This is a genomic window from Streptomyces sp. NPDC051636, from assembly GCF_044453765.1.
Lineage (GTDB): Bacteria > Actinomycetota > Actinomycetes > Streptomycetales > Streptomycetaceae > Streptomyces.
Genome location: NZ_JBITDA010000021.1, coordinates 104,523 through 149,100, shown reverse-complemented (window position 1 = coordinate 149,100; position 44,578 = coordinate 104,523). Strand labels below are relative to the sequence as shown.

Below are 44,578 nucleotides of genomic sequence, written 5' to 3'. Positions count from 1 at the left end.
AGCAGGGGCAGCGGCTCGGAGGCGGTGACCAGTTCCCGCAGCGGATACCGGGCCAGGACCTCGTCCACCTCCGGCGCCAACGCCGCCGCCAGCCGGGAGTGCGGGGGCAGGGAGTCGTCGCTCAGGGCCCGCGCTGCCGCCAGCACGACGGCGCGCTCGCGGCCCGCGGGCACCCCGGCGGCGGCCCGGGCGTGCAGTCCGGCGCCCTCCTCCAGTACCAGGCCGGTGTCGATGCCCGCCGGAACCTTTATCCGCGCGTGCTGCCGCCAGGTGGCCACGGGGTCGCTCCAGGCCTCCACGCAGTACGTCCAGCGGCCCGTCGCGGTCGGGGTGACCTCGGCGCCCCAGCGGTCGGTACCCGGGGCGAGCTCACGCATCGGCGTCCACGGGCCGGGGCGCCCCCCGGGATCGCGCAGCACCACGTTCGCGCCGACGGCGTCGTGGCCCTCGCGGAAGACGGTGGCGGTGACCTGGAAGGTCTCGCCCGCGACCGCCTTCGCCGGGCGCCTGCCGTACTCCACGGCGGGCCGGACGTCCCGGACCGGGATGCGGCCGATGGCCTCGGTCGAGTTCATGGGGTGTCACCTCCGCCGTGCGCGAAGCCGGGCCGGCGGCCCGGCGCGGAATCCGATGGGTGCCGGAAAGTCAGCGCCTTCCCGCCGTGGGACGCCGGTCCGGCGGGGGAGCCCGCCTGGTCCGGCCCTTCACCCGGGGCCGCCCGGCCTGCTCCTGCAGGTAGGCGGCGAGCGTGGTGCGCAGATAGCGTTCGGCGGCGTCCGCGGCCTCCCGGGCGCAGCGTTTTCCCATCAGTACGCACAGGGTGTAGCCCGAGTCCTCGAAGGCGGCCCGGACGGCGCGGTCGGAGGGCGAGGCGAGCATCAGACGTTCCCACGCCCGGTACCGCCGCAACAGCCGGGCCACTTCGGCCTTAGCGGGTAGCAGCATGGCCCTGTTCACCTTCCGACGCTCTCGACTGGGCACGCTTCCCGACGGTCGGGTGGTCTCCGTGCACGGAGAGGCACGGATCCGTTACGGCGATCGAGGCTTTCACCTATGGTGCACGCGCGGCGACAGAGCGTCTTGTTGGCTCTTCAACTACCCCAATGGCGCTCTCGTGTTGCACGAATGGCGTAGTGGCCCCACTGTTGATCCTGACTCAGAAGCGATCAGTGCTCACGCTCCGTGTCCGGCACCTGGCCGGACGGGGCGAGGAGGAGCGAGAGCTTCGCCGGTGAGGAGCGAGCGACGATGAAGACCGCAGTGCCCTGCTACTACCACCTCGACGTGGAAGTCAGCCCCGAACGGGTCGGACAGGTCAGCCGCATCCTGGCCGCCCACCTCCGCTACTGGGACCTCGACAACCTCGTGGAACCCGTCCGCCGTGGCACCGAACTGCTGCTCCGGGCCATCGACGAGCACGCGACCGACAAGCACACGTCGATCGAGATGTGGTGGAACGGCCAGCACCTCATCACGGCCATCGGCGGCGACGACCGTGAACTCCGCCCCGACCAGGACCTGCGAGCCTGCCTGGCCCACATCGCCGCGATGAGCGACGGCTGGGGCTGCTGCGCCACGGACACCGGCAGCAAGATCATCTGGTTCTCGCAGCGCGCCCGCGCCGGCCAGCGCGTCCCGCTGGTCCCGAAGGCCCCGGCGCCCAACCTCAGCGAGGGGCTCAACGTGCCCCGCGAGGTGCCGGTGACCGTCCTGGCCGCCTCGACGGACGGCACCCTGGAGGAGGCCCGGTGACCGCGCGGCGATCCCGGAAAGGGGTGCCCGTGTGGAGCGGGCACCCCTACCCGTTGGGCGCGTCCTTCGACGGGCAGGGCACCAACTTCGCCCTGTTCAGTGAGGTCGCCGAGCGCGTCGAGCTGATCCTCGTGGACGACGCCGGCACCGAGACCCCCGTCCCGTTCAACGAGGTCGACGGCTTCGTCTGGCACGGCTACCTGCCCGGCATCGGGCCGGGGCAGCGCTACGGCTACCGCGTGCACGGCCCGTGGGACCCCGCCCTCGGCCACCGGTGCAACCCGGCCAAGCTGCTCCTCGACCCCTACGCGCGGGCCGTGGACGGGCAGATCGACAACCACGCCTCGCTCTACGAGCGCGCACCGAGCGGCCCCTCCCCGGCCGACAGCGCCGGGCACTCCATGCTCGGCGTGGTCACCGACCCCTACTTCGACTGGGGCGACGACCGCCCGCCCCGGCGGCCGTACGCCGACTCCGTGATCTACGAGGCGCACGTGCGGGGGCTCACCCGCACGCACCCCGAGGTCCCGGAGCGGCTGCGCGGCACCTACGCCGGGCTCGCGCACCCGGCGGTTGTCGAGCACCTGACCTCACTGGGCGTGACCGCCATCGAGCTGATGCCGGTGCACCAGTTCGTGCACGACGGCGTGCTCCAGGACCGCGGCCTGTCCAACTACTGGGGCTACAACACCATCGGATTTTTCGCCCCGCACAACGCCTACGCCGCCTTCGGCACCCGGGGCGAGCAGGTCAACGAGTTCAAGACGATGGTGAAGGCGCTGCACGAGGCCGGGCTCGAGGTGATCCTCGACGTGGTCTACAACCACACCGCCGAGGGCAACGAGTTGGGCCCCACCCTCTCCTTCCGGGGCATCGACAACGCCTCGTACTACCGCCTCGTCGACGGCGACTGGGCGCACTACTACGACACCACCGGCACCGGAAACAGCCTGCTGATGCGGCACCCCTACGTGCTGCAGCTGATCATGGACTCGCTGCGGTACTGGGTCACCGAGATGCACGTCGACGGCTTCCGCTTCGACCTGGCGGCCACACTCGCCCGGCAGTTCCACGAGGTGGACCGGCTGTCGGCGTTCTTCGACCTCATCCAGCAGGACCCGGTGATCAGCCGCGTCAAGCTGATCGCCGAGCCCTGGGACGTCGGCGAGGGCGGCTACCAGGTGGGCAACTTCCCGCCGCTGTGGTCCGAGTGGAACGGCCCCTACCGGGACGCCGTACGGGACTTCTGGCGGGCCGAGCCCGGCTCCCTCGGCGAGTTCGCCTCCCGGCTGACCGGCTCCTCCGACCTCTACGGGCACAGCCGGCGCCGGCCGCGCGCCAGCGTCAACTTCGTGACCGCGCACGACGGTTTCACCCTGCGCGACCTCGTGTCGTACAACGACAAGCACAACGAGGCCAACGGCGAGGACAACCGGGACGGCGAGAGCGTCAACCGGTCCTGGAACTGCGGGGTGGAGGGCGAGACCGACGACCCGGCCGTACGGGAGCTGCGCGCCCGCCAGCAGCGCAACCTGCTGGCCACGCTGCTGCTGTCGCAGGGCATCCCGATGCTCTGCCACGGCGACGAACTCGGCCGCACCCAGCGCGGCAACAACAACGCCTACTGCCAGGACAACGAGGTCTCCTGGGTCGACTGGCGGCTGACGGAGGAGCAGCGCACGCTGGCGGACTTCACGCGGCATGTCATCGCTCTGCGCGCCGCGCACCCCGTGCTGCGCCGCCGCCGCTTCTTCCGCGGCGAGACCGCCACCAACTCCAAGCAGCCCCTGCCCGACCTGGTCTGGCTGCGGTCCGACGCGCGCGAGATGACCGACCGGGACTGGCAGCGCGCCGACGCGCACTCCGTCGGCGTGTTCCTCAACGGCGACGCCATCGCCGAACGGGACGCGTACGGGCGGCCCGTGGTCGACGACTCCTTCCTGCTCCTGCTCAACGGCTATTGGGAGCCGGTGGACTTCCGCCTGCCCGACCGCTCCTACGGGGAGCGCTGGACCACCCTGATCGACACCGCCGACCCCGAGGGCGTCCCCGACGAACGCGAACGCAAGCCGGGCACCCGCCTGCGCCTCGAACCCCGCAGCCTGGTCCTGCTGTCCCGGCCCGCGCACGGCAGCCGCGCCGTCAACCCCGCCTAGCCACGGGCAGTCGTGCCTCCCCTTGATTTCCATGTCGATGCCGAGGGTGGCTGCGTGCTCGACGAGGTGCTGGCGGTAGCCGCCGTCCACCCGGACTTTGCGGATGGTGGGGTGGGCGGCGGCCACCTGGTCGACCAGGTGGGTGCCGGCGACGGAGTCCTGCACGCTCGCGGCCGTGACCAGCACTGCCAGGAGCAGTCCGAGGGTGTCGGTGACGAGCCGGGACGGTGGTGGAGGTCTTCACGCTCTGCGCGTCGATCACGCACGCGGACGGCTCCGCCCCCTTGCCCTCCTTCGGCCATGACCCGGACATACCGCTGGTCAGGGGCGTGCGCCCAGGCGCGCAGTGCGACCAGCAGGAGCACGTTCTGCCAGCTTCTCGGGATGAGACAGGCGCAAGTGGCATTTTGTCTCAGCCGTCACCCCATGGGGCACGTTGGCCACGTCAACCCCGTCAACCGCACCGAGGGGACGACGCCGGACCACTGCAGCCCGCCGGCCCACCTCAGCGTTCGCGCCGCGCCGTCACCGTGAACTGCGCACCGTCGGGATCGCGCAGGATGGCCTCCTCCTCGCCCTCCCTCAGCACGCTCCCCCCGTGCTTCTCCGCCGCCCGCGCGCACGCAGCCATGTCGTCCACGGCGAAGTGGATCTGCCAGTGCGGCCGGACGGAGGGATCGGGGGCCGCCTCCACCGCGCCGGAGTCGATGCGCGCCACCACGTCGCCCCGGCTGCGCAGCACGACCTCGCCGCCCTCGTACTCGACCTGGCAGCAGCCGGGGCGCTCCGAGGCCCAGTCGAAGATCTCGCCGTAGAAGATCGCGGAGTCGAAGGCGTCCCGGGTGTGCAGCCGGATGAATGTTGGTGCCGCCCGCCGCCAGGCCTCCCAGTTCGAGACGAGCTTGCCCTCCCAGATCCCGAAGGTGGCACCGTCCCGGTCGGCCAGCAGCGCCGCCCGTCCCGGCGGGAAGGACAACGGGCCGACGGCCACCGTGCCGCCGCGCTCCCGGGCCCGCGCCGCGGCCTCGTCCGCGTCCGGGACCGCGAAGTACGGCGTCCACGCCACCGCCATCTGCCACATGGTGGCGACGGCCGCGATCCCCGCGACCGGCACACCGCCCGCCAGCGCGATGCGGAAGTGGTCGCCCATCCGGGCGTCGCGCCATCGCCAGCCGAGGACGGCCTCGTAGAACTCTTGGGTGGCCCGCAGGTCGCGGCTGGTCAGACTCACCCAGCAGGGTGCGCCGAACACGGAGTGTGTGGAGACGATGTTCGTCGTACCGCCGGGGAGGGTGGTGTCGTAATTCATGGCAGTCGCGTCCTGGTCTCGGCGACCGGCAGCCACCGGTCTCCCACCAGTGTCGTCCGGAAGCGGAACGAGCGCCTGCGGAGTACCCCGCCCGGGCGGTCGCAAACGTTGCGGTGGCGCATGGCGGGGTGCCGCGCGACGGTGTATTGATGGGCTGAGGGCCGTGAGGCGAAGCCCTGCACCCATCGGGAGGCGACCATGTCCATGAACGGCCGCCAGGACGAGGCGGAGCCGGACCGCGTCTTCGCCTTGCAGGAAGAGGTCCACCAGCTGAAGGAGGCCGTCACCTCCCACGCTGTCGTGGACCAGGCGATCGGGATGATCGTCGCGCTGGGCCGGGTGACGCCGGACCAGGGATGGTTGGTGCTGAAGGAGGTCTCCCAGCACACGAACATCAAGCTGCGCAACGTGGCCGAGCTCATCCTCATCTGGGGCCGTACGGGCGACATGCCCGCCGACGTCCGCGCCGAGCTCGAGGAGGCCCTCGAGCGGCACGGCCCCACGCAGCTTCCCGGCTCTCCGCCCGAGTGACCGCCCCGGCCGTCCGCCCTCAGCGGGGCTCGGCGAACAGCTCCTCGCGCAGGTTCGCGAAACAGCTGCTGAGCAGCCGGGAGACGTGCATCTGCGAGATCCCGAGCTGCTGGGCGATCCGGCTCTGCGTCATGCCCCGGAAGAACCGCAGGTACAGGATCATGCGTTCGCGTTCGGGCAGCGCCTGCAGACACGGCTTGACCGCCGCGCGGTCGACGACCAGGTCGTAGCCGGGCTCGGGCCGGCCCAGGGCGTCCCCCAGCGCGTAGCCGTCGGTGCCGGGCATCTCGGCGTCCAGCGACAGTGCCGTGAAGCACTCCAGCGCCTCCAGGCCGCTGAGCACCTCGTCCTCGGTCAGCTGCGCGCGCTCGGCGATCTCGGCGACGGTGGGCGCCCGGCCGGGGGTCGTCTGCGCCAGCTCCTTGACGGTGGTCCGGACGCGGTTGCGCAGGTCCTGCACGCGGCGCGGCACGTGCAGGGTCCACATGTGGTCGCGGAAGTGGCGCTTGATCTCGCCGGTGATGGTCGGCACGGCGTACGCCTCGAAGGCCCGGCCGCGCGCCGGGTCGAAGTGGTCGACGGCCTTGACCAGGCCCAGCGCCGCCACCTGGTACAGGTCCTCCAGGGACTCGCCCCGGCCGCGGAACCGTACGGCGATCCGCTCGGCCATGGGCAGCCACAGCCGCACCAGTTCCTCCCGCAGCGCCTGGCGCTCCGGGCCGTCGGTCAGGCCCGCGAGCCGCTCGAACGCCTCGGCGGTGTCGGGGGCGTCGTCGTGCGGATGGGGTTTCGTCCTGCTGGTGCCACGCATCGCGCGCACCTCCCTCAGCGGGTGCCGGGTGGGAAGACACCATGGGAGACGCTCAGGCGGGCCGGACGGAGATACCGGGATCCGGCGGGCCGGCTCCCACGGAAGTGCCTCCTGTCCGAAGCACATGGGTGCTGATTCCCGAACCACAATATACCGAAACAATTCACGCTATTCGGTCATGGTTCTCCCGGCCTTCGTTCTCCCGGCCGCCGAGGCGGCCCGGAACCGGCTGCGCGACTGGGAGCGCCGGCGGGCGGCCCTGGTCGACGCCCACGTGGCCCGGTTCGACACGGCCGACCGGGACGCGCTGCGCGCCGCACTCCCGGCGCTGCGCAAGCTGGCCGTCACCCTGCACGAGGAGGCCGAGGAATCATGACGCGGGACACCGCCCCCCGACGCGGACACCGCCACACCGCCGGCCGAGCCGGCCGACGCCGTCACCTGCGCCGGGCTCGCCCATGCCGTCGGGGACACCAACGCGGTCGACGGGCTCCACCTGGTGGTGCGCGAGGGCGAGGTCTTCGGACCGCCCGGCCCAACGGCGCCGGCAAGACCGCCGCCGTCCGCTGCATCACCACGCTCCTGCCGGTACCGGCCGGCATGGTCCGGGTCTTCGGTCACGACTCCGCCAGGGACCGTACGGCCGTACGCCGGCCGCTCGGGTACGTCCCCCAGCAGCTGTCCGCCCACAGCGGGCTCACCGGGCGGGAGAACGTCGCCCTCTTCGCGCGGGTCTTCGACGTCCCGCGCCGGGAGCGCGTGGCCCGGGTCGACCAGGCCCTGGCCGCCGTCGGCCTCGGCGAAGCCGCCGACCGGCTGGCTGGCGGGCACCTGCTCCGGCGGCATGGTCCGCCGCCCGGACCGGTGTCTGGGAGCACGTGAACGCCGTCCGCGCGGCCACCGGCATGACGGTCCTGGTCTCCACCCACGACATGGACGAGGCCGACCAGTACTGGGACCGGGCCGGCCTGATACACCGCGGCCGCGTCCGCGCCCTCGGCACCCCGGCCCGAACTGCGGCGGGGGCTCGGCGAGCGGCGCCGTGCCGCGGGTGTGCCGGCCGCGGGCGCGCTGCCCACGCTGGAGGACGTCTTCCGCGACGTCGCCGGCAGCGGCCCCGACGAGAAGCCAGGAGATTTCCGCGATGTCCGAAGCACCCGCCGCTCCGCGAACCGTGCCGGCTGACCCCGCCGGCCGAGGGCGGCACGGCCCTGCTGCCGCGGCCGCCGCAGCCCCGCGCGGGCTGGCGGCCGCTGCCCGCCCGGGCCGTGCCGATGTGCGCCGTCGAACTGCAGAAACTGCGCCACGACCGCACCGACCTCTGCACCCCGGCGGTCCAGCCCGCCCCGTGGCTGCTGATCTCCGTCAGACCTTCACCAGAATCCGGGCGGTCCCCACCGGCGGCATCCCCTACATCGACTACCTGGGGCCCGGCATCATCGCCCAGTCCGCCGTGTTCACAAGCCGCTGATCCAGGCGGTGGTCGTCATCTCATCGCCACGGTGCTCGGTGTCGCGCTCACCCGGAACCCGTGGAAGCTGCTCGGCGTCGCCGCCGCCGTCGTCCTCGCCTCCACCTTCTTCTCCTGCCTGTCGATGACCATCGCGGGCATCGTGCTCAGCCGCGACCGCCTGGTGGGATTCAGGCAAGCGATCACGATGCGGCTGTTCTTCGGCTCCAACGCCCTGTACCCGGTCTCCGTGATGCCGGGCCGGCTCCAGGCGGTCAGCAAGGTCAACCCGCTGAGCTACCAAGTCGACGCCCCGCACGGCCTCCTGCTGGGCACGCCCGCGCATCTCGCCGCCGATTTCGGCGTGCTGGCGGTGGCCGCCGCGCTCGGCATCACCGCGGCCTCCTCGCCACTCGGCCGGCCGGCTCGCTGACCTTTCGCGGACGTGATGTGCGGCACGCACGCGGGATCTCTCGTCGGGTCCCGCGGGGGGATTCTTCCTGCGCACGGCTTGATCAGCGATCAAAGCGGGTGAATCCCCAGGCCACAGCGCATTCCGCTCATTTGACAGTGCGCTGAGCGCACAGATAGGAAGCAGGCCTCGGAGGTGGAGAGGGGCATTGTGTACGAGCCGAACGTGGTCGGGGACTGGCAGGAGTACGACGAGCACGCCGGTCTGCGGGTCCGCGTCCACCGTCTGGAGGCGGCCGATCCACCGCGCGGACGGGACGACGCCGCCGCCGGCCTGACCTACTTCCGTCTCCGGGTGACCGTCGAGAACCGCGGCGCCCAGCACTTCGGCGTGCACCTCGAGGACGGCCAGATCGACGTCCGGGTCGGCCCCGACGGGGAGGGCGCGTTCATCGACTGGCGCAACTCCCAGTTCATCGAGGGCTTCGACGTCTACCCGCTGCGCCGTGCCACCGCCGTGCTGTACGCGGCCGGCCCCGAGGCCGCCCTGGCCCAGGTGGACGTCCAGATCCAGCTGCGGGTCGACGAGGAGTGGACCGAGCGCCGGCTGTGGGCGGGCGGCATCGGGGTGCTGGAGGAGCACGTCGGCGCCGCTGCCGCCGCCGGCGCCGGACCGGGCAGCCTCGCCCACCAGGTCAGCGCCTTCCTGCGGGACCAGGGGGAGCCGGGCACCGCCTGACGGCCGCCGGACCTGCGCGTCAGTGCGGGATGCCGTCGATGATCTCCCGTGCGCCCTGCCGCAGCAGGGACACGGCGACCGACGTGCCGAGCGTGGCCGGGTCGAGGCGGCCCGCCCACTCGTGGGCGTTCAGCCGGGTCTTGCCGTCCGGGGTGAAGACACAGGCGCGCAGGGACAGTTCGCCGCCGTGGTCGACGCGCGCGTATCCGGCGATCGGGCTGTTGCAGTGCCCCTGCAGTACGTGCAGGAACATCCGCTCCGCGGTGGCCTCCCGGTGGGTGTCCGGGTCACCGAGCCCGCTGACGGCGTCGATCAGCTCGGTGTCGCCCTCGCGGCACTGCAGGGCGAGGATGCCCGCGCCGATCGGCGGCATCATCGTCTCCGGGGACAGCACCTCGGTGATCACGTCCTGCCGGCCGATGCGCTCCAGGCCGGAGACCGCCAGCAGCAGCGCGTCGGCCTCACCGGCCGCGAGCTTCTCCAGGCGGCGGTTGGCGTTGCCCCGGAACGGCACGCACTGCAGGTACGGGTGCGTCGCGGCCAGTTGGGCGACCCGGCGCACCGAGGAGGTGCCGACGCGGGTGCCCGGCGGCAGCTCGCCGAGGGTAAGCCCGCCCGGGTGGACGAGCGCGTCGCGGATGTCGTCGCGCTTCAGGAACGCGGCGAACACCGTGCCGGCGGGCAGCGGCCGGTCGGCGGGCACGTCCTTGACGCAGTGCACCGCGAGGTCCGCCTCCCCGGCCAGCAGGGCGGCGTCCACCTCCTTGGTGAACGCCCCCTTGCCCTCGACCTTCGACAGGTCGCCGAGCCACTTGTCCCCGGTGGTCCTCACCGGCACGACCTCGGTGCGCACCCCCGGATGCAGGGCGGCCAACTCGGCGCGGACGCGTTCGACTTGGGCGAGCGCCATGGGTGAGTCGCGGGAGACGATGCGGATGAGTTCCGGGACGGCCATGAGGACACGATAGACGCTGCGCCGACCTCCCGGAGCCGCCGTTCGGCGCGTGACAGCAAGGCCGCAGCGCAGCGGGCGGCCCATGTGCAGGTATGCGCGGCAGGCCGGCGCGTTCGGCGTGCCGCACGGCGGGAGAGCCGGTCAGCGGACCTCCCCTTCGATGGTGTCGGCACTCCAGGCGGCGAGGCGCTCCGGCAACGGGCCGGTGGAGTCCAGGACATGCCGGGAGAACGCGTCCCGCTCGTGCGCGAGTACGGCCGCCTCCCACACGCACGGCGCGAGCCCGGCCCGCCCGGGCCTGAGCTCCCCGGGCCGCCCGGCGGGTCCCGTGAAGACGGCCAGGTCGGACATGTGCCCCTCGATCCAGCTGTGCACCAGCACGTAGTCCCCGTCGCCGCCCGCGTGCACGAGCAGCACCGCGAGCCCGAGCGAGCCGCGCAGCCCGCCGAGCGCCAGATGGCCGGCGGCCACCTCCAGCGCCGTGTCCGCGTCCTGCCCCGTGACCGTTCGGCCCGGCGCCCGCAGCGCGTACACCTTCACCAGGTGGCCGGCGGCCTCCCGGGTGCCCAGGGCCCGGACGGCGCGGGCGTGATGGGCCTTGGCGAGGCCGAGCAGGGCGTCGGCGTCCACCGCCGCGGGCAATTCTCCGTGAAGATCCATCCGGCCATCATGCGGCGCGGATCCGTGGGCGTCCACGCCGGGGCGGGACGTCTCAGAAGAGGGGCGTGCTGAGTTCCACGGCGCGCAGCGCCGCGGCGAGGGCCTGCTCGTCGCGGCGTCCAGGGCGGTGTCGGTGAGCTCGACGACGTGCTCGTCGCCGTGGGCCAGGGCGCGCTCCAGCACCTCCTCGGGCGTGAGGCGGGCGGGCGGCACGTAGCCGACCGGCCCGGCGGGCGCGTGCATGACGGTGACGGCGGCGGACGCCGTCAAGGCCGCGTGGGGGCCGGTCGCCCCCAGCGCCTGGAGCAACGCGTCGAGGGCGCGCAGCACGGCGTTCGGCGCGGTCGCCGCGTGCACCAGCACCGTCTCCCCGCCGTGGCGGGTCGCTCACCTCGCCGGCCCGGACGGGCAGCAGGCTCACGACGGCCGGCCGGTCGGGGAACGCACTGCGACTCGGTGGTGATGGCGGGCACCAGGTCCAGGGACTCGGCGGCGCCCGGCGCGCCGGGCAGCGGGGCGAGGCCGGACGCCGGGTGGTGCCAGCCGCCCAGTAGCCGAGGGCATGGGCGAGTTCGGCCACACGCGGTTCGTCCTCCCGCGCCGACAGGGCCCGTACGGCGTGTCCGGTCCGGATGACCGGATGCGTGGCCGCGCCGTACAGGCCCGGCGGCGGCCGCGGCCACCACTCGGCCAGGACCTCGCGCCACGGCCGCTCCCGCACGGCCCGCGGGAATCAGGCGATCCGGTCCGCGGCACGGCGCGGATCGCCGAGCGCCGAGGCCCAGTTGTCGCCGGTGACCGGTGCCACCGGCGCGGGGAAGTCCTCGAGCTTCGGCCGGTAGCGGTCCAGCCACCGGTGCACCGCGTCCCAGGACTTCTTCGAGCCGTCCGCTCGTGTCCCGTGCGTTCATGCGCAGCACGCCAGGACGTGGCGGACGGCACCGGATCGGGCGCCGGAGGGAGACCGGGCGCGGCCGGGGTCGTACGTCCCCGGCCGGGCGTCCTCAGGCCGCCGGATCGAACGTGATGCCGGACGGCTTGGCCGAGGACAGGTGCGAGGCGAAGCTGTCGTCCTTCAGCCCGAAGTGGGCGCTGCCGAAGTCGTACGCGCTCAACTCCTCGCGCAGGCCCGCCGGATAGCCGTTCCAGCCGACCAGGGGCGGGTACTGCCAGGTGTGCTTGTGGTTCTCCGGCGGCTCGTCCTTGCTGTTCGCCAGCCGGAAGCAGTGGGTGCTGATGCCGTCCTTGTGGTAGATGATCTTCGGGTGCGTGCCCTCGAAGCGGATCGCGGAGAGCGCGTGCACGGTGAACGAGCCGTGGTTGGAGGTCGACACGTACTGGACCTGCCCGTCCCGCACCCACACCACGACGTGCTCCCAGTCGTTGCGGTGCCCGCCGATGCTGCTGCCGGCCAGGGCCTGGTCCTTCTCGAAATACAGGCCGTACATGTAGGCGCACCAGCCGTTGTTGCACTTGTAGCGCGAGTAGCTGTTGGTGTTGTCCAGGTCAAAGGCGTCGTGGCAGTTGCCGTTGAGGGCGCCGGTCGGCTTCAGGCCGCCGTTGACCGTGCCGTCCGGGCCGATGGCGGGCGTCGGGTAGCAGCCGTCCGTGTCGTAGTCGAAGGCGGGCTGGTACGTCAGCTCAGCGGCCTCGGCATGGGCGGGCAGCGCCTGGGGCGGGGCGGCGAAGGCGGCGGTGGGGAAGGCGACGACGAGGGCGGCGGCACCGGCCAGGCCGGCGAAGAGTCTCCGGCGCCGGATGCGGGACGTCCGTGACGACACTGCGTCCTCCAACGAGGGTGGGGGGCAAGGGAGTTCAGCATCCACGCCGGTCCTTGCGTTGCCAAGACGTCACGGGCGTCACCGTGGCGAAGTCCCGCCCGACTGTGACGTGCCGTCAGACCGTGTCGTCCGGCAGGTCCGCCGCCGACTCCTCCGGCGCCAGCTCCGGGCGCAGCCGCAGCCAGGACGGCTGGCGCAGCATCCCGGCCCGGGTCCGGGTGCTGTAGCTGACCTCTCCGACCAGCCGGGGCAGCACCCAGTGCGCCCCGGAGACCGGCGGCACGGGGTCGAAGGGGCACACGCCGGTCTCGGCGGCCCGCAGCAGCAGTGCCAGTTCGGCCCGCTCCGCCTCGCTCCAGCCGGTGCCCACCCCACCGACGTACCGCAGCCTTCCGGCGGCGCGCTGGCCCACCAGCACCGCGCCGGGCAGGCCGGTGAGCCGCCCCTTGCCGGGCAGCCAGCCGCCGATGACGACGTCCTCGCTGCGCATGTTCCGGATCTTGATCCAGGCGCGGGAGCGCACACCGGGCTCGTACACCGAGTCCAGCCGCTTGCACACCAGCCCTTCCAGGCCGTGCTCCCGGGTGGCCCGCAGCGCCTCGGCGCCGTGTCCGATGACGGCGGCCGGAGTCGACCAGGACGGCCCGTCGAGGCCGAGGGCCTCCAGCCGGGCGCGGCGGCGGAGGTAGGGAACGTCGAGGAGGGGCCGCCCCTGCAGGTGCAGCACGTCGAACAGCACGAGGTGGACCGGGACCTGGGCCGCCCGGCGGGCCGCACGTGCGGGCGCGTGGGCCAGGCCCATGCGGCTCTGCAGCAACTGGAAGTTCGCGCGCCCGTGTTCGTCGAGGGCCAGGACCTCGCCGTCCAGGACGGCGGGGACGGTGCCGAGGGCGTGGCCGAGCGGCAGCAGTTCGGGGTAGGCGGCGGTGATGTCCTCACCGGAACGGTTGCGCAGCAGGAGGCTGCCGTCGCCGGGCAGGTAGACCACCACGCGCTGGCCGTCCTGCTTGGTCTCGTAGGCCCATCGGGCGTCCTGCGTGGCGGGCGGCAGCGTGCCGGGCGTGGCGAGCATCGGCGGGATCAGCGGCAGCGTCGCGGCGGTCACGGCTGAAGGTGTCGACCGCGCCCGGCCGCCTCACGCGCCTTTCCCGGCCGGTTCCCCTGAACGGCCGGTGCCGCGGGAGCGTCCCGGACGACGGCTCCGCCACCTTCAGGAGCGACGCCTCGTTCGGCCGGCGTGCCGGCCCCGCCGGCTTCGCGAGCGGCGTCTCTCTGGAGTCGTACAACTGTCCGGGACGGTACGTCCGCCCCTACGGCAACCTGCTGTACGTCCAGCCGGTCAGCACCGCCCCGGACCGGGCCGATGCCGCCTACTGCCTGGAGCAGCAGCCGTCCCCCGTGTCTACCGGGGAGTAATATCCGGGGCCAGGTCATCACGAGGAGGAACCGTGCCCCGGTCCGAACGTTCGCCCCTGTTGCTCGCCGGTCTGCTGGCCGCCGCGGGTGTCGCCCACTTCGCCTCACCACGCCGGTTCGACGCGACGATTCCGCGGGCCCTGCCGGGGTCGCCCCGGACCTGGACGTACGCGAGCGGGGCCGTCGAACTGGCGCTGGCGGCGGGCCTGGCGCTGCCGCGGACGCGGCCCGCGGCGGCGAAGGCCGCCGCGGCCTTCTTCGTCGGCGTGTTCCCGGCCAACGCGCAGATGGCCGTCGACTGGCGGCACCGGCCCGCGCCGCTCAGGGCCGCCGCCCTCGCCCGGCTGCCCCTCCAACTGCCCCTGGTGCTGTGGGCCCGCGGGATCGCGCGCGCCGGGGAGGGCCGGGCATGAGCGGGCGCGTCGACGTCGGCGACAAGGTCGAGGACTTCACGCTGCCGGACGAGACGGGCACGGCCCGGCGGCTGTCGGAGCTGCTCGCCGACGGTCCCGTGGTGCTGTTCTTCTACCCCGCCGCGCTGACCCCCGGCTGCACCGCCGAGGCCTGCCACTTCCGCGACCTCGCCGCCGAGTTCGCCGCGGTCGGCGCACGGCCCGTGGGCATCAGCGGCGACCCCGTCGAACGCCAGCAGGAGTTCGCCGGGCGGCATACCCTCGGCATGCCGCTGCTGTCCGACGCCGACGGGGCGGTCCGCGAGCGGTTCGGCGTGAAGCGCGGCTTCTCGCTCGCGCCGACCAAACGGGTCACCTTCGTGATAGCCGAAGACCGCACGGTCCTGGAGGTCGTGCGCAGCGAACTGCGCATGAACACGCACGCCGACCGGGCCCTGGCCGCTGTGCGCACGCATCGGGGGTGAGGTCCGCCGCTCCCGCGCTCGATCCGACCGGGTCGCCACCTGGGACGTCCCGCCGGACCCGGCCGAGGTGGCCGGCACCCGGCAGGCGGCCTCCGAGCGCCTGACCGCCTGGGGGCTGCACGAGGCGGCCTTCGTCACCGAACCGGTCGTCGGCGAACTGGTCACCAACGCCATCCGCTACAGCGCCCCACCCGTCCAGCTGCACCTGACCGCGCGCTCGTCTGCGAGGTCTCCGACGGCAGTTCCACCTCGCCGCACCTGCGCCGCGCGTACGCCTGCGACGAGGGTGGCCGCGGACTGCTCCTGGTCGCCCAGCTCACCCAGCGCCGGGGCAGCCGGCAGACGACCGACGGCAAGATGATCTGGGCCGAACAGCCGCTGCCTGGCTGACCAACTGATCACTGCTCACTGGAAGGAGCAGCCCGGGTTCGGCACGTCCTCGGAGTACGGCTTGCCGTGCGGCAGGACGTACAGCACATCGAGCACCAGCGGGGTCTCGCCCTGGTTCCGGCCGAGGTGGACGTCGGCCGGCCCGCCCGGCTCGTACACGGTCCCGCCCGTGCGGTACTCGCCGTCCTGGGCGCAGTCCGCGTGGTAGTGGCTGAGGGTGCCCTGCCGGACGTAGCCGTAGACGGGGCCGTCGTGGTAATGCCAGCCGGTGCTCTGGCCGGGCGGGACCGTGATCTCGCGGACGACGTAGTCGGTGTCGCCCACGGTGGTCGTACTGATCAGCCGGGCGGTGACCCCGGGGCCGGGCGGTGTGGCCTGCGCGGTGGAGGAGTTCAGGACGGTGGTGGCGGCCACCGCCCCGACCACGGCGGTACGGAGCGCGGAGCGCATGGGAGAGGCCTCCTGAGAGGGGACGACGAAGATCGGTTTCCGCCGTGAACATAGAGGGCCCGCAAGCCCGTTGGGGCCGGAACGGCTCAATCCGCCCTCAGAGGGCCGCGCGCTCCCGTACGACCGCCTCGGGCCTCTTGTCCTCGCGCAGCCCGAGGAACCGCGGATGCCGCAGCATCCCGTCCCGCGTCCACTCGGTGAAGGCGATCTGCGCGACCAGCTCCGGCGCCACCCAGCGGGCGCGTGCCTCCCGTACCGCCCCGGTGAACGGCGAGGTGTCCCTGTGCAGGCCGTCCAGGCGTCCGCGCAGGGCCAGCAGGGTCCGCCGGTCGAAGCCGGTGCCGACCTTGCCCGCGTAGCGCAGCGCCCGGTCCTCGTAGTAGCCGAGCAGCAGGGCGCCCAGTCCGACCCGGCTGCCCGCGGGTTCGGTGAAGCCGCCGACGACGAACTCCTGCCCCTGCTCGCACTTGAGCTTCAGCCAGTCCGCCGACCGGCGCGGTCGGTACGGCCCGTCGGCCCGCTTGGCGATCAGCCCCTCCCAGCCGCGCCCGCAGGCGTCCGCGAGCAGCTCGGCGCCGCCCGCGTTGCGGTGGGGCGTCAGACGCAACGGGGCGCGGTAGCCAAGTGCCCGGCGCAGCAGGGACTTGCGGGTGCGCAGGGGCAGCGACCGGGTGTCGGCACCGTCCAGCCTGAGCAGGTCGAAGACGTAGTACGTCACCGCCACCCCGGTCGCCTCGATGTCCCGCCTGCGGGTCAGCCCCAGACGCCGCTGCAGCCGGGAGAAGTCCGTCCGGCCGCCGGAGAAGGCGACGACCTCACCGTCGATGGTGAAGTCATCGCGTTCCTGCGCGGCGAGCGCCTCGGCGACCTCCGGGTAGGAGGCGTCGAGCCGCTGGCCCGTACGGGACAGCAGCCGCACCCGGCCGCCCTCCCGGACCGCCAGCAGCCGCACCCCGTCCAGCTTCCGCTCGAAGATCCACCCCTCGCCGAACTCGCGCCGGTCGCTGAGCGTGGCGAGCATCGGGCGCGCGGCGAGTTCCGCACCCGGAGGGGCGGGGCGCAGCAGTCCGCGCTGCTCGTCCGGGACCGTGTCCAGCAGGCCGGACATCGCCGGTCACGCCCCGCCGTCGTCCGTCGCGACCTGGGCGAGGGTACGGCCGGTGCGCACCGAGCGGGCCCGGCGGGGATCCGGCGTGCCCTGCCCCGCGGCCCGGGCGGCGCCCTTCTTCACCAGCAGCCAGGCCCCCTCCTCGCCGCCTTCGCCGGAGCGGAACCGGGTGAGGGCGTACTCGCCGTGCAGCTTGGCGCCGTGCAGCCGGAAGGTCGCGTGCCCGCGCTCCAGCGACTCCGCGAAGTCGACGGGCCGCCCTTTGCGGTCGTGGCTGAGCGGCTCGTACGTGCCGTGGTCCCAGACGATCACGGTGCCGCCCCCGTACTCGCCCTTCGGGATCACGCCCTCGAAGTCCTCGTACTCCAGCGGGTGGTCCTCGGTGGGCACCGCCAGCCGCTTGTCGTGGGGGTCGGTGGACGGGCCCTTGGGGATCGACCAGGACTTCAGCACGTCGCCGACCTGCAACCGGAAGTCGAAGTGCATCCGGCGCGCGTCGTGGATCTGGACGACGAACCGGGGCTCCTCCCCGGCGGACGCCGCCTTCCCCGACGGCTCGCGGGTCCGCTCGAAGTCACGTTTGCCGCGGTACTCCCGCAGCCGGTCCTCCGCACCCACCTGCGGCTCCTTCCGTACGTCGGCCGTACGACACCTCGCGGGCCCGGGTACCCCGGCGCGGACGCGCCCAACGCCCGCCGGGGGCGGGGGTCACGCGCCCCCGGCGCCGATGCCGTCCAGCCCGGCGACCGCGTCGGCGGGCAGTGCCAGGCCGGCGGCGGCGATGTTCTCGGGCAGGTGGGCCGGGGAGGAGGTGCCGGGGATGAGGACGATGTCCGGGGAGCGCCGGAGCAGCTAGGCCGGGGCGACTTGCTGGGGCGATGCGTCCGGGCGGACGGCGACCTTGGACAGCGTCTCGGACCGCAACGGGGTGAAGCCGCCGAGCGGGAAGTACGGGGCGAAGGCGATGCCCTCGTCCGGTTGCCGGGCGGAGGCGCGCTGAGCCCCAGGTGGCGGATCAGCCCCTGTTCCCGCAGCTCGGCCAGCGCGCCGAACTGGTCGCCGACCGGTTCGTCGCGGTGTCGACGAGGCGGTAACCGGCCTGGAGGGCATGGCGTACGGCCTGCTCGGCCTGGGTGTCGTTCATCGGCCAGGTGCCCAGGCCGATGGCGGGGAGCGTCGTGCCGTCGTTGAGTGTGTGTGCCGGAACGCCGGCCACGGTGCGCCTTCCGTCGACTGTGCCGTCCCTCCCAGCCTCATGGACAGGGCACGGGCTGATCAACCGGACGAACGGGCCCTGTCGCCACCTGGCCGATTCGCTGACACGATCTCCAGGGAGCCGGAACCGACGGACGACCATCGGAGCGCGCATGACGACGGACAGGGGCACAGTGGACCGGGCGGAGCCGGGGGAGGTCGCCGGGGTCCAGGTCAGGCCGGTCGCCGGGCACATCGGCGCCGAGATCACGGGCGTCGACCTGGCCGGCGACCTGGATGACGCCGTGGTCGCCCTGATCCGGCAGGCCGTGCTGGCCTGGAAAGTGGTCTTCTTCCGCGGACAGCGGCTGGACCACGCCGGCCATGTCGCCTTCGCCCGCCGGTTCGGCGAGCCGGTCGTCCTCGGGCGGCGCGGAAGCGCCTCGCCGCCCGGTTTCCCCGAGGTGGAGACCACAGCCGACCGGCTGGAGCTGGGCGGGCGGTTCGGCATGGAGCACGACGAGTGGCTCCAGCGGCGCCGGCACACCCTGCTGCGCGGCTGGCACTGCGACCACGGCGCCCGCATCGACCCGCCCGCCGCGACCATTCTGCGCGCCGAGACCGTCCCGCCGTACGGCGGCGACACCACCTGGTCCAACCTGGCCGCCGCGTACGCCGGGCTGTCCGCGCCCGTGCGGGCGTTCGTAGACGCGCTGCGGGCCGAGCACCGGCTCGGCGTCGGCTACCAGCCGCGCCCCGGCGACGACGCGTACCTCCGGCACCTCCTGGACCACCAGGTGGCCTCCGTGCACCCGCTGGTCCGCGTCCACCCGGAGACCGGGGAGCGGGTGCTGTTCGTCAACGGCTACTACCTGGAGCAGATCACCGACGTCTCCCGGCCGGAGAGCGCCGCCCTGCTTCAGATGCTGCTGGAACAGGCGGTGCGGCCCGAGTACACGGTCCGGTTCCGCTGGGAGCCCGGCAGCGTCGCCTTCTGGGACAACCGGGCCACCATCCACCTCGCCCCCAGCGACAACGCCCACCTGGCCTTCCCGCGGATCATGCACCGGGTCATGCTCGCCGGTGACGTGCCGGTGGGCGTGGACGGCAAGCCGTCGGAGCCGGTCACCGGTACGGAGACGGGCCGCTGGTGACTCGGGCGCCGGGCCGCCGGCCCAGCGCCGGGCACGCGCCGAGCTCAGGCTCCCGCCGCCGTACCACATGCGGCGGCCGAGGCCGGGGGAGTGCGGCTGCACGACGTCCGAGCTGTATTCGATGTGCGGCTGCCGCCGCGTGGCCTCGAATCCCTCCACCCCGCTGAAGTCGCTGGCCGCTTGCCGCGCACGGAGTCCAGCAGCCGCCGCACCCGCTCGTAGCTGAAGTCCTCGGTGTCGGCCGTGTCCGGGTGCAGGGCCTCCTTCACCTGCTCGTAGTGCGTGGGCGGCCCCACGCTGACCCCCGGGTTCAGCCGGCCGCCGGAATGTCGACCGTCGCCAGGTCCTCTGCCAGCCGCAGCGGGTTCTCCCAGCCCAGCGGGATCACCGCGGTGTCCGGCTCGATACAGGGGGTGCGCCGCGAGGCCGCCAGCACGGCGACCGGGGACGAGATGCCGTACTGCAGGTGCCGGTGGCGCACCCACGCGCTGTCGAAGGCCAGCCGCTCGCCCAGCTCGATGATCTCCAGCGTGGACTCGTGGCCCCGGCGCGGAGCGGCCGCGTCGAACAGGCCGATGGTGAGGAGGCCCAGCTTGCGCGGGGGCGTGCGGCGGACGGCATGGGCTCCCAGCGGTCGTACGGCGGTTCTGCCCTGATGGTGGCGGCGGAGTGTTGCGCGCGTGTGATCAGATCAGCGGGATCGTGACCTGGTCCTCGACCGGTGGAGCGGCCTCCTGCGCGCGGTTGCCGGTCGCCGCGAAGCAGCGCAGCCGGACCGCCTCCGGAGTGACGTCGAGGCGCAGGAAGGACTTGAAGAAGGGCGGGCTGTACGTCGCCGAACCCGGCGAGAACAACTGGGTGTAGATCTTCCGCACGGGCAGCCGGAACCGGGCCCGCCGCTCGGGCCGGCGTCCGGCGCCCAGCAGGCTCGCCACCAGCCGTACGCGGCGGGTGAGCCGGACCGGTGTACCCGGGCTGCGGGTCGGCGGGATGCCCAGCCGCTCGGCGATCACCGCCGTCGCCTCGGCCTCGGTGAGGGTGAAGAAGCGGCGCAGCCGCAGGCGGCGGCCGTACAGCCTGCTGTAGAAGGCCAGGGAGTCGCCGCGCAGCGGATAGCAGCGGAAGTCGTGCTCGGTGACGCCCGCGACGGAGACCCGGGGGATGGTGTGCGTGGCGTGCATGAAGGCCCCGCCGCCGCCGGAGACCACGTACTGGATGGTGCGGCCGTCCACGTCGACCGGATACCGCTGGTAGTTGTGGATGTCGCCGCCGATCGCCGCCACGTAGTGGTGGCCGGGATCGCGGACGATGTCGTCGACGGTGCCGCCGCCCTCGATGGGGCAGGGGTGGTGCTCGCCGTCCACGTACAGCGGCGAGCCGGTGACGAGGATCTTCGGACGCGGGCCCCGCGACACCTCGCGCAGCCACGCCCCCTGTTCGGCGTCGATGGTGCCCAGCAGCCCGGTGTCGATGCCGATGATCCGCACCGGCCCCGTGTCGATCGCCCAGTACGGCCCCGGCTGCACGGCCCGCTGCTCCGGCGCCGACCGCAACGTCCGTGCCGCGGCGAGGCGTTGCTCGTCCGCCGGACGCGGCCTGTGCCACAGCAGGGAACGCCACCAGGCGCGGGTGAGCGGCCGGGGCGCCGGCTCGGGGGCGAGGGGCGGGGCGTCGTCGCAGAAGACGCGCATGAACCCGCCGAGGTCCTCGTACCAGTCGTGGTTGCCGGGTATCGCGTAGATCGGCGCCCGGTAGTCCTGGTACGGGCGGAAGAACTTGGTGCCGTAGTCGTCGGTGCTGCCGACCGGGTAGATCACGTCACTGGCGATCACGGCGAAGGCGGTGTCCTGACCGGCCTTCAGGAAGCCGGGCACGACCGCGTACTGGGAGTCGTCGCCCTCACCGGTGTCGCCGATGACCATGAAGGAGAAGCGGTCCCCGTCGTCGCGCCGGACCACCTTGTCGGCGGGTGCTCCGGCGGCGGCCCGCTCGGCCGCCCAGCGGGCCCGGGTGCGGCCGGTGGGATCGCCGAACCAGGAGGCCAGCACGCCGTTGCGGGCGGCCCACAGCGTCCTCGGATTCAGCCACGACAGCTTCTCGACGTGGTCCGGCATCAGCCGCCGGTAGTCGCCGCGTTCGGCGGCGCCCCAGCCGGCGCCTTCCGCGGTATCGCGTGAGGAGTCAGACACGCGGTGAACCGTAACAACGGCCCCTCCCGGGCCGGTCGGCGGGGCCCGACACGATCACGCTGCCCGGGAAGGCACTTGGGAGCCGACCGCCCGGACCGAAGGGGTGTCGGCCTCCTGACCCGCGCGCAGGGAAAACCTCGACCGGTCTGGTCTCCGGCACGCCCACGACGGCGGGCACCTACAGCACCACCGTCACGGTGCCCGACTCCACCGGCGCGACCGGCACGGCCTCCTTCACTTGGACGGTGAGCGCCGGCGGAGGCGGCGGCAGCTGCACCTCCACCCAGCTCCTCGGCAACCAGGGCTGTCCCAGCCGGTGACCATCCCCAGCGGCTGCAAGGCGACGCTCATCTTCCACCTGCACATCGACACCGCCGAGACCACCACCGGCACCGCCTACGACAAGCCGACGGTGACCGCCGGTTCGACGACCCTGGCGACCTGCTCCAACCTCAACCCCCGGATACACCCAGAGGACCTTCGACGTGTCCTCCTTCGCGGGCTCGACGGTCACCCTGAAGTTCAGCGGGGTCGAGGACTCCTCGCCCCGGACCAGCTTCGCCGTGGACGGCACGGCCCCGACGACCGGCTGAGGCACCGGCCGCACGACACACGTGTCCCGCACGCGCAAGCCCTCCGCGTACGGGACACGTGCGGGTCAGCTCAGCGGATCCAGCGTCAGATACGCCTGCCGGGGGCTGCCGTCGTGGACCAGCGACTCCTGGTTGCCGACGTCGTCGAAGGCGAACGCGTACGCCTTGCCGTCGGCCATCTGGGCGTGGATCTTGCGCGCGTAGTGGTTGGTCACCGTGTCCTGGTAGAAGTTCGCCGGCGAGGTGTCCGGCTGGTTGGGGTTGGTCAGCAGCGTCGACCGGTTGAAACCGGCGCACAGCGTGCGGGAGATGGGTCCGCGCACCGCGTCGTTGGGCGCGTCCAGCAGCTTGTGGCAGCCGAAAATGCTGTTGGCGTCCGGTTTCTGGAAACTGGTGACGACCGCGCCGGCGGAATTGGTGAAGTTCATGACGTTCCCCGAGACCCGGCCGTAGTACCTGGTGTTCGGCTGGTCGGCGAACGGGGTGACCGTCAGCGTCGTCGTCGCGTACTTCTGCCAGACCCGGTTGACGTAGTCGTCCATGACGTTCGCCGGCAGAGCCCCGGTCTCCACCCCGTACAGCGGGGAGAGCGCCCGCAGGACGGTACCGTCGGACCGGGTCTGGATCAGGTTGGCCCAGCCGCCGGGCTGACCGCGCAGTGCGTTGAAGAACCCGGCGTAGCCGCCGGACTTGAGGTGCCCGGTGCTGTGCACGCTCCCGTCGGCGCGCTGCACACCGACCGCGTACGGCGCCGAGAACATGTCCACCTGGGTGCTGTTGAGCCACAGCCCGGAGTCGTTGAGGGTGTACTCCGACCAGTTGAAGAGGATGTTCCGGTTGGGGTCGCTCGGGTTCTGCACCGCCGGTTGCACCAGCCCGCCGGTGGTCAGCTTGAAGTCCAGCTTCTGGCCGTAGGAGAAGTAGATCCGGCCGGAGAACTTCGGTATCCGGATGGTCTTCGACTGCCCGGCGGCGGGCCCGGGGATCGACGCGTCCGGCGCGGGGGTCGGCGGGGTGCCGCCCGCGGGCCACGCGTGGAACGTGCCGTCCGCGTCCGCCCAGCCCTGCCGCCCCGTCGACAGCTGGGTGCCGAGGTCGTACACGTAGACCTGGTCGGCGCGTCCGGAGTTGTTGGTCAGCTTCAGCGGGATCGTGTCGGGCACCGCGGCGCCCGCCCGGCTGGGAGATCCCAGCGTGAGCAGCGCGCCGACCAGGGCGGTCGTGACCGCCGCGGGCAGCGCGTGGCGCAGGAGTCTGTGACGCACTCTCCACCTCCGTGTGGGGTCGGGATGGCACGGGATTGGTCCGTACCTGTTGTGAGAGCGCTCTCAGATTCGGCCCGGGGTGTCGTACATGTCAATAAGGTGAACGGCATGTAACCGGCGCGGCACCTCCGGGTCGGAGCCGGGGCGCCGCGCCGGCGGGATCAGAAGGTGCGATCCAGCAGGTCGAGCAGCGCCGCCCAGTGACGCTCGTCCGCCTCCCGGTCGTATGCGGGGGTGTCGGCCTGCGTGTAGCCGTGGTGGGCGCCCTGGTAGACCTCGCAGCGGTGCCGTACCCCCGCCGCCGTCAAAGCGTCCTCGAGCCGTTTGATCTCCTCCTCGGGCAGGGAGGGGTCCTGGTCGGCGTGGCCGAAGTACACCTCGGCGGTGACCTGGCCGGCGACCAGGTGGGGGCTGTCGGGGGCGTCGGTGGCGAGCCGTCCGCCGTGGAACCCGGCCGCGGCCGCGACCCGGTCCGGGTGGGTGCCGGCGGTCAGCAGGGCCAGCTGGGCGCCCATGCAGTAGCCGGTGAGGGCGACCGGACCGTCGGCGGCCAGCGGGCTGTCGGCCAGCCAGCGCAGACAGGCGTCCGCGTCCCGCTTGACGAGCTCGGGCGTCAGCGACCCCACGAGGGGGCCGACCCGCTCCCAGATGGTCGGGTCAGCGGCGGGGTCGATGAACTCGGGCAGTTCGACGACCGGGGCCCGGCCGTGGCGGTAGAAGACGTTCGGCACCAGGACCGTGTAGCCGGCCCCGGCGAGCCGGTCGGCCATCGACCTCAGATGCGGGCGCAGCCCGTAGGCGTTCTGGTAGAGCAGAACGGCCGGACGGGGACGCCCGTCGCCGGGGTGGACCAGATAGGCGTCGGCGGTGCCGTCCTCGGTCGGGATGTCCACGTCGGTGCCCTGTACGGCGGTCATGGCGAGTGTGCCTCCCTGCGGAATGGTACCGGGGTGCCTGCCTCCCCGGCGCGGCGTGCACGGCCATGCTGTCACGCAAGATCCACCCGACCGCGCGCGCCCCACTCCCGGGCCGGACCGCCCCGCCCCGAGCGTCACTCGAAGCGTGTCGGGTCACCCGCTCCCCGCCGGATGATCTCCGCCTCCCCGCCGGAGAAGTCGACGACCGTGGTCGGCTCGGTGCCGCAGTCGCCGGAGTCGACCACCGCGTCCACCACGTGGTCGAGCCGGTCCTTGATCTCCCAGCCCTGGGTCATCGGCTCGTCCTCGTCGGGCAGCAGCAGCGTGCTGGACAGCAGCGGCTCGCCGAGCTCGGCCAGCAGTGCCTGGGTGACCACGTGGTCGGGGATGCGCACGCCGACGGTCTTCTTCTTCGGGTGCAGCAGCTTGCGCGGCACCTCCCTCGTCGCCGGGAGGATGAAGGTGTAGTTGCCGGGCGTGGACGCCTTGACCGCGCGGAACACGTCGTTGTCGACGCGCACGAACTGGCCGAGCTGCGCGAAGTCCCGGCACATCAGCGTGAAGTGGTGCCGGTCGTCGAGGTGGCGGATCGAGCGGATCCGATCCATGCCGTCACGGCTGCCCAGCTGGCATCCCAGCGCGTAGCAGGAGTCCGTCGGGTACGCGATGAGCGCCCCCGCGCGCACGGCGTCGGCGACCTGGGCGATGCTGCGGGGCTGCGGGTTGTCGGGGTGCACGTCGAAGTACTTCGCCATTCGACGAGCTTATGCCGTGGCCGGGCCCCGGGCGCGCCGGCCGCCCGCCCACCGGCGAAACCGGCGGAGAAACGGCAGGGATTTTCGGGCGTGGTCGAAATGTTGCGGGGCACACGGGGGAACGAAGCGCCCGGTGGACTTCCCCCGGCCCCGGGCAACGCGTCTCCGCCGGCGGCCCACCCCCCAGGGACCGCCGGCGGAGCCGTACCCTCCGGTAGCGCGGAGCCGACGGAAATTCCGCGGGCCCCGGGTCGCGCGTGGGGTACCTTTCCCCTCCGTATGCCGCGGGCAACGCATGACGCGTGATGTGAGAGGCGAGGGGAGAGGCCCGAGGTGGCTGGCCGAGCGGACGAGGGGCCGCGCACACCGATGCCGTACCGCGGCACCTGGGCCGAAGAACTCCTCGACCAACTGCGCCCCAGCGCCCGCGATCCTCGCCGGCTCGTCGCCTGGCTCGCGCGCGCCGTGGACGCGACGGTCTGTCTGCGGGGCCCCGACGGAGCCCTGCTCGCCGGGGAGCCGATGACGCTGGACGACACGGTCGTCGCGGACGTCCTCGCCGGCCGGATCTCCGCCGCGGCGTTTGAGGACGCGGTCCGCCACGTCCGCCTGGTCGCGGTACGGCACCCCGGGCAGCCCCAGTCCCACCCGGCGTCGACGGGCGTACTGGCCGTGGCCCGGTACACCCCCTTCGACCGGGATGCCGCCGAAATCGTCAGCCACACCGCCGGAGTCGTGGAACTGCTGCTCAGGGAGCGCGCCTTGACGGCCGCCGGGCGCAGGCTGCGGCGGGCGACCGCCGACCTGCGGCTGGCGATCCTGCAACTGCTGATGGTGGAGGACACCGTCGCCGCCCGCCGGGTCGCCGCCGGACTCTGGCCGGGCCTGCTCGACACCGACAGCGCCCGCGTGTACGTCGTCGAGGGCTCCCCCGAGGACCGGGACCGGCTCGCCGACGCCTGCCTGGACGCGACCTCCGGTCAGGCACTCGTCGTGCGCTGCCCGGCGATGGACGGACATGTCATCGTCGTCAGCCCCGCGGACACGGCGGGAGAGCGGCTGCGCTCGCTCGTCGGCGGACGCCCGGGCGCCTACCTCGGCGGCAGCCTCCGGCAGGGCCTGGAGCAGACCGCCGGCTCCTACGGGCAGGCGATCAGCGCCCTCGCCGTCGCCCGCTTCCGCCCCGACCATGCGGCGGTCTACGCCGAACGCACCCATCCCGAGCGGCTGATGGACCCGGCGGCGCTGCACGCCTGGTCCGCCGACGTGCTGCGCGCCCTCGACACCCTGCCCCACCACACCCGGGCCGAACTGCTCGCCACGACCCGGCTGGGCCTGGAGTTCACGGCGGTGAACGCGGCCAGGGTGCTCGGCGTCAGCCGCAACACCGTCCGTGCCCGCATGGACCGTGTCGAGGGGCTGCTCGGCACCGACTTCTCCGACCTCACCGTCCGCGCCGTCGCCCACCTGGCGCTGAACACGCAGGCGGTCCGCGCGCAGGCCCCCGCCGACGGCGTGGCGCCGGGCACGCGTCCCGTGCGGGTCGGCGACCTGCTCGCCGGCGCCGCGCTGCGCACCTGGGCGCACGACCTCCTCGGCCGCCTGGAGCAGGACGGGCGGGACCTGCGCGGCACCCTGCGCGCCTGGATCGCCGCCGGCGGCAACGCCGAACGCGCGGCCCAGGCCCTCGGTGTGCACGCGCAGACCGTGCGCGAGCACGTCCGCGGCGCCGAACCCGTCCTGGAACGCCGGCTCCTCGCCGCCGGCGCCGATCTCTACGAGGTCGTCCTCGCCCATCTCGTCCTCGGTGACCTGGCCGCACCCGTCCTGGGCCGGGCGAATCAGGGCCCTTCGGACGCACCTGTGCACGGGTGAGCCCTCCGCGTGCCCCAGCGGGCATCGGCGCGATACCCAACGGCCCCGCCGCGCACGTACCTTCGGCATTCCCGGGGGGCACGACCGGAACGGGGGACCGGTCGCGCTCCCCACCAGGCGCTCAGCCGCGCAGGATGACCGGCACCTGCTGCCAGCCGAAGGCGGTGAACGACGGCACCTGCCGCAACTCGCCGTCCCCGGCGGCCAGCCGAAGCCCGGGGAAGCGGTCGAACAGCGCGGGCAGCGCGGGCAGCGCCTCCGCCCGGGCCAGCGGCGCGCCGATGCGGCGGTGTGCCCCGATGCCGCACGACAGATGGTCGCCCGCCCCGCGCCCCGCGTCGAACGCGCCGGCGTTCGATCCGTAGTGGCCTGGGTCCAGCCCGGTGGCCGCGTACGTCGTGACGATGGCGTCCCCGGCCGGGACCGTGACGTCCCCGACCTTCAGGTCCTCGACCGCGAAGGGCGGCGGCAGCGAGGCGACCGAGGGGTGCACCCGCAGCGTCTCGTCGATCACGCCGTCCCAGCCGATCGCGCCGGAGCGCACCGCCGCCAGTTGCTCCGGGTCCCGCAGCAGGGCCACCACCGCGTTGCCGATGAGGTTGACCGTGGTCTCGAAGCCCGCGCCGATCACCAGCAGCAGCGTGTACAGCAGTTCCTCGTCACCGAGCCGGTCGCCGTCCTCGTCCCGGACCCGGATCAGCTCGGTGGTCATGTCGTCGCCCGGGTGGGCGCGCTTGTGGGCGATCAGCCGCCCAGCACCGTACCTATCTGCTGCCGCACGGACGCGGCGCGCTCCGGGCTCGGACCGGAGGTGTCCATGAGGGCCGCGACGAGCCGCGCGGTGTCCTCCCGCATCTCCCCGGCACGCCGAACAGTTCGCAGATGAACCGTATGGGCAGCGGATGCACGAGCCCCGCCCGCAGGTCGACCGCCCGGCCGTCGGCCCCCGCGGCCTCCAGGGCGTCGAGCAACTCGGCGGCGATGGCCGCCAGGCGCGGGCGCATCGCCTCCGTACGGCGGTGTGTGAAGCTCGGCGTCACCAGCTTGCGCAGCCGCGTGTGGTCGGGGCCGTACGCGGAGAGCATGTTGACCACGCCCACCCAGCCCACACCCAGCCCCACGTGGGGTGCTCGCCGAGCTCTGGCCACAGCCGCCAGTGCCGCCGCGGGTCCTTGCTGACCCGCGGATCGAGGATGAGCTCCTTGAGCACGCCGTAGCCGGTGGGCGCCCAGGCGGGTATGCCGCCGGGCACTCGACGGGCACGACCGGGCCGAGGGCGCGCAGCCGGGCGCTCTCGCCCGGGATGCCGGATCCGAAGAAGTCGATGACGAAGCGGTCGGTGCGGTCGGTGACGGTCAGGACGACTCTCCTGGCTGGTCGGGTCATCCGCTCATCGCAGTACACACCGCGGTCGACCGATCTTGCCCGGATGAGCGAGAGTTGGCTTTGAAACGATCCCTGGTCTGTCTGTATCTGTACGGACTTCCTGTACTGAGGCAAACGGCGTACCTGGCCGGCCGGTGACGGCGCGCCGGACCGGGGCCGGCTGACACCCCGCCTCTAATGGGACTCCGCGGTCCGCGCACGGACGGCCTGCGCCAGGACGGAGACAGATGCACGAGATGTCCATCGCGCTCGCGGTGATCGAAGAGGTGGAGGAGGCGGCGCAACGGGCCGGTGACGTCACCGCGGTGCGATCGGTGCGGCTCGAGGTGGGCGAACTCGCCGGTGTCGTCCCCGACGCGCTGTCGTTCTCCTTCGAAGTGGCCTCGGCCGGCACCGTCATGGAGGGCGCCGACCTGGTCGTCGACACGCTGCCGGGCCGGGCCCGCTGCGGGCCGTGCGCGCACGAATGGGCCGTCGGCATGCCTCCCCTGCTGAGCTGCCCGCGGTGCGACGGCGCGACCGCCGAGCTGCTGTCCGGGCGTGAGCTGCGCATCGCCGACGTGCGCTGGGAGAGCGGCACGACGCCCGCGGCCACCCGCGAACCGATCCTCGAGGAGCGCTGAACCATGTGCCGTGTGGTCGACCTGCAACAGGCCGTCCTCGCCCGGAACGACGAGGCCGCGCGCACCCTGCGCGAGGAACTCGCCACCCTGGGCACCACCGTCGTCAACCTGCTGTCCAGCCCGGGCAGCGGCAAGACCGCCCTGCTCGAACACGAACTGACCCAGGCCCGCGAACGGTCCGTGCCGGTCGCGGCGCTCACCGCCGACCTCGCCACCGAGAACGACGCGGCCCGGCTGGCGCGTTCGGGCGTCCCGGTCAAGCAGATCCTCACCGACGGACTGTGCCACCTGGAGGCCGCGATGCTCGCCCGCCACCTCCAGGGCTGGCTCCCGGACCCCACCCGGCTGCTGTTCGTGGAGAACGTGGGCAATCTCGTCTGCCCGGCCTCCTACGATCTCGGGGAGACCCTGCGGGTCGTCCTCGCCTCGGTCACGGAGGGCGAGGACAAGCCGCTGAAGTACCCCACCGCCTTCGGCCTCGCCCACCTCGTGGTCGTCACCAAGACCGACATCGCCGAGGCCGTCGGCTTCGACGAGGAGGCGTTCCGTGCCCACGTCGAGCGGGTCAACCCCGGGGTCGAGGTCCTGCTGACCTCGGCGCGCCGGGGGCAGGGGCTCGGCGCCCTGCTCGACCGGGCGCTCGCCGCCGCGGAAGGCGAACTGCTTCACAGCCCCGTCATGGCCCGCCGCCCGCACGAACACCCCACGCCCACCGGCGTCACCGTCCCGTCCGGCTCGTGAGCATCCTGCCCCCGCCCACCGAGGCCGGCCCCCGCACCGCCCTGCGCCGCCGGATCATCGTGCGGGGCGTGGTGCAGGGTGTCGGCTTCCGGCCGTACGTCCACACCCTCGCCACCTCCCTGGACCTGACGGGACACGTGACCAACACACCGGAGGGCGTGCTCGCGGAGGTCGAGGGCGTGCCGGAGGCGGTCGCCCGGTTCTGCGCCCGGATCGCGCGGGACGCGCCGCCCCTGGCCCGCGTGGACGCGGTGGACCACCAGGAGGTGCCCGCCACCGGCTCCGCGGCGTTCACCATCCTCGCCTCCCGTGCCGACGGCCCCGCCGGAACCCTCATCCCGCCGGACACGGCGACGTGCGCCGCGTGCCTGCGCGAACTGGCGGACCCCGCCGACCGCCGCCACCGCCACCCGTTCGTGAACTGCACCCACTGCGGACCGCGGTTCACGATCGTCACCGGCCTGCCCTACGACCGGGCGCACACCACGATGGCCGGCTTCCCGATGTGCCCCGACTGCGCCCGCGAGTACGCCGACCCCGCCGACCGGCGCTTCCACGCCCAGCCGGTCGCCTGCCCGGCGTGCGGCCCCCGCCTGCGCCTGCTCGTCGCCGGAGCGGGCACCGGCGGGACCCCGGAGGCGGTCACCACGGCCGACCCCGTCGCCGCCGCCCGCGCCCTGCTCGCCGACGGCGCGATCCTCGCCGTCAAGGGCCTCGGCGGCTACCACCTGGCCTGCGACGCCGCCCACCCCGACGCCGTCGCCCTGCTGCGCAGCCGCAAGGAACGCGGGGACAAGCCGTTCGCCCTCATGGCCAGGAGCGTCGACGACATCGGGCACCTGGTCCGGTTCACCCCCGAGGAGCGGGCCCTGCTGACCGGTGCCGTCCGCCCGATCGTGCTGCTGCGCCGCCGCACGGACGCCTCCTGCACCCCCGCGCACCCCCGCCCGGCCCCGGCCGTCGCCCCGGGCAGCCCCGACCTCGGCATCATGCTGCCGTACACCCCCGTACACCATCTCCTGCTCGGTCTGCCGGGCGACCCGGAAGGCCCGCGCCTGCTGGTCATGACGAGCGGCAACGTCTCCGGCGAGCCGATCGTCACCGACGACGAGGAGGCGCTCCGGCGGCTGGCGCACCTGGCCGACGCCTGGCTCACCCACGACCGGCCGATCCACGTGCCGTGCGACGACTCCGTGGTCCGCGTGTGCGACGGCAAACCGCTCGTCGTGCGCCGGGCCCGCGGTTACGCGCCCCTGCCGCTGGATCTGCCGGTCCCGGTGCGCCCGGCGCTGGCCGTCGGCGGCGACCTGAAGAACACCTGCTGCCTCGGCGAGGGCCGCCGCGCCTGGCTGTCGGCCCACATCGGCGACATGGACGACCTCGCCACCCAACGGGCCTTCGATCGCGCCGTGACCCAGCTGGAGTCCCTCACCCCCGTCCGGCCGGCGCTGCTGGCGGCCGACCGGCATCCCGGCTACCGCTCCGCCGGATGGGCCGAGCGGCACGCGGCGGGCAGGCCCGTCGTCCGCGTCCAGCACCACCACGCCCACGTCGCCGCCGCGATGGCCGAGAACGGCCTGGACGGCACCCGCCCGGTGCTCGGCGTCGCCTTCGACGGCACCGGGTACGGCGACGACGGCGCGGTGTGGGGCGGGGAGTTCCTGCTCGCGGACTACGACGGCTTCACCCGCTTCGCCCACCTCGCCTACGTGCCCCTGCCCGGCGGCGACGCGGCGGTGCACCGGCCCTACCGCATGGCCCTGGCACACCTGCGCGCGGCCGGGATCGACTGGTCCGCCGACCTGCCGTGCGTGACCGCCTGTCCTGGCGGTGAACTACCCGTACTGGCACGCCAGTTGGAACGAAACCTCAACTGCGTGCCGACCTCCAGCATGGGGCGGCTCTTCGACGCCGTGTCGTCCCTCGCCGGGGTGTGCCACCGCGCCGGATACGAAGCGCAGGCCGCGGTCGAGCTGGAGGCCGCCGCACTGGACGCGCCCGCCCGGGACACCGCCGCCTACGCCTTCGCCCTGCGCGCGCCGGAAGCCGCCGACGGCCCGGTACGGGCCGACGCGGCACCTGTGCTGACCGCGATCGTGGCCGACCTGCGGGCGGGCACGCACCCGGCGGCGGTCGCGGCCCGTTTCCACCGGGGCGTGGCCGACCTGGTCCACCTGCTCTGCGTACGCGCGCGGGAGCGGCACGGAGTGCACACGGTCGCCCTCACCGGGGGCGTGTTCCTCAACTCCGTGCTCTCCTCGGCCTGTGCCGCGGCCCTGGACGGCGACGGCTTCACGGTGCTGCGCCACCACCTGGTCCCGCCGGGCGACGGCGGCCTGGCCCTCGGCCAGCTCGTGGTGGCCGCCCGCACCGGCGTTCCCGATTGACCCCACAGCGAGGAGAGGCCCATGTGCCTGGCGGTACCCGGCAGAGTGCTGGACATCCACGAACGCGACGGCACCCGGATGGCCGCCGTCGACTTCGGCGGCGTCGTCAAGGACGTGTGCCTTGAGTACCTGCCCGACCTGCAGGTCGGTGAGTACGCCATCGTGCACGTCGGATTCGCTCTGCAGCGCCTCGACGAGGAGTCGGCGCGGCAGACACTCGAACTCTTCTCCGAACTCGGCATGCTCCAGGAGGAGTTCGCGGACCCCTGGGAAGCGGCCGCGGGCGAGGAGGCGCACAAGTGAAGTACATCGACGAGTTCCAGGACCCGCAGCTGGCCCGCCGGCTCCTGGACGAGATCCACGCCACGGTCACCAGGCCCTGGGCGCTGATGGAGGTCTGCGGCGGGCAGACGCACTCCATCATCCGCCACGGCATCGACCAACTCCTCCCGGAAAAGGTGGAGTTGATCCACGGTCCGGGCTGTCCGGTGTGCGTGACCCCACTGGAGGTCATCGACAAGGCCCTGGAGATCGCCTCCCGCCCGGAGGTGATCTTCTGCTCCTTCGGCGACATGCTCCGTGTACCCGGCACCGGACGCGACCTGTTCCAGGTGCGCGGGGAGGGCGGGGACGTCCGGGTGGTGTACTCGCCGCTGGACGCCCTGCGGATCGCCCAGCAGAACCCGGACCGCCAGGTGGTGTTCTTCGGCATCGGCTTCGAGACGACCGCGCCGCCGAACGCGATGACCGTCCACCAGGCCCGCAAGCTGGGCATCCGGAACTTCAGCCTGCTCGTCTCGCACGTGCGCGTCCCGCCCGCCATCGAGGCGATCATGCGCTCCCCGGACTGCCGGGTGCAGGGCTTCCTGGCCGCCGGGCACGTGTGCACCGTCATGGGGGTGGACGAGTATCCGGAGCTGGCCGGGCGCCACCGCGTCCCGATCGTCGTGACCGGCTTCGAACCCCTGGACATCCTCGAAGGCGTCCGCCGTACCGTGGCCCAGCTGGAACGCGGCGAGCACCGCGTCGACAACGCCTACGCCCGGGCCGTCCAGCCCCAGGGCAACCCGGCCGCCAAGGCCATGCTGGAGGACGTCTTCGAAGTCACCGACCGGGCCTGGCGGGGCATCGGCGTGATCCCCGGCAGCGGCTGGCGGCTGTCCGCCAAGTACCGGGAGTACGACGCCGAGCTCCGCTTCCGCGTCGAGGGCATCCAGACCCGCGAACCGGCGGAGTGCCGCAGCGGCGAGGTCCTGCAGGGCCTCATCAAGCCGTACGAGTGCGAGGCGTTCGGCACCCGCTGCACCCCGCGCACCCCGCTCGGGGCCACCATGGTCTCCAGCGAGGGTGCCTGCGCCGCGTACTACCTCTACCGGCGCCTGGAGACCACCCCCGCCGCCCGGGAGGCGAGCCCCGTTGCCTGACATCACCGACACCCTGGACCTGACCGGCTGGACCTGCCCGGCCCCGCTGCGCGACCAGCCCCGGATCGTCATGGGCCACGGCGGGGGCGGCACGCTCTCCGCCGAACTGGTCCAGCACGTCTTCGCCCCGGCCTTCGGCGGTGCCGTCCTGGCCCAGCTGGGCGACGCCGCCACGGTGTCCCTGGGCGGTGCCCGGCTGGCCTTCTCCACCGACTCCTTCGTCGTCCGGCCGCTGTTCTTCCCCGGCGGCAGCATCGGCGACCTCGCCGTCAACGGCACCGTCAACGACCTCGCCATGAGCGGCGCCCGGGCCGCCTACCTCTCCTGCGGTTTCATCCTGGAGGAGGGCGTGGAGACGGAGACCGTCTCCCGCGTGGCCGAGGCGCTCGGCACGGCCGCGCGCGCGGCCGGCGTCGAGGTGGCCACCGGCGACACCAAGGTGGTGGAGGCCGGCCACGGCGACGGGATCTACGTCAACACCGCCGGTATCGGTCTCGTACCGGACGGTGTCGACCTGCGTCCGCAGCGGGTCGTGCCCGGGGACGTGGTGATCGTCAGCGGCGCGGTCGGCGTGCACGGCGTGGCCATCATGAGTGTGCGCGAGAACCTGGAGTTCGGGGTGGAGATCGTCAGCGACTGCGCGCCGCTGGGCTCTCTGGTCGGGGCCATGCTCGCCGTCACCCCGGACCTGCACGTGCTGCGCGACCCGACCCGCGGGGGACTGGCGGCCTCCCTGAACGAGATCGCGGCCGCCTCCGGCACGGGCGTCGTCATCACCGAGCGCGAGGTCCCGGTCCCGCCGGCCGTCGCCAACGCCTGCGCGGTACTGGGGCTGGACCCCTTCTACGTCGCCAACGAGGGCAAGCTGGTGGCCTTCGTCCCCCGCGAGCACGCCGACGCCGTCCTGGCGGCGATGCGGGCCCACCCGATGGGCTCCGAGGCCAGGATCATCGGCGAGGCGGTGGCCGACCACCCCGGGATGGTGGTGGCCCGCACCGGTCTGGGCGGCACCCGGGTGGTCGACATGCCGATCGGGGAGCAGCTGCCGAGGATCTGCTGACCTCCGGCGCGGCACGCGAGCATCTCGGATGCTTGTCGGACGGGTACGTGGCGCCGATCGGGCGATGGGCTCACCCGACCCGGTGAGCGTCCGGGTGCGCGCGTACCACCGGAGCGCGGCGCGCGTTTGCTCCGGCATGGACCGAACTCCCTTCGCGCTCCGGCGCACACGGAGCCCGGAAGCCGGGCCCCCACGGCCTGCCGAACCGGCCGGCGCGTTGCGCACGCGTGAGCCGATCTACGCCCAACTCGTCGCGGAATGGCGTGCCGAAGGCAGTGCCGTCCCCGCCGAACCCGACCGGCCGCGGACCTCGGCGGTGAGGCGCACGACCCGGACCCGGCCGGAGGCGGAGCGCCGCTGACGGGTCACCCGTCGCACGCCGGCGCGAGGACCGCCAGGGTGCTGTTGGCCTGGCGCAGCGCCCGTTCGAGAGTGTCGGGGGAGTGCAGCGCGCCGGTGCCGTCGGGTGGGATCAGCCACTCCAGGAAACGGGCGGGCCCGTACGGCGGCGGCACGGCGACCCAGGCGCCCTTGCTCGCGTACCGCAGCCCGGAGCCGATCCACCGGCCGGACGGGTCGGGCGGCAGGAAGAAACCGACCCGGTGGGCCGCGGTGTCCACGAGCGTCGGCCCGGGGACCGGCAGCGCGGGCTGCCACAGCAGGTCGAGGGTGAGCAGACCCAGCCGGTCGGGGACGCTGAGCACGTCCCAGAAGCGGCCGGCCTCCAGCAGCGCGATGCCCTCGCCGTGGTCCCACTCCCGTTTGCAGGCCCGGGGGTCCGGCGCGGCGGCGGCGAGCCACTCCACGCCCTGCATCCACATCGTGTTCGTCATGCGCTGCTCCGGCTGATCTCTGACTCGGGACGACCGCACACCAAGACGGCAGGTGCATGCTGGTGGATATTTCTAGGCGGCGGAAGGGGTGGCGCGCTGTGGCGTTTGCGTGACCTGCGTGTTGTGGGTGACTTGAGATGACGCAGTGACCGTACCGAGGCCACGTCTCGTCCCCGGGACCGGCCCGAGGGAGTGCACGGGAGCGGGGGGCGCATCGGGGCGCTCCGCATACCGGCGCGAGGACCGGACGCCCAGCCTGCCCACATGCCCACGCTGCGCCCGGCCGCTCACCCGGGCCCCGGTGACTAATCGCTGGACGCCTTCCGCGCCCGGTCCTAACGTGAGGCGTCACGCCCTGAGACCCGGTGGAAGGAGGCGAGTGCCGTGCCGTTCCCACACATCCAGCGCTCCCCTTCCGTACCCCGGGCGTGGCTCGTCTGACCGACCGGGGGCGCTCCCCGCATCCCGGAGGATTCCGTGACCGACCTGGTCATCCGCACGCTCACCGAGGACGACGCCGCTCTCTTCGACGCACTGCCCGACCCGCTCGGGGTTCGTACGGCCCACCGGCGTACCCGGCACCGGCCCGACTGGAAGCGGGTCGCCCTGCGCGACGGCACGGTGGTCGCCCGCGCGGCCTGGTGGGGCGGTCCCGACGACACCGAGCCCGTCCTCGTCAACTGGTTCGACGTGGCCGACGGTGAGGAGGAAGCCGGCGCCGAACTCCTGCTCACCGCGCCCTGGCGGGTCGAGGAGCTGGAACTGACCCTGCCCCCGCGCTGGCGCGACGAACCGGCTCTGAAGGCGGCCGGCGAGACGTGCCTCCGGGCAGCCGGCGCCGCCGGCTTCGAGTTCCTGGTGGAACGCTTCCAGTACCGCTGGACCCCCGACCGCGGCCTGCCCGAGCGCCCCGGCCGCCTGCTCTTCGCCGCCGAACCCGACGACGCGGTCTTCTTCGACGCCCTGCGCCGCATCCACTCCGTCACGCTGGACGTCCACGCGCTGCGGGCCGTCGCGGAAGGGGGCGTCGACCGTGCCGCCCAGCAGGAACTGGACGTCTTCCACTGGTTCCCGTCACCGCGCGAGTGGTGGCAGGTCGCGCGCACCCGCGCGGGCGACCTCGTCGGCATCCACATCCCCGCCCGCAATCCGTCGGGTCCCTGCGTCGGGTTCATCGGCGTCGTACCGGAACAGCGCGGCCACGGCTACGCCGCCGACCTGCTCGCCGAGTGCACCCACTTCCTCGCCGGACGGGGCGCGGAGTTCATCGCCGCGGACACGGACCAGGGCAACCTGCCCATGGCCGCGCACTTCACCAGGGCCGGCTACCCCGTCGTACGCGAACGCGTGTACTTCCACGCGACCACGTAGGCGATTCAGCTTTCCACGATTCCCAGGTTTGTCCTCACCATCTCGGCACATCCGTATGGTGCACGGATTTCCGACGGATTGTGGAGGACAAGTGGGCATCATCGCCTGGATCCTGATCGGTCTGCTGGCCGGCGCCATCGCGAAGCTGCTGCTGCCGGGCAAGGACCCCGGGGGCATCATCATCACCATGCTGATCGGTATCGTCGGCGGCCTGCTCGGCGGCTGGCTGGGCAAGGTGATCTTCGGGGTGGACTCCATCGACGGGTTCTTCGACCTGTCGACGTGGGTCGCCGCGATCGTCGGCTCGCTGATCCTGCTGGTGCTGTACCGGCTCGTCACGGGCAACCGGCACTCGCACACGCACCGGCACGCGTGACGATCACCGCAGCAGGACGATTACTGCAGAAGAGCGTGGGCCGCGGCGAGGATCTCGGTCACACGCAGACCGAAACCGGCGTCGCACGCGTGGGGCTTCCCTGTGCGTGCGGCGCCGAGCAGTGCGTCCACGGCCCGGCCGAACGCGGCGAGGGCCCCGGCGGAACTCGCCGGAAGCGCGGTCACCCCGGCCGCGCCCCGCAGTTCGACGGTGGCTCCGGCGGCCTCGGGCGGAGCCGTCAGGCTCAGGGTCAGGGTGTTGGAGGCGCCGCCGACGTGTTCGAGGATCACGTGGCTGGTGTCCCCGGGCCCGTGCCCCGCGGCCGCCACGTGCCGTACGTCGCCCAGGACGGGCAGGAGCACGGACAGGGCGTGCGGGCCGACGTCCCACAGACCGCCCTTCTCCCGGCGCCACGGTGAGGCCGCGAACGGGCTGTCCGTCGTGAACACCGCGCCGAGCCAGTCCGCCCGCGCGGTGAACCAGCCCGCCCGGTCGGCCTGCTCCGCTATCCACGTCTCGGTCTCGGGCTGGAAGCGGGTGGTGAGGAAGACGACCGAGGCCACTCCGGTCTCCCGTGCGGCGTCGACGACCGCCCGGCCCTGCGCCACCGTCGCGGCGAGGGGCTTGTCGAGCAGCAGGTGGCACCCCGCGCGGGCGGCGCGCTCGGCGAGCGGGGCCTGCACGTCCGGCGGAAGGGCGATGGCGACGGCGTCCACGTCCGCGAACAGGATGTCCACGTCCTCGTAGGCCCGTGTGCCGTGAGCGTCCGCCAGTTCCGCGGTGGCGTCCGGGCGCCGCCCCCACACGCCGGCGAACTCCACCTTCTCGTGCCCGCTGAGGGCCGGGGCGTGCACCATGCGGGCCCAAGGGCCGGTGCCGAGCAGTCCGATGCGCATCGCGCCGCCTCTCCAGAATGCCGAACCCGACGACCGGCGCCCGCGGCCGGTCGCCGGTGAGCGTTTCACACCTCGGGCGCGGCCGGGCAGGCCATGTCCGGCTTCCGGGCACTGCGGCGCCGGCCCGGTCCATGACCACCAGCAGGGCGTCCGGCGCCGGCAGCAGTACCGTGACGATGACCACGATGACTGTCCCGGTGGACCGCGTGGGCCGCGACCCGGCGGCGAGGACGGCTCTTGCCCTCGCCATCCCCTGCATTCGTTTACTCGGCCGCCGCGGCGTCCGCCATGGCGCGTTGCCGTCCGGGCGTCATCGCCCAGCGGATCGCGGAGGTCACGGCGGTGCCCAGTGGCTGGACGCAGATTTCTTCGGCCACTGGCAGGCGGGGCAGCCACAGGGCCCGGGAGGCCCAAGTGGGCAGGAGCGAGACCGCGTTGGCGGCGATCACGCCGTACGGGAGACGGGCGGCGAGAGGCATGGGCGGGCGCAGCAGCAGAAAACGCGCCGCGCCGCGGGCCTGAGGCGTCGCCCGCAGCTCCGGCCGGTAGGCGGCCAGCCGGCCGGCCAGCTCGGCGCGGGTGCGCGGCGGGTCGGGTACGCCGAGCGCGGTGGCCACCCGCGCCGCGTCCGCGACGTAGCCGTCGCATCCCTCGTCGTCCAGGGGCCTGGCCCCGTAGCGCTGGTGGGCCCGCAGGAAGCTGTCCACCTCCGCGACGTGGACCCAGGCCAGCAGGTGCGGGTCGGCGGCGTGGTAGGGGCGGCCGTCGGGCGCCCTGCCGCGGACCCGTTCGTGGACGCTCCGCACCCGGTCGCAGGCCTCCTGGGCGCTGTCGGCGGTGCCGTACGTGGTCACGGCCAGGAAGGTGCTGGTGCGCTGCAGTCGTCCCCACGGGTCGCCCCGGAACCCCGAGTGCGCGGCCACGGCCGCCATCGCCAGCGGGTGCAGGGACTGCAGCAGCAGGGCCGACAGCCCGCCGATGAACATGGCGGCGTCGCCGTGCACCCGGCGGATCGGGCGGTCCGGACCGAACCAGCGCGGGCCGGGGGTGCCGTGGATGCGCGCCCGGGTGCGCGGGCCGTCCGGTCCCGCGACCCGGGCGAGGAGCCCGCTGCCCAGGCGGTCCCGGAGGGCCGCGCCGTCGGTGGGGATCATGAGCCTCATCGCCGATCCCTCCTCCCATGACACTTCTGCCCCGGCTTGCCCGGGCGACACGATCGCGTCATCTCCATCGGCGTGGCGCGCGAGGCGGGCATGATCCACGGCCCTGCGGGCATACGGTGCACAAAAATCGAGAGAGGGGCACCTCGTGCTGGTCCCGGACCCGAAGGTCGTCAGGAAGCTGCTGACCCGCTACGCCACACTGCGGATCGCTCAGGCCGAGCGGAGCACACCGCCGGTGACACGGGAACTCGAGGACGTGAGCTACACGCTGTGCGTGATGATGGCGACCACGGACATCGGCGAGGCCATCGCCCGGGCGGACACCCTGCTGCTCGCCAAGGGGCCGCAGACCGGGCCGGAGCAGGAGACCGGAACGGAAACGGAAGGAGAAAGCGGGCTGTCCCTGGCCGTCTGATGAAGGCCGTGCGACGAAGACCGTGTGACAACGGCCGTGTGACAAAGGCTGTGTGACAAAGGCCGTGGCGGGGAAACCCCACGTGGACTTGCCCGGATCCTTACACTCGTCAACCGTGCCCATGTCCATGGGCCGTTTCGGAAAGGCATGTTGACGGGTGTTCCAGGATTCTCCCATTTACGACCGGCTTGTCGCGGAACGCGGCGACGTACCCGCGGGGGTACGCAGAGAGGCCGACCGCCTGCGCAGGGAGCTGGAGGTCGTCATGCTGCCGTTGCGGTCGCACGGACACGCGCCCGGCGCCGCCCTGCCGCCGCCGACGGCCCCGGCCCCGGCCTGGCAGCGGGTTCCGCAGCTGCCGGGGGCAGGATCGCCCTGAGTCCGGACGCCGCGGACGGTTCTGCCGCGGCGCCGCGTCCGGTACGGGGGGTCAGAGAGCGGATCTCCTCGCTGCGTCGGCCGGCGAACACGGCTCCCCCGTGCCGCACGCCAGCCACTCGGCGATGCTGCGGGCGATCGGCTGGCCGGTGTCCATCTCGACGAAGCCGAACTGACCCGACTGGTTGCACTCCAGGAACCACCAGATCCCGTCGGCGTCCTCGGCGAAGTCGAAGGCCCCGTAGGCCAGTTCGGCCCCCCTCAGGTACCTGTGGACCGCCTCCGCGACCCGCGGGGGCACGTCCACGGGCGCCCAGGGGGCGGCCGAGGGGGCGAAGCGGACGTCCACGTCGTCGGGATGCGCGTCCGGGGCGACCGGCTTGCGGGCGCCCAGCAGCCGCTCGCCGACGACGGTGAGGCGGATGTCCGCCCGCTTGGCGACCCGGCGCTGCAACAGCGTCGGACCCAAGGCGACGGCCGCGAAGTCGGTGTCCGGCGCGACCCGGCTGGTCGGCACCGCGCGGGGTGGTTCCTGCGGGTGCGCGCCGGAGACCGGCTTGACCACCAGATCCGGGAAGCGTTCGGCGAACTCGCGGGCGGCTTGCGGGAACGTGGTGATCAGGGTGGCCGGCACGGCGAGTCCGCTGCGCTGGGCGAGCCGGAGCTGCCACGGCTTGTGGCGGGCCCGGCGGGCGGCGTCAGGATGGTTCATCCAGCGGGCGTCGGTCGAGCGCAGCATGCCGTACAGGGCCTGGGAGGACTCCTCCGTCAGCCAGTTGGACGGCTGGGCGGCGCGGGCGGCCGCGGCGCCGGGCCTGCGAACCCAGACGGAGCGCAGGCCGTTCATGCTGACCAGCCGGCCCCCCACGGACAGGTGTCCCCGGCAGACGCCCTGGACGTACTCGCCGGACAGGGCGACGGAGCGGGTCAGGTCGGCGGGGTCGAACCGGACCACGGGGACGCCCGACTCGTTGAGCCGGAGGACCACCATGTCGGCGGTCACGTCCTCTTCACTGGTCAGGATGAGCACGGTCATCGTTCGGTGCCCGGTTCAGTCGTCGAAGTGCGTCTTGGAGCCGGCGGTGGAGGTCGTGGTCCCCAGCGCCATGAGCGTCGCGTGGTCGGTGGCGGCGATCCGCCCGTCGGGGAGCACGTTCAACTGCAGTCCGGAGTCGTACGCGTACGGAATGGTGACGTCCAACTGCACAGCGGGGCGCGCGTAGTTGAGCGTGAACGGTTGCATGGTCTCTCCCTGTTTCGGCTTCCACCCCCTTATACGAATCGAACGAGTGGTTGGTTTCCTTACTCTCCGTGATCACCGCCGGGGGCTGGGAAAACGAGGGAAAATTGCGAAACGTTGTGACGTGAGGGCTGGGATAGCATCCGGCAGGGCTTCAGGTAGAAAGACGGATGTGGAAATGACGGACCAGCCCGATGAGCTGTTCTCGGCGGTCGACTCGCTGCTCGCCGCCGTCGACGGTGGCGCCGTGCTGCCCGTGCCGGCGGAGCGGGTGCGGCTGCGGGAGGTGGCCGGGCTGACCCAGGCCGCCGTGGCCCAGGCCCTCGGCGTACGCGTGCCCAGCATCCAGGCCTGGGAGGCGGGCCGCGCCGAGCCCAGGGGAGAGCGCCTGGAGGCCTACCGCCGGCTCCTCGCCGGCCTCGCCGAGCGCTACCCGCCCGCCGACGCCCCGTCCGCCCATGATTTCGCCACGGAGCCGCCCGCGAGCCACCAGGCTCAGGCCGCCTGTGCCCCCCGGGCCGACGCGGAGCCGCCCGCTCAGCACGAGCCCGGTTCACGTCCCCCCGCGACCCCCGTGCCGGCGCCCGCCTCGGGTCCGGGCGCGAACTCCGTGCACCCGTCCCCGGCCGCGGGCCCGTCCACTCCCGCGGCCCCCCGTCGCCCGACCCCCCGGAAGACGCCCACCCCCCGCCCCCGTACCGAGCCCGTCGACCCCCGCTTCGCCCACGGCCCCCTCGCCGTGGTCGACGCCGCCGACGGTGAGGTCACGGCGTACTGCGTCGGCGGGCTGGTGCTGGACGTGCCCGCGCGGTCGCTCCCGGCGCTGGTGGAGTGGGCGCTGGGTGAGGCGCGGCTCGGGCAGGCGCGCTTGCACCGGTCGGGGAAGGACGCCGACCCGCTGGTGGTCCTGACCGCGGCGGCCTGTGAGCGGTACGGGCTGCCCGCCCGGCTCACCGACGAGGAACGTCTCGCCGGTCGTCTCCCGGAGTCGCACAAGGCGGTCCGGCAGCTGAAGAAGGCCGAGTGGCGGCTGACCAGGCGCGGTCTCGGCCCGTGGGCCCGGATCTACCGCCCCGCGCAGGGCGGCCGGCGCGCCTGCGTCCAGTTGTGCGTGCCCTCCTGGCACGCCCTGGACGGCCGGCACTGGGGCGAGGCCGCCGCGCTGCCGCCGGCCGACCTGGCCCGTGTCCTCGGCACGTACGCCGCCCGTGTCCTGACCCCGCGCGGCTCCACCGCGGTCACCGGCCTGGAGCTGATGACCGCCCTGCACCCCCCGACCCGCGCGGTCAGGAACGACGACGGCGAGTGGGCGTCCGCCCCGAACCCGGGCGCCCTGACCGAGGCCGTCGACTGCGCCCCGTGCGAGGCCCCCGACGGCCACCCGCTCCTCGCCCACCTCCCGCGCTTCCACCAGCGCACCCCGGCCGAGATGCTGCGCGAGGAGGCCTACGACTGGGCCCGGCCGCTGACCGACGAGGAGTGCATGAAGCCGTACCTCGTCGGCATCGACGTCAACATGGCGTTCGCGGCGGCCGCCAACCGCACCGTGGTCGGCCTCGGCGCACCGGTCCACCGGCACAATCCCGCCTTCGACCCGTCCCTGCCCGGCTCCTGGCTGGCCGACCTGTCCCACGTCCGCCTCGACCCCCGCCTGCCGAGCCCGTTCACCCCGGACGGCGAGCCGCCCGAGGGGCCGGCCTGGTACGCGACGCCGACCGTGGCGTACGCGGTCGAACTCGGCTACGACGTCGCCCCCTTGGAGGCGTACGTCCGTCCCGAGCACGGCCCGTACCTGGACGCCTGGTACACCCGGCTGCGCGACGCCTACATCGCCACCATGGCCGACCTCGGCATCACCACCGGCATGACGCCCGAGGAGTTCCTGGCCGCGATGGACGGCCACAAGGACCGCGACCCGCAGCTGGCGCTGGTGCTCGCCGCGATCAAGGCCACGGTCAAGGGCGGCATCGGCAAGCTGCGCGAGCGTGCCCGCAGCGGCTGGCGGCCCGGCGAGCGCTGGCCCGCGCTGGACCGGCCGACCTGGCGCCCCGACATCCGCGCCGCCGTCATCTCCAAGGCCCGGACCAACATGCACCGCAAGATGCTGACGATGGCCCGCGCGACCGGCCAGTACCCGGTGGCCGTCCTCTCCGACTGTGCGGTGTACGCCTCCGACGGCCCGACCCCGCTCGACTTCCTGCCCTACCGGGACGGCAAGCCCCTGCCCGGCGGCTTCCGCATCGGGGTGAGCCCGGGCATGGTCAAGCACGAGGGCACCCAGAGCGTGCTGTGGGCGGAGGGCCTGCGCGAGGAGCACGGCCAGCACCTCAACCTGGCCCGCTTCATCAAGTCCGGCCGGATCAGCGCCCCGGACGAGGGGGAGTAGACCGCCCCCTCAGCCGGCCAGTGCGCGTGTAGGTACTCAGAATCCGCGTCACGTTCTCGCGAGTGATGACCTCTGAATAGCACATATGACGCGACGCTGAGATGCCCAGGCAGCGCGGCGACCGGGTTCAGAGTGCGTGTTGGCCGAGATCATCCTCGCCAACCGCAGTGTGGACTTGCATGCTGGCGTCCGCTTCGGTCCAGGAGCGGGCGCCGCACTGGCCCGTACGGCGCTCAGAAGAACACCGGGTCATTGCAGATCCCCACCGCGGACGGCCAGGCCGATGCGTTCGCCGCCTTCCCCGACCGTGGCGAGCAGCACCCGGGGGTGCTTGCCGACCTGACGATGATTCAGCCCAGCATGTCGCGGATCTCCCGGACGAGGTCGATGGAGGCGTCGATCTCCAGTTTGCGGTTTGTGAGGCTCTCGACGTTGATCCCGAAAGGCAGGCCGAGGCGGCGGCAGTACGCGATCAGGGCCCGGGCGTTGAGGAGGCACTGCTCGTACGACGCGGCGAGGGGGTCGCCACGGGTGATCTCGGCCTGGAGCCATCGCGGGACCTCGATGCCGAGCCAGGTCATGAACTCCAGGGTCTTCACCGACCCGCACGGGGCCAGCGTCAGCACCACCGGCTTCGGGTCCAGGCCCTGGTCGCGGCAGCCGTGGGTGTAGTCGGAGAGCAGGTTGCGGGTGTGGTCCAGGTCGTAGCAGACCTGGGAGACGAAGAACTCGCAGCCGGCGTCCTGCTTGTGCAGCATGCGTGCGTGCTCCGTCCCCGAGGCGGCGTGCCGTTCGGCGATGACCACGCCGCCCATCCGCGGCGGGAGGGAGAGCCTGACATGCCGGCGGTAGGCCTCGGGAAGGCTCGTCCGGACCACCTGGTGCCGGGAGGCCGCGCCGACCAGGACGGTCAGCACCCGGTCGCGGTCGGCCTGCGACCACCAGCGGTCCAGCTGGTCGCCGGTGTACTTGCCCACGGCGCGGTAGACGATCACCGGGCCGGCCCAGTCGGCGAGGTGGCCGTCCAGGAAGTGGGCCGGGTCCATCATCGGCATGAACGGGAACGGTCGCGGGGCCTCGATCCGGTCGGCCTCGGCGTCCACGTCGTAGAGGATGAGCCCGTCGACCTGCACCGACCGGAGCCGGGTCAGGGCCGCGGCG

41 protein-coding genes and 12 pseudogenes (1 of these 53 running past the window's edge) are annotated in these 44,578 nt (G+C 73.1%); 26 read left to right on the top strand and 27 right to left on the bottom strand.

Annotation, left to right across the window (positions count from 1 at the left end; genetic code table 11):
• Together ACIBBH_RS30590 and ACIBBH_RS30585 are read right to left on the bottom strand one after the other, a co-directional pair.
• Positions 1-575 (bottom strand): maltotransferase domain-containing protein (locus ACIBBH_RS30590; protein WP_399410124.1); only part of this gene is annotated, 575 nt, incomplete at its 3' end.
• A gap of 70 nt (positions 576-645) precedes the next feature.
• Positions 646-945 (bottom strand): DUF5133 domain-containing protein, encoded by a 300-nt coding sequence (locus tag ACIBBH_RS30585; protein WP_399410122.1) that lies wholly within the window; start codon positions 943-945, stop codon positions 646-648.
• Between the two features lie 303 nt (positions 946-1,248).
• Between ACIBBH_RS30585 and ACIBBH_RS30580 the strand changes: the two genes are divergently transcribed.
• Both ACIBBH_RS30580 and glgX read left to right on the top strand, forming a co-directional pair.
• The gene (locus tag ACIBBH_RS30580; RefSeq protein ID WP_399410120.1) at positions 1,249-1,752 is read left to right on the top strand and encodes a pep a2; all 504 of its coding nucleotides are present in this window, start codon (positions 1,249-1,251) and stop codon (positions 1,750-1,752) included.
• Entirely contained in the window at positions 1,749-3,908 is a 2,160-nt protein-coding gene (gene glgX / locus ACIBBH_RS30575; RefSeq protein ID WP_399410118.1) for a glycogen debranching protein GlgX, read from the top strand. Before ACIBBH_RS30580 ends, glgX begins: the two co-directional genes overlap by 4 nt.
• Positions 3,909-3,923: 15 nt before the next feature.
• Here the strand turns inward: glgX and ACIBBH_RS30570 are convergent.
• Together ACIBBH_RS30570 and ACIBBH_RS30565 are read right to left on the bottom strand one after the other, a co-directional pair.
• Positions 3,924-4,203 (bottom strand): annotated as a pseudogene (locus ACIBBH_RS30570) (transposase); the annotation flags it as partial.
• 210 nt (positions 4,204-4,413) lie between these two features.
• Positions 4,414-5,217 carry a VOC family protein gene (locus ACIBBH_RS30565; protein WP_399410116.1) on the bottom strand — a complete coding sequence of 268 codons (804 nt, stop codon included), beginning with the start codon at positions 5,215-5,217 and terminating at the stop codon, positions 4,414-4,416.
• 198 nt (positions 5,218-5,415) lie between these two features.
• On the opposite strand from ACIBBH_RS30565, the gene ACIBBH_RS30560 reads away from it, so the two are divergent.
• Positions 5,416-5,748, top strand: coding sequence for an ANTAR domain-containing protein (locus tag ACIBBH_RS30560; protein ID WP_399410114.1), 333 nt, complete (start codon positions 5,416-5,418; stop codon positions 5,746-5,748).
• Between the two features lie 19 nt (positions 5,749-5,767).
• Here ACIBBH_RS30560 and ACIBBH_RS30555 read toward each other — a convergent pair whose 3' ends face one another.
• Positions 5,768-6,559: an RNA polymerase sigma factor SigF gene (locus ACIBBH_RS30555; RefSeq protein ID WP_399410112.1), complete on the bottom strand. Its 792-nt coding sequence runs from the start codon at positions 6,557-6,559 to the stop codon at positions 5,768-5,770.
• Between the two features lie 211 nt (positions 6,560-6,770).
• On the opposite strand from ACIBBH_RS30555, the pseudogene ACIBBH_RS30550 reads away from it, so the two are divergent.
• From ACIBBH_RS30550 to ACIBBH_RS30535, 4 genes and pseudogenes are all read left to right on the top strand, one after another.
• Positions 6,771-6,935 (top strand): annotated as a pseudogene (locus ACIBBH_RS30550) (MarR family transcriptional regulator); the annotation flags it as partial.
• Between the two features lie 27 nt (positions 6,936-6,962).
• Positions 6,963-7,744, top strand: a pseudogene (locus ACIBBH_RS30545) (ATP-binding cassette domain-containing protein); the annotation flags it as partial.
• Positions 7,704-8,442: pseudogene (locus ACIBBH_RS30540) on the top strand (ABC transporter permease). The pseudogenes ACIBBH_RS30545 and ACIBBH_RS30540, both read left to right, overlap by 41 nt.
• A 189-nt stretch (positions 8,443-8,631) precedes the next feature.
• On the top strand, positions 8,632-9,159 hold the full coding sequence (locus ACIBBH_RS30535) for a hypothetical protein (protein ID WP_399410136.1): 528 nt from the start codon (positions 8,632-8,634) through the stop codon (positions 9,157-9,159).
• A gap of 19 nt (positions 9,160-9,178) precedes the next feature.
• On the opposite strand, the gene hemC is transcribed toward ACIBBH_RS30535, so the two are convergent.
• The 5 genes and pseudogenes from hemC to ACIBBH_RS30510 all read right to left on the bottom strand — a co-directional run bounded on the left by hemC (position 9,179) and on the right by ACIBBH_RS30510 (position 13,627).
• Positions 9,179-10,114 carry a hydroxymethylbilane synthase gene (hemC, locus tag ACIBBH_RS30530; protein WP_399410110.1) on the bottom strand — a complete coding sequence of 312 codons (936 nt, stop codon included), beginning with the start codon at positions 10,112-10,114 and terminating at the stop codon, positions 9,179-9,181.
• Between the two features lie 141 nt (positions 10,115-10,255).
• Entirely contained in the window at positions 10,256-10,774 is a 519-nt protein-coding gene (locus ACIBBH_RS30525; RefSeq protein WP_399410108.1) for a hypothetical protein, read from the bottom strand.
• A 52-nt stretch (positions 10,775-10,826) separates the two neighbouring features.
• A pseudogene (locus tag ACIBBH_RS30520) lies at positions 10,827-11,639 on the bottom strand (hypothetical protein); the annotation flags it as partial.
• Positions 11,640-11,778: 139 nt separating this feature from the next.
• Positions 11,779-12,555 (bottom strand): NPP1 family protein, encoded by a 777-nt coding sequence (locus tag ACIBBH_RS30515; RefSeq protein WP_399410106.1) that lies wholly within the window; start codon positions 12,553-12,555, stop codon positions 11,779-11,781.
• A gap of 115 nt (positions 12,556-12,670) precedes the next feature.
• A complete protein-coding gene (locus ACIBBH_RS30510; RefSeq protein WP_399410134.1) occupies positions 12,671-13,627 on the bottom strand; it encodes an ATP-dependent DNA ligase in 957 nt (318 codons plus the stop codon).
• Positions 13,628-13,668: 41 nt separating this feature from the next.
• Here ACIBBH_RS30510 and ACIBBH_RS30505 point away from each other — a divergent pair, with 41 nt between their 5' ends.
• The 4 genes and pseudogenes from ACIBBH_RS30505 to ACIBBH_RS30490 form a co-directional block, all read left to right on the top strand.
• Complete coding sequence (locus ACIBBH_RS30505) at positions 13,669-13,971, top strand: AbfB domain-containing protein (RefSeq protein WP_399410104.1); 303 nt, start codon at positions 13,669-13,671, stop codon at positions 13,969-13,971.
• A 32-nt stretch (positions 13,972-14,003) separates the two neighbouring features.
• Positions 14,004-14,384: a DoxX family protein gene (locus tag ACIBBH_RS30500; RefSeq protein ID WP_399410102.1), complete on the top strand. Its 381-nt coding sequence runs from the start codon at positions 14,004-14,006 to the stop codon at positions 14,382-14,384.
• On the top strand, positions 14,381-14,848 hold the full coding sequence (locus tag ACIBBH_RS30495; RefSeq protein ID WP_399410100.1) for a peroxiredoxin: 468 nt from the start codon (positions 14,381-14,383) through the stop codon (positions 14,846-14,848). Before ACIBBH_RS30500 ends, ACIBBH_RS30495 begins: the two co-directional genes overlap by 4 nt.
• A 7-nt stretch (positions 14,849-14,855) precedes the next feature.
• Positions 14,856-15,238, top strand: a pseudogene (locus ACIBBH_RS30490) (ATP-binding protein); the annotation flags it as partial.
• A gap of 15 nt (positions 15,239-15,253) precedes the next feature.
• Here ACIBBH_RS30490 and ACIBBH_RS30485 read toward each other — a convergent pair.
• The 5 genes and pseudogenes from ACIBBH_RS30485 to ACIBBH_RS30465 all read right to left on the bottom strand — a co-directional run.
• Positions 15,254-15,688, bottom strand: coding sequence for a cupin domain-containing protein (locus ACIBBH_RS30485; protein ID WP_399410098.1), 435 nt, complete (start codon positions 15,686-15,688; stop codon positions 15,254-15,256).
• 97 nt (positions 15,689-15,785) lie between these two features.
• Positions 15,786-16,796, bottom strand: a complete 1,011-nt coding sequence (gene ligD, locus ACIBBH_RS30480; protein WP_399410096.1) for a non-homologous end-joining DNA ligase — start codon at positions 16,794-16,796, stop codon at positions 15,786-15,788.
• A gap of 6 nt (positions 16,797-16,802) precedes the next feature.
• On the bottom strand, positions 16,803-17,414 hold the full coding sequence (locus tag ACIBBH_RS30475) for a DNA polymerase ligase N-terminal domain-containing protein (RefSeq protein ID WP_399410094.1): 612 nt from the start codon (positions 17,412-17,414) through the stop codon (positions 16,803-16,805).
• A 90-nt stretch (positions 17,415-17,504) separates the two neighbouring features.
• Positions 17,505-17,869 (bottom strand): annotated as a pseudogene (locus ACIBBH_RS30470) (aldo/keto reductase); the annotation flags it as partial.
• Positions 17,839-18,012, bottom strand: a pseudogene (locus ACIBBH_RS30465) (aldo/keto reductase); the annotation flags it as partial. The pseudogenes ACIBBH_RS30465 and ACIBBH_RS30470, both read right to left, overlap by 31 nt.
• A 151-nt stretch (positions 18,013-18,163) precedes the next feature.
• On the opposite strand from ACIBBH_RS30465, the gene ACIBBH_RS30460 reads away from it, so the two are divergent.
• The gene (locus ACIBBH_RS30460) at positions 18,164-19,144 is read left to right on the top strand and encodes a TauD/TfdA dioxygenase family protein (RefSeq protein WP_399410092.1); all 981 of its coding nucleotides are present in this window, start codon (positions 18,164-18,166) and stop codon (positions 19,142-19,144) included.
• 15 nt (positions 19,145-19,159) lie between these two features.
• Here ACIBBH_RS30460 and ACIBBH_RS30455 read toward each other — a convergent pair.
• Positions 19,160-19,775: pseudogene (locus ACIBBH_RS30455) on the bottom strand (LLM class flavin-dependent oxidoreductase); the annotation flags it as partial.
• 55 nt (positions 19,776-19,830) lie between these two features.
• On the bottom strand, positions 19,831-21,333 hold the full coding sequence (locus tag ACIBBH_RS30450; protein WP_399410090.1) for a metallophosphoesterase family protein: 1,503 nt from the start codon (positions 21,331-21,333) through the stop codon (positions 19,831-19,833).
• A gap of 134 nt (positions 21,334-21,467) precedes the next feature.
• Here ACIBBH_RS30450 and ACIBBH_RS30445 point away from each other — a divergent pair.
• Positions 21,468-21,926, top strand: a pseudogene (locus tag ACIBBH_RS30445) (putative Ig domain-containing protein); the annotation flags it as partial.
• 65 nt (positions 21,927-21,991) lie between these two features.
• Here the strand turns inward: ACIBBH_RS30445 and ACIBBH_RS30440 are convergent.
• The 3 genes from ACIBBH_RS30440 to ACIBBH_RS30430 form a co-directional block, all read right to left on the bottom strand.
• Complete coding sequence (locus ACIBBH_RS30440; protein ID WP_399410088.1) at positions 21,992-23,191, bottom strand: glycoside hydrolase family 64 protein; 1,200 nt, start codon at positions 23,189-23,191, stop codon at positions 21,992-21,994.
• 161 nt (positions 23,192-23,352) lie between these two features.
• The gene (locus tag ACIBBH_RS30435) at positions 23,353-24,108 is read right to left on the bottom strand and encodes a dienelactone hydrolase family protein (RefSeq protein ID WP_399410086.1); all 756 of its coding nucleotides are present in this window, start codon (positions 24,106-24,108) and stop codon (positions 23,353-23,355) included.
• 134 nt (positions 24,109-24,242) lie between these two features.
• Positions 24,243-24,863: an L-threonylcarbamoyladenylate synthase gene (locus ACIBBH_RS30430; RefSeq protein ID WP_399410084.1), complete on the bottom strand. Its 621-nt coding sequence runs from the start codon at positions 24,861-24,863 to the stop codon at positions 24,243-24,245.
• 333 nt (positions 24,864-25,196) lie between these two features.
• Here ACIBBH_RS30430 and ACIBBH_RS30425 point away from each other — a divergent pair, with 333 nt between their 5' ends.
• A complete protein-coding gene (locus tag ACIBBH_RS30425; RefSeq protein ID WP_399410082.1) occupies positions 25,197-26,738 on the top strand; it encodes a helix-turn-helix domain-containing protein in 1,542 nt (513 codons plus the stop codon).
• 121 nt (positions 26,739-26,859) lie between these two features.
• Here the strand turns inward: ACIBBH_RS30425 and ACIBBH_RS30420 are convergent.
• Positions 26,860-28,124 (bottom strand): annotated as a pseudogene (locus tag ACIBBH_RS30420) (cytochrome P450).
• Between the two features lie 227 nt (positions 28,125-28,351).
• Between ACIBBH_RS30420 and hypA the strand changes: the two are divergent.
• The 6 genes from hypA to hypE are packed head-to-tail and all read left to right on the top strand — an operon-like array spanning position 28,352 to position 34,359.
• On the top strand, positions 28,352-28,747 hold the full coding sequence (gene hypA, locus ACIBBH_RS30415) for a hydrogenase maturation nickel metallochaperone HypA (protein ID WP_399410080.1): 396 nt from the start codon (positions 28,352-28,354) through the stop codon (positions 28,745-28,747).
• A gap of 3 nt (positions 28,748-28,750) precedes the next feature.
• Positions 28,751-29,488, top strand: a complete 738-nt coding sequence (hypB, locus tag ACIBBH_RS30410) for a hydrogenase nickel incorporation protein HypB (protein WP_399410078.1) — start codon at positions 28,751-28,753, stop codon at positions 29,486-29,488.
• On the top strand, positions 29,485-31,875 hold the full coding sequence (gene hypF / locus ACIBBH_RS30405) for a carbamoyltransferase HypF (protein WP_399410076.1): 2,391 nt from the start codon (positions 29,485-29,487) through the stop codon (positions 31,873-31,875). The genes hypB and hypF overlap by 4 nt, the downstream gene beginning before the upstream one ends.
• A 21-nt stretch (positions 31,876-31,896) precedes the next feature.
• Positions 31,897-32,178: a HypC/HybG/HupF family hydrogenase formation chaperone gene (locus ACIBBH_RS30400; protein ID WP_399410074.1), complete on the top strand. Its 282-nt coding sequence runs from the start codon at positions 31,897-31,899 to the stop codon at positions 32,176-32,178.
• Positions 32,175-33,299: a hydrogenase formation protein HypD gene (gene hypD / locus ACIBBH_RS30395; RefSeq protein ID WP_399410073.1), complete on the top strand. Its 1,125-nt coding sequence runs from the start codon at positions 32,175-32,177 to the stop codon at positions 33,297-33,299. The genes ACIBBH_RS30400 and hypD overlap by 4 nt, the downstream gene beginning before the upstream one ends.
• Before the next feature lies 1 nt (position 33,300).
• Entirely contained in the window at positions 33,301-34,359 is a 1,059-nt protein-coding gene (gene hypE / locus ACIBBH_RS30390) for a hydrogenase expression/formation protein HypE (protein WP_399410132.1), read from the top strand.
• Positions 34,360-34,724: 365 nt separating this feature from the next.
• Here the strand turns inward: hypE and ACIBBH_RS30385 are convergent, their stop codons facing one another.
• Positions 34,725-35,192: a hypothetical protein gene (locus tag ACIBBH_RS30385; RefSeq protein WP_399410071.1), complete on the bottom strand. Its 468-nt coding sequence runs from the start codon at positions 35,190-35,192 to the stop codon at positions 34,725-34,727.
• A 477-nt stretch (positions 35,193-35,669) separates the two neighbouring features.
• Between ACIBBH_RS30385 and ACIBBH_RS30380 the strand changes: the two genes are divergently transcribed.
• Both ACIBBH_RS30380 and ACIBBH_RS30375 read left to right on the top strand, forming a co-directional pair.
• On the top strand, positions 35,670-36,563 hold the full coding sequence (locus ACIBBH_RS30380; RefSeq protein ID WP_399410069.1) for a GNAT family N-acetyltransferase: 894 nt from the start codon (positions 35,670-35,672) through the stop codon (positions 36,561-36,563).
• Between the two features lie 91 nt (positions 36,564-36,654).
• Positions 36,655-36,939 (top strand): GlsB/YeaQ/YmgE family stress response membrane protein, encoded by a 285-nt coding sequence (locus tag ACIBBH_RS30375; RefSeq protein ID WP_399410067.1) that lies wholly within the window; start codon positions 36,655-36,657, stop codon positions 36,937-36,939.
• A gap of 20 nt (positions 36,940-36,959) precedes the next feature.
• On the opposite strand, the gene ACIBBH_RS30370 is transcribed toward ACIBBH_RS30375, so the two are convergent.
• Both ACIBBH_RS30370 and ACIBBH_RS30365 read right to left on the bottom strand, forming a co-directional pair.
• On the bottom strand, positions 36,960-37,835 hold the full coding sequence (locus tag ACIBBH_RS30370) for a Gfo/Idh/MocA family protein (RefSeq protein ID WP_399410065.1): 876 nt from the start codon (positions 37,833-37,835) through the stop codon (positions 36,960-36,962).
• 263 nt (positions 37,836-38,098) lie between these two features.
• Positions 38,099-38,989, bottom strand: coding sequence for an oxygenase MpaB family protein (locus tag ACIBBH_RS30365; protein WP_399410130.1), 891 nt, complete (start codon positions 38,987-38,989; stop codon positions 38,099-38,101).
• A 154-nt stretch (positions 38,990-39,143) separates the two neighbouring features.
• Between ACIBBH_RS30365 and ACIBBH_RS30360 the strand changes: the two genes are divergently transcribed.
• Together ACIBBH_RS30360 and ACIBBH_RS30355 are read left to right on the top strand one after the other, a co-directional pair.
• On the top strand, positions 39,144-39,413 hold the full coding sequence (locus tag ACIBBH_RS30360; RefSeq protein ID WP_399410063.1) for a DUF5133 domain-containing protein: 270 nt from the start codon (positions 39,144-39,146) through the stop codon (positions 39,411-39,413).
• Positions 39,414-39,570: 157 nt separating this feature from the next.
• Entirely contained in the window at positions 39,571-39,792 is a 222-nt protein-coding gene (locus ACIBBH_RS30355; RefSeq protein WP_399410061.1) for a hypothetical protein, read from the top strand.
• 51 nt (positions 39,793-39,843) lie between these two features.
• Here ACIBBH_RS30355 and tgmB read toward each other — a convergent pair whose 3' ends face one another.
• Together tgmB and tgmA are read right to left on the bottom strand one after the other, a co-directional pair.
• Positions 39,844-40,827 carry an ATP-grasp ribosomal peptide maturase gene (gene tgmB, locus ACIBBH_RS30350; protein ID WP_399410059.1) on the bottom strand — a complete coding sequence of 328 codons (984 nt, stop codon included), beginning with the start codon at positions 40,825-40,827 and terminating at the stop codon, positions 39,844-39,846.
• A 15-nt stretch (positions 40,828-40,842) separates the two neighbouring features.
• A complete protein-coding gene (tgmA, locus tag ACIBBH_RS30345; RefSeq protein ID WP_399410057.1) occupies positions 40,843-41,034 on the bottom strand; it encodes a putative ATP-grasp-modified RiPP in 192 nt (63 codons plus the stop codon).
• Between the two features lie 175 nt (positions 41,035-41,209).
• On the opposite strand from tgmA, the gene tap reads away from it, so the two are divergent.
• Together tap and ACIBBH_RS30335 are read left to right on the top strand one after the other, a co-directional pair.
• Positions 41,210-43,417: a telomere-associated protein Tap gene (gene tap, locus ACIBBH_RS30340; RefSeq protein WP_399410055.1), complete on the top strand. Its 2,208-nt coding sequence runs from the start codon at positions 41,210-41,212 to the stop codon at positions 43,415-43,417.
• A 252-nt stretch (positions 43,418-43,669) separates the two neighbouring features.
• Positions 43,670-43,795: pseudogene (locus ACIBBH_RS30335) on the top strand (dienelactone hydrolase family protein); the annotation flags it as partial.
• Here the strand turns inward: ACIBBH_RS30335 and ACIBBH_RS30330 are convergent.
• Positions 43,768-44,578: the 3' portion of a methylenetetrahydrofolate reductase gene (locus ACIBBH_RS30330; protein WP_399410053.1), read on the bottom strand. It continues 122 nt past the right edge of the window; only the last 811 of its 933 coding nucleotides appear in the window; its start codon lies off the right edge, out of view; it ends in the stop codon at positions 43,768-43,770. The pseudogene ACIBBH_RS30335 and the gene ACIBBH_RS30330 overlap by 28 nt on opposite strands.

Excerpts from the sequence above, each read along its gene's own strand:
- ACIBBH_RS30585 (WP_399410122.1), bottom strand. The coding sequence starts at position 945 with ATGCTGCTACCCGCTAAGGCCGAAGTGGCCCGGCTGTTGCGGCGGTAC.
- ACIBBH_RS30580 (WP_399410120.1), top strand. The coding sequence starts at position 1,249 with ATGAAGACCGCAGTGCCCTGCTACTACCACCTCGACGTGGAAGTCAGC.
- ACIBBH_RS30565 (WP_399410116.1), bottom strand. The coding sequence starts at position 5,217 with ATGAATTACGACACCACCCTCCCCGGCGGTACGACGAACATCGTCTCC.
- ACIBBH_RS30560 (WP_399410114.1), top strand. The coding sequence starts at position 5,416 with ATGTCCATGAACGGCCGCCAGGACGAGGCGGAGCCGGACCGCGTCTTC.
- ACIBBH_RS30555 (WP_399410112.1), bottom strand. The coding sequence starts at position 6,559 with ATGCGTGGCACCAGCAGGACGAAACCCCATCCGCACGACGACGCCCCC.
- hemC (WP_399410110.1), bottom strand. The coding sequence starts at position 10,114 with ATGGCCGTCCCGGAACTCATCCGCATCGTCTCCCGCGACTCACCCATG.
- ACIBBH_RS30525 (WP_399410108.1), bottom strand. The coding sequence starts at position 10,774 with ATGGATCTTCACGGAGAATTGCCCGCGGCGGTGGACGCCGACGCCCTG.
- ACIBBH_RS30510 (WP_399410134.1), bottom strand. The coding sequence starts at position 13,627 with ATGCTCGCCACGCCCGGCACGCTGCCGCCCGCCACGCAGGACGCCCGA.
- ACIBBH_RS30495 (WP_399410100.1), top strand. The coding sequence starts at position 14,381 with ATGAGCGGGCGCGTCGACGTCGGCGACAAGGTCGAGGACTTCACGCTG.
- ACIBBH_RS30485 (WP_399410098.1), bottom strand. The coding sequence starts at position 15,688 with ATGCGCTCCGCGCTCCGTACCGCCGTGGTCGGGGCGGTGGCCGCCACC.
- ligD (WP_399410096.1), bottom strand. The coding sequence starts at position 16,796 with ATGTCCGGCCTGCTGGACACGGTCCCGGACGAGCAGCGCGGACTGCTG.
- ACIBBH_RS30460 (WP_399410092.1), top strand. The coding sequence starts at position 18,164 with ATGACGACGGACAGGGGCACAGTGGACCGGGCGGAGCCGGGGGAGGTC.
- ACIBBH_RS30435 (WP_399410086.1), bottom strand. The coding sequence starts at position 24,108 with ATGACCGCCGTACAGGGCACCGACGTGGACATCCCGACCGAGGACGGC.
- ACIBBH_RS30430 (WP_399410084.1), bottom strand. The coding sequence starts at position 24,863 with ATGGCGAAGTACTTCGACGTGCACCCCGACAACCCGCAGCCCCGCAGC.
- hypA (WP_399410080.1), top strand. The coding sequence starts at position 28,352 with ATGCACGAGATGTCCATCGCGCTCGCGGTGATCGAAGAGGTGGAGGAG.
- hypB (WP_399410078.1), top strand. The coding sequence starts at position 28,751 with ATGTGCCGTGTGGTCGACCTGCAACAGGCCGTCCTCGCCCGGAACGAC.
- ACIBBH_RS30400 (WP_399410074.1), top strand. The coding sequence starts at position 31,897 with ATGTGCCTGGCGGTACCCGGCAGAGTGCTGGACATCCACGAACGCGAC.
- ACIBBH_RS30385 (WP_399410071.1), bottom strand. The coding sequence starts at position 35,192 with ATGACGAACACGATGTGGATGCAGGGCGTGGAGTGGCTCGCCGCCGCC.
- ACIBBH_RS30370 (WP_399410065.1), bottom strand. The coding sequence starts at position 37,835 with ATGCGCATCGGACTGCTCGGCACCGGCCCTTGGGCCCGCATGGTGCAC.
- ACIBBH_RS30365 (WP_399410130.1), bottom strand. The coding sequence starts at position 38,989 with ATGATCCCCACCGACGGCGCGGCCCTCCGGGACCGCCTGGGCAGCGGG.
- tgmB (WP_399410059.1), bottom strand. The coding sequence starts at position 40,827 with ATGACCGTGCTCATCCTGACCAGTGAAGAGGACGTGACCGCCGACATG.
- tgmA (WP_399410057.1), bottom strand. The coding sequence starts at position 41,034 with ATGCAACCGTTCACGCTCAACTACGCGCGCCCCGCTGTGCAGTTGGAC.
- tap (WP_399410055.1), top strand. The coding sequence starts at position 41,210 with ATGACGGACCAGCCCGATGAGCTGTTCTCGGCGGTCGACTCGCTGCTC.